Annotated in this window: 47 protein-coding genes and 3 pseudogenes (1 of these 50 running past the window's edge); 27 read left to right on the top strand and 23 right to left on the bottom strand. The window is 65.3% G+C overall.

From position 1 onward, the window contains the following. Positions 1 to 1,896 carry the 5' portion of an NAD-glutamate dehydrogenase domain-containing protein gene (locus LKE06_RS15000; RefSeq protein WP_372477385.1) on the bottom strand. 1,524 nt of this gene lie to the left of the window's left edge, so 1,896 of the gene's 3,420 nt are visible here — the first part of the coding sequence; its start codon is at positions 1,894 to 1,896; its stop codon lies beyond the left edge, outside the window. Positions 1,897 to 2,013: 117 nt separating this feature from the next. Here LKE06_RS15000 and hutU point away from each other — a divergent pair, with 117 nt between their 5' ends. Next, positions 2,014 to 3,693, top strand: coding sequence for a urocanate hydratase (gene hutU / locus LKE06_RS14995; RefSeq protein WP_227999507.1), 1,680 nt, complete (start codon positions 2,014 to 2,016; stop codon positions 3,691 to 3,693). Between the two features lie 26 nt (positions 3,694 to 3,719). Here hutU and LKE06_RS14990 read toward each other — a convergent pair whose 3' ends face one another. Beyond that, positions 3,720 to 4,172 carry a MerR family transcriptional regulator gene (locus tag LKE06_RS14990; protein ID WP_227999506.1) on the bottom strand — a complete coding sequence of 151 codons (453 nt, stop codon included), beginning with the start codon at positions 4,170 to 4,172 and terminating at the stop codon, positions 3,720 to 3,722. Positions 4,173 to 4,196: 24 nt separating this feature from the next. On the opposite strand from LKE06_RS14990, the gene LKE06_RS32560 reads away from it, so the two are divergent. Both LKE06_RS32560 and LKE06_RS32555 read left to right on the top strand, forming a co-directional pair. Then, positions 4,197 to 4,490, top strand: coding sequence for an SDR family NAD(P)-dependent oxidoreductase (locus LKE06_RS32560; RefSeq protein WP_255649203.1), 294 nt, complete (start codon positions 4,197 to 4,199; stop codon positions 4,488 to 4,490). Positions 4,491 to 4,501: 11 nt separating this feature from the next. Continuing rightward, complete coding sequence (locus LKE06_RS32555; protein WP_255649202.1) at positions 4,502 to 4,906, top strand: SDR family NAD(P)-dependent oxidoreductase; 405 nt, start codon at positions 4,502 to 4,504, stop codon at positions 4,904 to 4,906. Between the two features lie 210 nt (positions 4,907 to 5,116). On the opposite strand, the gene hutH is transcribed toward LKE06_RS32555, so the two are convergent. Next, on the bottom strand, positions 5,117 to 6,697 hold the full coding sequence (hutH, locus tag LKE06_RS14980) for a histidine ammonia-lyase (protein WP_372477384.1): 1,581 nt from the start codon (positions 6,695 to 6,697) through the stop codon (positions 5,117 to 5,119). A 47-nt stretch (positions 6,698 to 6,744) separates the two neighbouring features. After that, positions 6,745 to 8,163, bottom strand: a complete 1,419-nt coding sequence (locus tag LKE06_RS14975) for an amino acid permease (protein WP_227999502.1) — start codon at positions 8,161 to 8,163, stop codon at positions 6,745 to 6,747. Positions 8,164 to 8,440: 277 nt separating this feature from the next. Between LKE06_RS14975 and LKE06_RS14970 the strand changes: the two genes are divergently transcribed. The 3 genes from LKE06_RS14970 to hutG are packed head-to-tail and all read left to right on the top strand — an operon-like array spanning position 8,441 to position 12,029. Beyond that, a complete protein-coding gene (locus LKE06_RS14970; RefSeq protein WP_227999500.1) occupies positions 8,441 to 9,877 on the top strand; it encodes a purine-cytosine permease family protein in 1,437 nt (478 codons plus the stop codon). Between the two features lie 12 nt (positions 9,878 to 9,889). After that, positions 9,890 to 11,065, top strand: a complete 1,176-nt coding sequence (gene hutI, locus LKE06_RS14965; protein ID WP_227999498.1) for an imidazolonepropionase — start codon at positions 9,890 to 9,892, stop codon at positions 11,063 to 11,065. 10 nt (positions 11,066 to 11,075) lie between these two features. Then, positions 11,076 to 12,029, top strand: coding sequence for a formimidoylglutamase (hutG, locus tag LKE06_RS14960; protein WP_228000626.1), 954 nt, complete (start codon positions 11,076 to 11,078; stop codon positions 12,027 to 12,029). 169 nt (positions 12,030 to 12,198) lie between these two features. On the opposite strand, the gene LKE06_RS14955 is transcribed toward hutG, so the two are convergent. Next, positions 12,199 to 12,894, bottom strand: coding sequence for a MerR family transcriptional regulator (locus LKE06_RS14955; protein ID WP_228000625.1), 696 nt, complete (start codon positions 12,892 to 12,894; stop codon positions 12,199 to 12,201). A gap of 113 nt (positions 12,895 to 13,007) precedes the next feature. Here LKE06_RS14955 and LKE06_RS14950 point away from each other — a divergent pair, with 113 nt between their 5' ends. Next, positions 13,008 to 14,216 (top strand): erythromycin esterase family protein, encoded by a 1,209-nt coding sequence (locus LKE06_RS14950; protein ID WP_227999496.1) that lies wholly within the window; start codon positions 13,008 to 13,010, stop codon positions 14,214 to 14,216. A 130-nt stretch (positions 14,217 to 14,346) separates the two neighbouring features. Here LKE06_RS14950 and LKE06_RS33180 read toward each other — a convergent pair whose 3' ends face one another. The 4 genes and pseudogenes from LKE06_RS33180 to LKE06_RS14930 form a co-directional block, all read right to left on the bottom strand. Next, positions 14,347 to 14,670, bottom strand: a complete 324-nt coding sequence (locus tag LKE06_RS33180; RefSeq protein WP_228000624.1) for a GNAT family N-acetyltransferase — start codon at positions 14,668 to 14,670, stop codon at positions 14,347 to 14,349. A 64-nt stretch (positions 14,671 to 14,734) separates the two neighbouring features. Continuing rightward, a pseudogene (locus LKE06_RS33175) lies at positions 14,735 to 15,169 on the bottom strand (IS110 family transposase); the annotation flags it as partial. 550 nt (positions 15,170 to 15,719) lie between these two features. Further along, positions 15,720 to 16,817, bottom strand: a complete 1,098-nt coding sequence (locus LKE06_RS14935) for a sensor histidine kinase (protein WP_308188389.1) — start codon at positions 16,815 to 16,817, stop codon at positions 15,720 to 15,722. Between the two features lie 20 nt (positions 16,818 to 16,837). Continuing rightward, the gene (locus LKE06_RS14930) at positions 16,838 to 17,503 is read right to left on the bottom strand and encodes a response regulator transcription factor (protein WP_227999493.1); all 666 of its coding nucleotides are present in this window, start codon (positions 17,501 to 17,503) and stop codon (positions 16,838 to 16,840) included. A gap of 451 nt (positions 17,504 to 17,954) precedes the next feature. Here LKE06_RS14930 and vanH point away from each other — a divergent pair, with 451 nt between their 5' ends. The 7 genes from vanH to LKE06_RS14895 are packed head-to-tail and all read left to right on the top strand — an operon-like array spanning position 17,955 to position 24,062. Then, positions 17,955 to 18,920, top strand: a complete 966-nt coding sequence (vanH, locus tag LKE06_RS14925) for a D-lactate dehydrogenase VanH (RefSeq protein ID WP_228000623.1) — start codon at positions 17,955 to 17,957, stop codon at positions 18,918 to 18,920. Further along, positions 18,917 to 19,957 carry a D-alanine--(R)-lactate ligase gene (gene vanA, locus LKE06_RS14920; RefSeq protein WP_227999491.1) on the top strand — a complete coding sequence of 347 codons (1,041 nt, stop codon included), beginning with the start codon at positions 18,917 to 18,919 and terminating at the stop codon, positions 19,955 to 19,957. The genes vanH and vanA overlap by 4 nt, the downstream gene beginning before the upstream one ends. Then, positions 19,954 to 20,562 carry a D-Ala-D-Ala dipeptidase VanX gene (gene vanX, locus LKE06_RS14915; protein WP_227999489.1) on the top strand — a complete coding sequence of 203 codons (609 nt, stop codon included), beginning with the start codon at positions 19,954 to 19,956 and terminating at the stop codon, positions 20,560 to 20,562. The genes vanA and vanX overlap by 4 nt, the downstream gene beginning before the upstream one ends. 34 nt (positions 20,563 to 20,596) lie before the next feature. Beyond that, a complete protein-coding gene (locus LKE06_RS14910) occupies positions 20,597 to 21,205 on the top strand; it encodes a hypothetical protein (protein WP_227999488.1) in 609 nt (202 codons plus the stop codon). Then, positions 21,205 to 22,335, top strand: coding sequence for a UDP-N-acetylglucosamine--N-acetylmuramyl-(pentapeptide) pyrophosphoryl-undecaprenol N-acetylglucosamine transferase (locus LKE06_RS14905; protein ID WP_227999486.1), 1,131 nt, complete (start codon positions 21,205 to 21,207; stop codon positions 22,333 to 22,335). The genes LKE06_RS14910 and LKE06_RS14905 overlap by 1 nt, the downstream gene beginning before the upstream one ends. Before the next feature lie 3 nt (positions 22,336 to 22,338). Beyond that, positions 22,339 to 22,701 carry a D-alanyl-D-alanine carboxypeptidase family protein gene (locus LKE06_RS14900; protein WP_227999484.1) on the top strand — a complete coding sequence of 121 codons (363 nt, stop codon included), beginning with the start codon at positions 22,339 to 22,341 and terminating at the stop codon, positions 22,699 to 22,701. After that, positions 22,698 to 24,062, top strand: coding sequence for a DoxX family protein (locus LKE06_RS14895; protein ID WP_227999482.1), 1,365 nt, complete (start codon positions 22,698 to 22,700; stop codon positions 24,060 to 24,062). Before LKE06_RS14900 ends, LKE06_RS14895 begins: the two co-directional genes overlap by 4 nt. Before the next feature lie 380 nt (positions 24,063 to 24,442). On the opposite strand, the gene LKE06_RS14890 is transcribed toward LKE06_RS14895, so the two are convergent. Both LKE06_RS14890 and LKE06_RS14885 read right to left on the bottom strand, forming a co-directional pair. Then, positions 24,443 to 24,583, bottom strand: a complete 141-nt coding sequence (locus tag LKE06_RS14890; protein WP_227999480.1) for a hypothetical protein — start codon at positions 24,581 to 24,583, stop codon at positions 24,443 to 24,445. Between the two features lie 233 nt (positions 24,584 to 24,816). Next, the gene (locus tag LKE06_RS14885) at positions 24,817 to 25,227 is read right to left on the bottom strand and encodes a hypothetical protein (protein ID WP_227999478.1); all 411 of its coding nucleotides are present in this window, start codon (positions 25,225 to 25,227) and stop codon (positions 24,817 to 24,819) included. Between the two features lie 191 nt (positions 25,228 to 25,418). Here LKE06_RS14885 and LKE06_RS14880 point away from each other — a divergent pair, with 191 nt between their 5' ends. Continuing rightward, entirely contained in the window at positions 25,419 to 25,739 is a 321-nt protein-coding gene (locus LKE06_RS14880) for a hypothetical protein (protein ID WP_227999476.1), read from the top strand. A 142-nt stretch (positions 25,740 to 25,881) separates the two neighbouring features. Here the strand turns inward: LKE06_RS14880 and LKE06_RS14875 are convergent, their stop codons facing one another. The 3 genes from LKE06_RS14875 to LKE06_RS14865 all read right to left on the bottom strand — a co-directional run bounded on the left by LKE06_RS14875 (position 25,882) and on the right by LKE06_RS14865 (position 38,653). After that, a complete protein-coding gene (locus tag LKE06_RS14875) occupies positions 25,882 to 36,672 on the bottom strand; it encodes a non-ribosomal peptide synthetase (protein WP_227999475.1) in 10,791 nt (3,596 codons plus the stop codon). Between the two features lie 745 nt (positions 36,673 to 37,417). After that, on the bottom strand, positions 37,418 to 37,933 hold the full coding sequence (gene msrA / locus LKE06_RS14870; protein WP_227999474.1) for a peptide-methionine (S)-S-oxide reductase MsrA: 516 nt from the start codon (positions 37,931 to 37,933) through the stop codon (positions 37,418 to 37,420). Between the two features lie 315 nt (positions 37,934 to 38,248). Then, positions 38,249 to 38,653 carry a GbsR/MarR family transcriptional regulator gene (locus LKE06_RS14865; protein ID WP_255649306.1) on the bottom strand — a complete coding sequence of 135 codons (405 nt, stop codon included), beginning with the start codon at positions 38,651 to 38,653 and terminating at the stop codon, positions 38,249 to 38,251. Between the two features lie 142 nt (positions 38,654 to 38,795). Here LKE06_RS14865 and LKE06_RS14860 point away from each other — a divergent pair, with 142 nt between their 5' ends. Both LKE06_RS14860 and LKE06_RS14855 read left to right on the top strand, forming a co-directional pair. Then, positions 38,796 to 39,695, top strand: coding sequence for an ABC transporter ATP-binding protein (locus LKE06_RS14860; protein WP_227999472.1), 900 nt, complete (start codon positions 38,796 to 38,798; stop codon positions 39,693 to 39,695). Continuing rightward, positions 39,685 to 40,476 carry a DUF2705 family protein gene (locus LKE06_RS14855; RefSeq protein WP_227999471.1) on the top strand — a complete coding sequence of 264 codons (792 nt, stop codon included), beginning with the start codon at positions 39,685 to 39,687 and terminating at the stop codon, positions 40,474 to 40,476. The genes LKE06_RS14860 and LKE06_RS14855 overlap by 11 nt, the downstream gene beginning before the upstream one ends. Positions 40,477 to 40,610: 134 nt before the next feature. On the opposite strand, the gene LKE06_RS14850 is transcribed toward LKE06_RS14855, so the two are convergent. After that, positions 40,611 to 41,210, bottom strand: coding sequence for a TetR/AcrR family transcriptional regulator (locus tag LKE06_RS14850; RefSeq protein WP_227999470.1), 600 nt, complete (start codon positions 41,208 to 41,210; stop codon positions 40,611 to 40,613). A gap of 114 nt (positions 41,211 to 41,324) precedes the next feature. On the opposite strand from LKE06_RS14850, the gene LKE06_RS14845 reads away from it, so the two are divergent. Together LKE06_RS14845 and LKE06_RS14840 are read left to right on the top strand one after the other, a co-directional pair. Continuing rightward, a complete protein-coding gene (locus LKE06_RS14845) occupies positions 41,325 to 42,146 on the top strand; it encodes an SDR family NAD(P)-dependent oxidoreductase (RefSeq protein ID WP_227999469.1) in 822 nt (273 codons plus the stop codon). Continuing rightward, positions 42,113 to 42,352 (top strand): annotated as a pseudogene (locus LKE06_RS14840) (aminotransferase class V-fold PLP-dependent enzyme); the annotation flags it as partial. The gene LKE06_RS14845 and the pseudogene LKE06_RS14840, both read left to right, overlap by 34 nt. Positions 42,353 to 42,440: 88 nt before the next feature. On the opposite strand, the gene LKE06_RS14835 reads toward LKE06_RS14840, so the two are convergent. Beyond that, positions 42,441 to 43,085, bottom strand: a complete 645-nt coding sequence (locus LKE06_RS14835) for a dihydrofolate reductase family protein (protein ID WP_227999468.1) — start codon at positions 43,083 to 43,085, stop codon at positions 42,441 to 42,443. Between the two features lie 231 nt (positions 43,086 to 43,316). Between LKE06_RS14835 and LKE06_RS14830 the strand changes: the two genes are divergently transcribed. Further along, entirely contained in the window at positions 43,317 to 43,574 is a 258-nt protein-coding gene (locus LKE06_RS14830; protein WP_227999467.1) for a DUF1345 domain-containing protein, read from the top strand. Between the two features lie 272 nt (positions 43,575 to 43,846). Then, positions 43,847 to 45,274, top strand: a complete 1,428-nt coding sequence (rox, locus tag LKE06_RS14825; RefSeq protein ID WP_227999466.1) for a rifampin monooxygenase — start codon at positions 43,847 to 43,849, stop codon at positions 45,272 to 45,274. Positions 45,275 to 45,368: 94 nt separating this feature from the next. Here the strand turns inward: rox and LKE06_RS14820 are convergent. Next, a pseudogene (locus tag LKE06_RS14820) lies at positions 45,369 to 46,072 on the bottom strand (FAD-dependent monooxygenase); the annotation flags it as partial. Between the two features lie 139 nt (positions 46,073 to 46,211). On the opposite strand from LKE06_RS14820, the gene LKE06_RS14815 reads away from it, so the two are divergent. After that, complete coding sequence (locus tag LKE06_RS14815; RefSeq protein WP_227999465.1) at positions 46,212 to 46,868, top strand: maleylpyruvate isomerase N-terminal domain-containing protein; 657 nt, start codon at positions 46,212 to 46,214, stop codon at positions 46,866 to 46,868. Between the two features lie 146 nt (positions 46,869 to 47,014). Here the strand turns inward: LKE06_RS14815 and LKE06_RS14810 are convergent, their stop codons facing one another. Then, positions 47,015 to 47,260, bottom strand: a complete 246-nt coding sequence (locus LKE06_RS14810) for a hypothetical protein (protein ID WP_227999464.1) — start codon at positions 47,258 to 47,260, stop codon at positions 47,015 to 47,017. 491 nt (positions 47,261 to 47,751) lie between these two features. Between LKE06_RS14810 and LKE06_RS14805 the strand changes: the two genes are divergently transcribed. After that, positions 47,752 to 48,231 carry a thioesterase family protein gene (locus tag LKE06_RS14805; RefSeq protein ID WP_227999463.1) on the top strand — a complete coding sequence of 160 codons (480 nt, stop codon included), beginning with the start codon at positions 47,752 to 47,754 and terminating at the stop codon, positions 48,229 to 48,231. Between the two features lie 55 nt (positions 48,232 to 48,286). Here LKE06_RS14805 and LKE06_RS14800 read toward each other — a convergent pair whose 3' ends face one another. Together LKE06_RS14800 and LKE06_RS14795 are read right to left on the bottom strand one after the other, a co-directional pair. Further along, positions 48,287 to 49,183 (bottom strand): serine hydrolase, encoded by an 897-nt coding sequence (locus tag LKE06_RS14800; protein WP_227999462.1) that lies wholly within the window; start codon positions 49,181 to 49,183, stop codon positions 48,287 to 48,289. Beyond that, the gene (locus LKE06_RS14795) at positions 49,180 to 50,055 is read right to left on the bottom strand and encodes a LysR family transcriptional regulator (protein WP_227999461.1); all 876 of its coding nucleotides are present in this window, start codon (positions 50,053 to 50,055) and stop codon (positions 49,180 to 49,182) included. The genes LKE06_RS14800 and LKE06_RS14795 overlap by 4 nt, the downstream gene beginning before the upstream one ends. A 297-nt stretch (positions 50,056 to 50,352) precedes the next feature. On the opposite strand from LKE06_RS14795, the gene bla reads away from it, so the two are divergent. Then, positions 50,353 to 51,264, top strand: coding sequence for a class A beta-lactamase (bla, locus tag LKE06_RS14790; RefSeq protein WP_227999460.1), 912 nt, complete (start codon positions 50,353 to 50,355; stop codon positions 51,262 to 51,264). 19 nt (positions 51,265 to 51,283) lie between these two features. On the opposite strand, the gene LKE06_RS14785 is transcribed toward bla, so the two are convergent. Beyond that, the gene (locus LKE06_RS14785; RefSeq protein ID WP_227999459.1) at positions 51,284 to 51,607 is read right to left on the bottom strand and encodes a hypothetical protein; all 324 of its coding nucleotides are present in this window, start codon (positions 51,605 to 51,607) and stop codon (positions 51,284 to 51,286) included. A gap of 436 nt (positions 51,608 to 52,043) precedes the next feature. Between LKE06_RS14785 and abc-f the strand changes: the two genes are divergently transcribed. Further along, positions 52,044 to 53,678: a ribosomal protection-like ABC-F family protein gene (gene abc-f, locus LKE06_RS14780; protein WP_227999458.1), complete on the top strand. Its 1,635-nt coding sequence runs from the start codon at positions 52,044 to 52,046 to the stop codon at positions 53,676 to 53,678. 36 nt (positions 53,679 to 53,714) lie between these two features. Further along, on the top strand, positions 53,715 to 55,334 hold the full coding sequence (locus LKE06_RS14775) for an ABC-F family ATP-binding cassette domain-containing protein (RefSeq protein ID WP_227999457.1): 1,620 nt from the start codon (positions 53,715 to 53,717) through the stop codon (positions 55,332 to 55,334). A gap of 91 nt (positions 55,335 to 55,425) precedes the next feature. Here the strand turns inward: LKE06_RS14775 and LKE06_RS14770 are convergent, their stop codons facing one another. Beyond that, complete coding sequence (locus LKE06_RS14770; RefSeq protein WP_227999456.1) at positions 55,426 to 55,845, bottom strand: pyridoxamine 5'-phosphate oxidase family protein; 420 nt, start codon at positions 55,843 to 55,845, stop codon at positions 55,426 to 55,428. 98 nt (positions 55,846 to 55,943) lie between these two features. On the opposite strand from LKE06_RS14770, the gene LKE06_RS14765 reads away from it, so the two are divergent. Then, complete coding sequence (locus tag LKE06_RS14765; RefSeq protein ID WP_227999455.1) at positions 55,944 to 56,090, top strand: DUF1059 domain-containing protein; 147 nt, start codon at positions 55,944 to 55,946, stop codon at positions 56,088 to 56,090. 48 nt (positions 56,091 to 56,138) lie between these two features. Here the strand turns inward: LKE06_RS14765 and LKE06_RS14760 are convergent, their stop codons facing one another. After that, positions 56,139 to 57,437 (bottom strand): glycosyltransferase 87 family protein, encoded by a 1,299-nt coding sequence (locus LKE06_RS14760; RefSeq protein WP_227999454.1) that lies wholly within the window; start codon positions 57,435 to 57,437, stop codon positions 56,139 to 56,141. Between the last annotated feature and the right edge of the window lie 234 nt (positions 57,438 to 57,671).

Raw genomic sequence — 57,671 nt, 5'->3', positions numbered from 1 at the left:
GATACCGCCGTTCCACAGCAGGTCGACCGGCGAACGCAGGATGGCGCGCACCAGTTCGGGCGGGGTCAGCCGGGTGACATCGGCGGGTAGCCCGAGCGCTGCCCGCACCTCGGCGCCGATCGGCACCGCCTTGCTGGTGCGCTCCCAGACGCCGCCGCCGACGCTGATCAACTCCGGCGCGTAATCCGCCCATGAGGAGCGCGGTATCCCGAACAGCCGGGCGCGCTCGGCGAAGGACACCTCGGCATCGGGGTTCGGGTCAAGGAAGATATGCCGGTGGTCGAACGCCGCGACGAGCCGGATGTGCCGACTCGCGAGCATCCCGTTGCCGAACACGTCACCACTCATGTCGCCGATGCCGATTGCGGTGAAGTCCTCGGACTGGGTGTCGATACCCAGTTCCTGGAAGTGCCGCTTCACGCTCTCCCACGCACCCTTGGCGGTGATGCCGAGCGCCTTGTGGTCGTAGCCGACCGAGCCGCCGGAGGCGAAGGCGTCGCCGAGCCAGAAACCGTAGTGCGCGGCAACGTCATTGGCGATGTCGGAGAAGCTCGCCGTGCCCTTGTCCGCCGCGACCACCAGATAGGTGTCGTCTCCGTCGCGTCGCCGCACCCGCGGCGGCGGGATCACCGCACCTGTCGCCAGGTCTACATTGTCGGTGAGGTCGAGCAGACCGCCGATGAAGGTGCGGTAGCAGCGGACGCCCTCGGCTCGTAACGCTTCGCGGTCGGCGGCCTCGTCGCCGGTGGACGCGGGCGGGCGCTTGACGACGAACCCGCCCTTGGCGCCGGCCGGGACTATGACGGCGTTCTTCACCGCTTGCGCCTTGACCAGGCCGAGCACCTCGGCGCGGTAGTCCTCCCGGCGATCCGACCAGCGCAGCCCGCCGCGCGCGACCTTACCGAACCGCATGTGCACACCTTCGACCTGGGGCGAATGGACGTAGATCTCGAATTGCGGTCGCGGCACCGGCATTTCGGGGATCCGACGCGGGGCGAACTTGAAGGACAGGCACGCCCGTTCGCCGGTTTCGTCGCGCACGAAGAAGTTGGTGCGCAACGTCGCCATGATCACGGTGAGGTATGCGCGCAGGATCCGGTCGGCGTCGAGGCCGGGTACCGTGGCGATTCCCGCTTCCAGCGCGGCGAGCATCGGATCAACCGCCGCAGTGGTGGCGGGATCGAATTGGGCATCGAACAGGCCGATCAGGTCGCGGGTCAGGTCGCGGTGTTCGCCGAGCACCGTGGCGATATGGGTCCTGCTGTACGGAAAACCGCCTTGGCGCAGGTAGTTCGCATAGGCGCGCAGCACACCGACCTGGTTCGGGTCCAGGCCCGCCCTCGGCACCAGTTCGTTGAATCGGTCGGCCTCGCCGTACCCGTGCCAGATCGCGGCGCAGGTGTCGGTGAAGCGCCTGGCGAAGTCCTCGTCCACCACGTCGTCCGGCAGCGTCCGCTCCGGGTAGCGGAGGGTGAATTCGTATATCCGGCAGTCGATTCCGCCGCTATTGGTGATCGCGTAGGGGCGCTCGTCGAGCACCTCGACGCCGAGGCTCTGTAGGATCGGCAGCACCTCGCTCAGCGATGCGGTTCGCCCGCCCACATACAACGTCAGTAGCCACTGCGCGGACGACGGAGCCGACCGTTCGAGGCGCAGATCCACCGAATCCCGGTCGAGTCGCTCCAGTCGGGCGATGTCCTCAATCGCACGGCCGGGTCCGAAATCCCGCTGATAGTTCTCCGGGATCGCGGCCGCGTAATGAAGCGCTATCATCCGGTCGAGAGGGGCGGCGAGGGCATGGTCGCACCAGGTGGACTCGGTCCGGCCGGCCCGTTGCCGGGTCGGCGGATCCGCTGTCGAATCCGTTGAAGTTGCCTTCATGTCACTACCTTCCAGCGGAAGCTGCCCACTTCCACCCGGTACGCTTGACAGTTAGTTGTATATACAGGACTATACACCTAACCGCTGATTTTAGTGACCCGGCGCACATATCATCATTCGAGGAGAGAACTCATGACCGACGCTTTCACTCCGTCCGGATCCGGCCCTCGCCCCGTATCCGCCGACCACGGCAGCGAACTGAGCACGCTGGGCTGGCAGCAAGAGGGCGCGCTGCGGATGCTGATGAACAACCTCGACCCCGAGGTCGCCGAACGCCCCGACGACCTCGTCGTCTACGGCGGAACCGGCCGCGCGGTGCGCAGCTGGGAAGCATTCGACGCGATCGTGCGCACGCTGAAGACGCTGAAGTCCGATGAGACCCTGCTCGTCCAGTCAGGTAAGCCGGTCGGCGTCCTGCGCACCAATGAGTGGGCGCCTCGAGTCCTGCTCGCGAACTCCAACCTGGTCGGCGATTGGGCCAATTGGGAGGAATTCCGCAAGCTGGAACAGCTCGGCCTGATCATGTACGGCCAGATGACCGCCGGATCTTGGATCTACATCGGCAGCCAAGGGATCCTGCAGGGCACCTACGAAACCTTCGGCGCCGTGGCACGCAAGCGCTTCGAGGGCACCCTCGCAGGCACCATCACCCTCACCGCCGGCCTCGGCGGAATGGGCGGCGCCCAGCCGCTGGCGGTGACGATGAACGAGGGCGTGGCGATTTGCGTGGAATGCGACCCGGCGCGCATCGACCGCCGCATCGCCCACGGCTACCTAGATACCAAGGCCGACTCCGTGGCGCAGGCGCTGGAGCTGGCGATCCGGGCTCGTGACGAACGCAAGCCGCTGTCGGTCGGCCTGGTCGGCAATGCCGCCGAGATCTTCCCGCAACTGCTAGCGATGGACGCACCGATCGACATCGTCACCGACCAGACCTCGGCCCACGACCCGCTGTCCTACCTGCCGATCGGCGTTGCGCTCGAGGACTGGCACACCCTCGCCGGCAAAGACCCGGGCTGGTTCACTACCGAGGCACAGTCGTCGATGGCCAAGCACGTCGAGGCTATGGTCGGCTTCCTGGACAAGGGCGCGGAGGTATTCGACTACGGCAACTCCATCCGCGACGAGGCCCGAAAGGGCGGCTACGACCGGGCTTTCGCCTTCCCCGGCTTCGTCCCGGCCTACATCCGCCCGCTGTTCGAAGAGGGACTCGGCCCGTTCCGCTGGGCCGCGCTGTCGGGCGATCCGAAGGACATCGCTGCCACCGACCGCGCGATCCTCGAACTGTTCCCCGACAACGAGCACCTGAGGCGGTGGATCACCCTGGCGGGCGAGAAGGTGAAGTTCGAGGGCCTGCCCGCGCGCATCTGCTGGCTCGGCTACGGCGAACGGCACCGCGCCGGAATGAAATTCAACGAAATGGTCGCTTCCGGTGAGCTGTCCGCACCGCTGGCCATCGGCCGCGACCACCTCGACTCCGGCTCGGTGGCCTCGCCCTACCGCGAAACCGAGTCGATGGCCGACGGTTCCGACGCGATCGCCGACTGGCCGCTGCTCAACGCCCTCGTCAACACCGCTTCCGGCGCATCCTGGGTCTCCATCCACCACGGCGGCGGCGTCGGCATGGGCCGTTCGATCCACGCCGGTCAGGTGTGCATCGCCGACGGAACCGAGCTCGCCGCACGGAAGCTGGAGCGGGTGCTCACCAACGATCCGGGCATGGGCGTCATCCGCCACGCCGACGCCGGCTACGAACACGCCCTCGAGGTCGCCCGCGAGCGCGGCGTTCGAATTCCGATGCAGGAGAGCTGATTTCGGCGCTGCCTACTCGGCGCAGTTCAGTGGTTGGGCGCCCAGAGTTGGTCGGCTTCGCCTGGGGCGAGCCGACCGCGGTATACGTCGATCTTGTGGTCGATGAGTTCGAGGTTGTTCTGCAGTTCAGCGATCTTGGCGCGCACGCTGGCGCGGTGCGCCTCGAATAGGTCGAGTCGTTGCTGCTCGTTACCGCGCCCGGCGGATACGAGTTGGGCATAATGCCGGATTTTCCTGATGGGCATACCGGTGGCCCGCAACTTGGTACAGACGGCAATCCAGTCGAGGTCGAGTTGCCGGTAGCGCCGCCGTCCGCTGTGAGTGCGATCGACGGGTCTGACGACGAGGCCCGCACGTTCGTAGTACCGCAGGGTATGCGCGCTGACCCCGGTCCGGCGCGCGGCCTCGGCGATGCTCATTTCGTCCAAAGGTTCCGAGTGGGCAGGTCCGGACAGCGGCTGGAGCTTGACTTCGAGCACGCTCTAAATTCTAGCGTTGGTGGTATGGCAGCAATTCTGGTTACTGGAGCAAACAAAGGTCTCGGGTTCGAGACAGCCCGCCGGCTCGTCATCGCGGGCCACATCGTCTATATCGGAAGCCGGGACATCGAACGGGGCCGCCGGGCCTCCGATCAGCTCGGCGCGCGCGTCGTCCAGCTCGACGTCACCGACGACGCGTCCGTGCGGGCCGCGGTCGATACCGTCGAAGCCGACGGCGGGCTGGACGTCCTGATCAACAATGCCGGGGTGGCGGCGGAGTGGGGGGCACGAATGCCGCGATCGGCGCCGCTGAGGTGACGGCCGACTTGATGCGGCGCACATTTGAGACGAACGTCTTCGGCATGGTGCGCGTCACCCATGCTTTTCTTCCACTGTTGCAGGGTTCCGCCGCCCCGGTCGTGGTCAATGTCAGTAGCGGCCTGTCCTCGCTGACTCGGGTCGCCACTCCCGGCACCTCGGCTTACGCCTATCCAGGTGTCGCCTACCCGGCGTCGAAAATTGCCGTCAACATGATCACTGTGCAGTACGCGACGGCGTTCCCGAACATGCGAATCAACGCGGTGGAGCCTGGTTTCACCAAGACCGATCTGAATGGCAACACCGGCATCCAAACTGTCGAGCAGGGCGCCGAGATCATTGTGCGCATGGCCCAGGTGGACCCTGATGGACCCACCGGAGGCTTATTCGACGCCGAAGGCACCATTCCCTGGTAGGCCGGAGCAAAGCCCTCGCGCCCGCTCCGAGAATTTTCACTTCTGAGCCCCGTGCGCACGGACGGACAGGCCACACGCGGCGATCCACGCCCCTCCATGGATCTGTCACCGAACTATTCGGCCGAAACCATCTGCGCACGAGGCGATCCCGGGCCGTGCACGACTGTGCCTCCGGCCGATCCGACCGAGGGTGCGGTCATGGCTGCCGTGTCAGCCCAGCCGACCGGCCACCGACTCTGCGCCGTCGAGCAGCGCACCGGACGCCGCCAACTCGACGACCTTGTCGATCTCGGGGGCGAGATGACGGTCGGGTCCGGGTCCTTCGACGTGTTCCCGGAGGACGTCGCGGACGGCTGCCGTCGCGGGTGCGGGGGTGAGCGGGGCGCGCAGGTCCAGGGCCCGTGCCGCGGTGAGTGCTTCGATTGCGAGTACCCGGGTCAGGCCGTCGATGGATCGGCGGAGCTTGCGGGCCGCCGACCAGCCCATCGACACATGGTCTTCCTGCATCGCGGAGGACGGAATCGAGTCGACACTGGCGGGCGCGGCCAGGCGCTTGAGCTCGGAGACGATGGCGGCCTGGGTGTACTGGGCGATCATGTGGCCGCTGTCGACGCCGGGATCGTCGGCCAGGAAGGGCGGGAGGCCATGGTTGCGGGCCTTGTCCAGGAAGCGGTCGGTGCGGCGCTCGCTGATGCTGGCGACGTCGGCGACGACGATGGCCAGGAAGTCCAGCACGTAGGCGACCGGCGCACCGTGGAAGTTTCCATTGGATTCCACGCGACCGTCCAGGGTGACCACCGGATTATCGACCGCGCTCGCCAGCTCGAAACCCGCGACACGCTCGGCGTGCGCCAGGGTATCCCTCGCACCGCCCGCGACCTGCGGTGCGCACCGCAACGAGTACGCGTCCTGCACGACGGTGCAGTCGGGTGTCGCGTGGCTGGCCACGATGGCCGAACCGGCCAGCAGCCTGGTCATGTTGGCTGCGGCGATCGCCTGGCCCGGCTGCGGACGCAGCGCCTGGAGATCAGCAGCGAACACCTTGTCGGTGCCGAGCAGACCCTCCACGCTCATCGCGGCCGTCACATCCGCCAGTTTGAGCAACTTGCGCAGATCATGGCAGGCGAGCACCAGCATGCCCAACATGCCGTCGGTGCCGTTGATCAGCGCGAGGCCTTCCTTCTCCTCGAGCTCGACCGGCTCGATTCCGGCCGCGGCCAACGCCTGCGCGGCGGGCATGAGCTCGCCATCGGCGTCGCGCACCATGCCCTCTCCGATCACGGCGAGCGCCACATGCGCCAGCGGAGCCAGGTCGCCGGAGCAGCCGAGACTGCCGTATTCGTGCACCACCGGCGTGATCCCGGCGGACAGCAACGCGGCATACGCCTGCGCCACCACCGGTCGGACGCCGGTGCGGCCGGTGGCCAGCGTCGAGAGCCGCAGCAGCATCAGCGCGCGCACCACCTCACGCTCCACCTCCTGACCCGAACCGGCGGCATGTGACCGAATCAGGCTGCGCTGCAACTGTTTACGCAACTCCAACGGTATGTGGCGGACGGCGAGCGCGCCGAAGCCGGTCGAAACGCCGTAGACGGGCTTCGGGTCCGCTGCCAACTCCTCGATCCGCTCACGGCTCTCCCCGATCGCGGTGAGCGCCTCCTCGGACAGACGCACCGGAGCCCCGTCCCTGGCAACCCCCACCACGTCATCGGGCGTCACCGGACCGGTTCCGACGACGACGGCTTCGGCGGTGGCCGAGACGTGTCCCGCCCCATTCCGCACGGCGTCGATATTCACAGCTTCTTCTCCATTCCGAATAATGTGCAGGACAACGAATTTCAAGCGATATCGGCGACCGGTTCATCGACCGGTCGATCGACCGCCATTGCATCGGGCGCCGTCCGTTCGGGGCGAACCCACCGGCGATACGCGAGGAACAGCAGCGCCAGCCACCCTGCGCCGACGATCAGCGCCACCCTGCTGTCGGCGTCGAAGGCGATCACACCGATCACGAACACCAGGAACCCGATCGTGATCAGCTGGCCGTAGGGCCAGAACGGCACCGGGAACTTCAGCGCGGCTACTTCGGCGACGTTCATCCGCTTGCGTGAACGGTACTGCGACAGCAGGATCATCAGCCAGACGAAGATGGTCGCGAAGGTGGCGATCGATGCGATGACCAGGAACACCTTGTCCGGGATCAGATAGTTGAGTAGCACCCCGACCAGCAGTGCGACCGTCATGATGACCACCGTCATCCAGGGCACGCCGTTGCGGGAGACCTGCCGCATCGCCTCGGGCGCCTGGCCACGCTGCGCCATGCCGTACATCATCCGGCCCGCGCCGAAGATGTCGCTGTTGATGGCCGACAGTGCCGCGGTGATCACCACGACATTGAGCACAGTGGCCGCGGGACCGATACCGAGGCCCTGGAAGATCTGCACAAAGGGACTCCCTTCGGAACCGATGCCCTGCCACGGATTGATCGCCATGATCACGGCGAGCGTGAGTACGTAGAACAGGATGATCCGGACCGGGACGGTGTTGATCGCGCGCGGGATGGCGCGTTCGGGCTGCTCGGCCTCCCCCGCCGTGATCCCGATGATCTCGGTCCCGCCGAAGGCGAACATCACAATCGCGAAGCAGGCGACGAATCCGCCGAACCCGGCGGGAAAGAACCCGCCGTCGGACCACAGGTTGGCCACACCGGTCGCGGTGTCGTGGACGCCGAAACCGAATATCAGGATGGCGATGCCACCGATGATCATCGCCACGATCGCGGCAACCTTGACCAGGCTGAACCAGAACTCGACCTCACCGAACACCTTGACGTGCAGGAGGTTGATCGCGCCGATGAAGAAGATGATCGCCAGCACCCAGATCCACCTGGGCACGTCGGGATACCAGAACCCCATATACACGCCGAACGCGGTGACATCGGCGAGACAGACGATCACCATCTCGAAGGTGTAGGTCCACCCGGTCACGAACCCGGCCAGCGGGCCGAGGTGCTTGCTGGCGTATTCGCCGAACGAACCGGAGACCGGGTCGCTCACCGCCATCTCCCCCAGCGCGCGCAGCACGATGTAGATGGCGGCGCCGCCGATCAGGTAGGCCAGCAGCACCGACGGCCCCGCACGATGGATCGCCTCTGCCGAGCCGTAGAACAGCCCGGTCCCGATGGCCGATCCCAGTGCGATGAATCGGATGTGGCGGGCGGTGAGACCTCTTGTCAGCACGGCGGCAGTCTTGTTCAAACCATTCTCCCGGGATCAAAAATGGGGGCGAGGATGCGGGCGGTGCACGAAGGCTCGGCCTGTGGGGCCTGTCACATCGGGTGTTACATGTATAAACCTGTATATACAGCGCTGTCAACGCTCGACTATCGGCCAAGAACTCTAGCTTGACAGCTTGTATATACAGGTTTATACATATGCCTGGACGTGACACAGCGCACAGCATCGCCTGCCCACAGGCCATCGGCGAGTGCAGGAAACGCGCCCGCCGGTGTCACCGCAGAAAGACAGGCCAACAATGACCAGCAACGGCAAACCCGAGGACCTCCTCACCCCCGAACGCCGGACCATCGATGTCGTTCCCGATAACGAGCGACACGGCACACCCCGCAGCCAGTTCACGCTGTGGTTCGGGGCGAACATGCAGATCACCGCCATCGTCGACGGCGCACTCGCGGTCGTCTTCGGCGCCGACGCGGTATGGGCGATCCTCGGTCTACTGATCGGCAATGTCTTCGGCGGAGCGGTGATGGCCCTGCACTCCGCGCAGGGGCCGCGCATGGGTCTGCCGCAGATGATCTCCAGCCGCGCCCAGTTCGGCGTCAAGGGCGCGGTGGTCCCGCTGTTGCTGGTGATCCTGATGTATCTCGGCTTCGCGGCGACCGGAACGGTGCTTGCCGGTCAGGCGGTGAACAACATCCTCCACATCGACAACCCGAGCGTCGGCATCCTCGTCTTCGGCGGTCTCACGGCTTTTGTCGCAGTCACCGGCTACCGATTGATCCACGTCGTCGGCCGGATCGCGACGGTCATCGGCATCGTGGGTTTCACCTATCTGGCGATCCGGCTGTTCAGCGAGTACCCGGTCGCCGACTTCGTCGGCGTCACCGGTTTCGATCTGGTGACCTTCCTGCTCGCGATCTCCTTCGGCGCGGGCTGGCAGCTGACCTTCGGCCCCTACGTCGCCGACTACTCCCGCTACCTCCCGCGCACCACCAGCGAGCGCACCACCTTCTGGTCGACATTCCTAGGCAGCGTCATCGGCTCGCAGTGGTCAATGACCTTCGGCGCGCTGGTCGCCGCGGTCGCGGGCGACGCCTTCCTCAGTGATCAGGTCGGTTTCCTCGGCAAGCTCGCGGGCCCTGCCATCGTCGCGTTCCTGATCTACCTGGTGATCGTCGTCGGCAAATTGACTGTCAACGTGCTCAACGCCTACGGCGGATTCATGTCGATCCTCACTACCGTCACCGCCTTCAACGGCCGCTCCCGGATCTCCACGACCGCCCGGACCCTGTACATCCTCGCTTTCGTGGGTGTCTCGATGCTGATCGCGATCGCCGCCAGCGCGGACTTCCTGAACAACTTCAAGAACTTCGTGCTGATGTTGCTGATGGTGTTCACGCCGTGGAGTGCCATCAATCTGATCGACTACTACTTGATCTCCAAAGAGCGCGTCGACCTGCCCGCGCTCTACGACCCGAACGGCCGCTACGGAGCGTGGAATGTGCCTGCATTGGCTTGCTACGGAGTCGGGGTACTCGCCCAGATCCCGTTCCTGGCGCAGAAGCTCTACACCGGCCCGATCACCGACCTGCTCGGCGGCGCGGACATCTCGTGGATCGTCGGCATCGTGCTCACCGGTGCGATCTACTACCCGATCGCCAGGCGAACCAACAACGCGCCCACACAGATGATCTACCCCACCCACACCGACATGGTCGACGCCAGGAGCTAGGAGAAGTCCCCCGTGCCCACCACCGCACTGACCGACATCGGCACCCTCGTCACCAACGACCCCACCCTGGGCGAGGGCCCGCTCGGAATCCGCCGCGATGCCGCGATCGTCTTCGACGACGGTGTCGTAGCGTGGGTCGGCGACACCGCTGACGCGCCCGCCGCGGATCTCGCCCACGACCTCGCGGGCCGGGCAGTGCTGCCCGGCTTCGTCGAGACGCACTCGCACCTGGTGTTCGCCGGCGATCGAGCCGAAGAGTTCGCGGCCCGCATGTCCGGGCAGCCGTACGGCGCGGGCGGCATCAGGACCACCATCGACGCGACCCGGGCCGCGACCGACGAGCAGCTGGCCGCGAATGTCCGGCGACTGCTCGACGAGTCGTTGCGGGCGGGTAGTACCACCGTCGAATGCAAAAGCGGCTACGGCCAATCCGTCGAGCACGAACTACGCAGCGTCCAGATCGCGGGCCGGTTCACCGACGAGGTGACGCTGCTGGCCGCGCACGTCCCGCCGCCGGAATACGCGGGCCGCGCCGACGACTACGTGGCGATGGTCTGCGCCGAGATGATCCCGAAATGCGCTCCGCACGCGACCTGGATCGATGTGTTCTGCGAGCAGGGTGCCTTCGATCGCGACCAGGCTCATGCCGTACTCACCACAGGCATCGCCCACGGGCTTGTCCCCCGCGTACACGGCAACCAGCTGCGACAGGGGCCCGGCGTGCAGTTGGCCGTGGAACTCGGCGCGGCCTCGGTTGATCACGTCTCGCACGTGAACGAGGCCGATATCGACGCACTGGCGCAGAGCGACACTGTGGCCACCCTGCTCCCGGGAGCCGACTTCTGCACCCGCAACAGCTATCCGGACGCGCGCGCACTGCTCGACGCGGGCGTGACGATCGCACTCGGTGCGGACTGCAACCCCGGCACCAGTTACACCACCAGCCTGCCGTTCTGCATCGCCCTCGCGGTCCGCGATCTGCACATGACCCCCGACGAAGCGGTGTGGGCCGCGACCGCAGGCGGCGCCCGAGCCCTGCGCCGCACCGACGTGGGCACTCTGCGCCCCGGTTCCCGAGCCGACGCGCTGGCACTCGACGCGCCCTCGCATCTGCATCTGGCCTACCGTCCGGGCGTTCCGCTGATCAGCCGGGTGTGGCGCAATGGCGCACTCGCCCACTCGAACTGAGGCCGACACGATGTACTCGCTGCCCAGCTGGACCGGCCGCACCGACGGCGCCGCCCCCGAGCATCTGCGCTGGCATCAGGTCGTCGAGCAGTACGAACCGGGCGGTGCGCCGGCCTCGTGCGTGTTCGTCGGTTTCGCCAGCGACGAAGGAGTCCGCCGCAACAGCGGCAGGCCGGGCGCTGCGGCGGGGCCCGACGCGCTGCGGCGCGCGCTGTCGCCGATGGCGCTGGCCACGCCGATTCGCGCGTTCGACGCCGGGACCGTCGCAGTGACCGACGAACGGCTGGAGGACGGCCAGCGGCGACTCGGCATCACGGTTACCGCAGTGCTGGACGCAGGCGGTTTTCCTGTCGTGCTCGGCGGTGGGCACGAAGTCGCGTACGGCACCTACCTAGGACTCGCCGAATCAGCCTGGCGCACACCGGGAACCACGATCGGCATCCTCAACCTCGACGCGCACTTCGACCTGCGCCTGGACCCCGTTCCCAGCTCGGGCACCCCGTTCCGCCAGATCCTCGAGGCCGACGGCGACGTGCGGTACGCGGTTCTCGGCATCAGCCAGCCGAGCAACACCGCGCTGCTCTTCGACACCGCCGCGCGGTTCGGCGGGCGCTATCTCCTCGACGACGACTGCGATCCGACGAGCGCACACCGATTCGTCGACGACTTTCTCGCCGACGTGGACCGGGTGTACCTCACCATCGATCTCGATGTCCTGCCCGCCGCCGTTGCCCCCGGCGTCAGCGCGCCCGCCGCGTACGGAGTGCCGCTCGCGACGATCCAATCCGTCTGCGACCGCGTGACCGCGAGCGGCAAGCTGGCGGTCGTCGACGTCGCGGAACTCAACCCCGGCCTCGACATCGACAATCGCACCGCGCGAACGGCCGCGCGACTGATCCACCGCATCGTCACCGGCCACGTCCCGCCCGCGCCGCGCACGCCCGCGATCGACAGCCCAATGTAGTCGACGAGATGTGCTCATGCGTCGCGTGCGGCTTCGGAATTCCAGCTACTGGACTGGCGACACCACCACGTCCACGGAGCCGCCGCAAGTGACGGCGTGGCCGCAAATGCACTGCGCGGGTGGTCCCAGGTTTCGGACCCTGTCCGTACTACCTCCTCGGCCACCCCTGCTATGTCTGATCGAGCATGGCGAAGTAGGTATCGAGCTGGGCCGAGCCGGCGAGAAGGTTGCGGCTGCGCGTGGTCAGCCGGTCCTGCCAGGATTCGAGGAGGGCGGTCAACGCGTCCGTCCCGCCCGTCTTGCGCAGCGAATCGATGAACTGGGCCACCTGGGACAGCGGGTAGCCGCCCTGGCGCAGTTGCCGTGCGATCTCGGCGTCGCGCACGCAGTCCGGTCCATATTCGCGATAGCCCGTTGCCCGGTCGCGTTCGGGGTGCAGGATGCCCTGGGCCTCCCAGGCGCGCAGCGTGGCCGGGTGCACGCCGAGTCGGCGCGCGAGTTCGCCCACGGTCAGCGGTCGACCATGGACAGCGGTCGGTGTCGTGGTGGACAGGGCGCCCAGGGCCGTTGCGACCTCGGTGCGGTTGTCGCGTTCGGCCAGCAGCGCGACGTGCGCGGCGTCGATGAGCCGGTAGGCGGACTCGGTGTCGCCACAGTTGGTCGCGCGCATGATTCCCATTGCCTGTTGGTGCCCGTGGCCACCGCGCAACGCGAGAAAGGCGCGTAGAGCCTGCGCGTGCAGGGGCGTGTAGCGCCGGTAGCCAGTCTGGCTGCGCTCGGTCGGCGGGAGGATGCCCGCGTCGTCGTAATTGCGGATCGCCTGTGCGGACAACCCGTGTTCCCGGGCGAGGTCGATGGGCCGCAACATACACCTCCGATTGAGACTTAAATCTATCAAGCCCAGGTAGACATCGTGAAAGTCTCACCCGAACCTTCAACGATACTGTCGAGAGCAGTGCAACTCCGGAAGGGGTGTTTATGTCTACCGACGCATCACTGCGTGAGATCGGCCGCCAACTCGACGACCCGGCAAGCCTGGGCCGCGCTATCGACGAACTGCTCGCCGCGCGGACCGAGCCGCCGACCCTGCTCGCCCTCGGCGAGCCGACCCACGGGATCGCGGCGTTCCCGCTGCTACGCAACGAACTCCTCAGTCACCTTGTCGAACGGGGGTACCGGTCGATCGTGCTGGAGACCGATTTCTTTGCCGCGTCCGTTGTCGACAACTACGTGAGCGGGGATACGGCGGATGTCGACAAGGTGCTCGCGACCGGGTTCAGCCACGGGTTCGGCGCCGTGCCGGGCAACCGCGAACTCGTCGAATGGCTCCGCTCGCACAACGCCGGCCGCGCGCCACAGGACCGAGTTCGCTTCCACGGCTTCGACGCACCGGTGGAGTACTCCGGTGCGTCGAGCCCGCGACGCGCACTGTTCTCAGCCAACGACTACCTACCCGTCGCGCTGCGGCCCGAATCAGTCCGCGACCTCAACGCGCTGCTCGGCGAGGACGCTGACTGGACGAACCAGGCGGCCATGTTCGACCCGGCAGCGTCCGTCGGCGACTCCGACCGCGCTCGTGCCCTGCGCATTGTCGCGGACGACCTCGCGAGCGCGCTGCGCCGCGCGGCACCTGGCCTGCGCCCCGCAGACCCGACCGGCTACGCCCACGCGGTCACGTACGCGCGCACAGCCCAGAGCCTGCTGCGCTATCACGCGGCCATGGCCGGCCCCGCGCCCGATCGCATCGCGGCCATGGCCAGCCTGCGCGCCGAGATGATGGCCGAGAACCTGCTTGCGATCGTTGCCCAGGAGCAGCGACGCGGGCCGATCCTGGTGTTCGCCCACAACGCCCACTTGCAGTCCCACATGCCGGTCGTCGAGGACGAGGTGAGCTGGGGGAACGCTGGCGCGCTCGTCGGGCTCACCCTCGGCGAGCGCTATCTGTTCCTGGCAACCGACGCCAACCCTGACAGCGATCCGGGCACCCTCCAAGGCATGTTGGCCGAGGCGACCATCCGCCGCGCCCTGTTCCCGACACCGGCCCTGCGTGCCGCGCTTCCCCCGTCGCTCGGCACAGGCGAACCGATCGTGCCCGGCCACCTCCCGCTGAACCCGGCAGAGTTGAACGGCGCCGACGCGGTCGTCTTCATCGCCGACACCGACGGAAAACGGCACCAGTACTGGTAGCCGCACCTCGATCTGGCGCGCCTACGAGGTGGCTGTATTTCCAGGGCGGCGGGGCGAGGTTCGGATCAGTGGGTCCCTTACTCGTATCACGTGGCTGCGTGTCGGCTGCGAATCCCCGCGCAGCCCGGTTTCATTGGCTCGAGAGCAATTCGTAGACGGCCCGGCTGCGTCCGGGTCCTTTGTAATCGGTAATCATTGAGACACCGTCGATCTGGTGGTCGCCGGGTACGTTGACGAATCCGAGGGTGGTCCACGTGGCGTGTGCTGCGTGGTTTTCCGGCTCGGAGGTCAGGTATATCTGCTTGCAGTCCCACTTTTCGGCTTGGGTGCGGATGCTGTTCAGGAGCGCTCGGGCGATGCCGCGCCGCTCGGCGGAGCGCGGTGGCGATGCGGGCCGTGCTGATCGCCGCGGCCTTGGCAGGTGTGGGCGCGATCGCCAGCACCGCGCGGGCATCCGCGCTGGCCAGGTTGGTGGCGGTGCCACCAGCGAACGCGGCGAGAAATACCGGATAGTACTCGCGCAGCAGAGACCGCAGCTCGTTGGATGCCTTGGTGCGCCGCCAGGTGGCGTCCTGGTGCGCACGAGCCAACACCGCGATCGCGCGGGCCAGCTCGCTGTCGGCTGGCAGTGCCCGGTGCATATGGGCGTCCGTGCGCAGGATGTTGGCCAGGGTCATCGCGTCGACATGGTCGCTCTTCTTCCGCGCTACCGAATGCCGCTCCCGGTATCGGGCCACGGCCATTGGGTTGATCGAGTAGACCCGGCGGCCGGTGGAGCGCAGGGCCGAGACCAGCAGCCCGCGCGGGCTCTCGATCGCCACCGGGATCGGGTCGTCGACGGTGTCGCCTGCCTCCGCCAACAGCATGACCAACTCCCCGAACCCTTCCGCACTGTCCGCGATGCGCCGCTTGGCGATCAGCGTCCCATCGGCGTCGACCACCGCGACGTCATGGTGCTTCTCGGCTCAATCGATTCCGCAATACACCTTCAAAGTCGTTGTCCTCCAGATGATTCTGTGTCAGCGATGGCCCTGAGGCCCTTGCGGGAACGCGCGGCGCCCTAATAGCGAGGCTCGATGGCCTTCCCTCCGATTGAGCCGTTCACGATCCCAGCGACCCGCACGGACTCCGGTCTCACATCAGAGCTCGAGGGCTCCAGGTCATCGAGAAGTCAGCCGCGCGGGCGGGCTCGAACCACGATTCGGAACTGTGCCACAACCGTCTCCAGCGTTCCGGGCCAAGCGCACGATGTGCAGTGTGGCAGCACCACCGGGGCGAACGGCCCGAGCTGACGAACTCCGCCCATCTACAATTGAGGCGTCGAAATTGTCCGGTGGACAGCGCCACGGGTCTCATAGGCATCAGCACGCCAGGCTCGGGCCGTTCGACAGCTATTAGGTTCTCACGGAGCGCTTCGTAATCTCACGACCGATTTCGTGTCGGCTTCGTTTATGAAGCCTTGGTGAGACTGTCTCGCTGAAGCCGACACTCAGTCCGTGACCGTCAGCCGCCGGTGTGTGGTGGTGCGGCGGGTAGTTGCACGGTGCTCCGGAGCCCGCCGGAGGGGCGGGGAGTGAGGGTGAGGGTTCCGTTGTGGGCTCGGGTGATGCTGTGGACGATTGCCAGGCCCAGCCCGGCACCTGCGTGGTCGGTGTGCAGGCGTTCGGTTCCGCGGCGAAACGGTTCGACCAGGGTGGACACCACCTGTGGCGGGAGCATCTCGCCGGTGTTCTCGACAGTGAGCACGACCGTGCCGGGGTGCGCGCTGGTCGTGACCCATACGGCGCCATGATCGGGCAGGTTGTGCACGATCGCGTTGTGCACGAGGTTCGTGGTCAACTGCAGCAGGAGTGCAGGTGAGCCGATGGCCGGGGTTATGTCGCCGGAGGTTTCGATGGCGATACCGCGTTTTTCCGCGAGGGGGAGAAGTGTTTCAGCGGCTTCTTCCGCCATGAGGGACAGGTCGACGTGTGCTCGGGTGAAGGATCGCTGGTCGGCGCGGCTGAGTAGGAGTAATGCCTCGGTGAGGTCGATCGCTCGGGTGTTGACGGTGCGAAGTCGTTCGACGAGTTCACCGGTGCGGCTGTCCGGATCGTTGCGGGCCACGTCGAGAAGTGCCTGCGTGATCGCCAGCGGGGTGCGCAGTTCGTGGGAGGCGTTGGCTGCGAATCTGTTCTGTTCGGCTACATGTGCTTCCAGCTGGGCGAGCATAGTGTCGAAGCTGTCGGCGAGTTCGCGGAACTCGTCGCTGCGGCCCGGCAGCCGGATCCGCTGGGAAAGCGATCCGCTCGCGGCCGTCCGGGTGGCCTCGGTGATTCGAGTCAGTGGGGCGAGCACGCGGCCGGCGAGAATCCATCCGCCTCCGAGGCCGAACACCAGCAGGAACCCCAGCACGAGGATTGCTGCCGGGACGAAGACGGCGGGGCCGAAGCTGTGTGGGTCGAAGGCGCGTCGGAAGTCGGACAGGTCGGGAACGAATAGGGCGTTCGACCTTCCTCGCAGGAGGAACACCCACACGGCGGCCAGCAGCAGGGCGCCCGCGAGCATGAGAAACCCGACGTAGCTGAGGGTCAGTTTGAGGCGAACGCTCAAACCCGACACCCTGTCCACGGTCGATTCCCTCACGTTCCGGCGTCAATGCGGTAGCCGACGCCGGGCACGGTGGCGATGAGCCATGGTTGGCCGAGCCGTTTGCGCAGGGCTGAGACGGTGATGCGCACGGCGTTGGTGAAGGGGTCGGCATTGTTGTCCCACGCCCGTTCCAGTAGCTCTTCGGCGCTGATGACGCCACCTTCGGCAGCGACGAGAACTTCGAGCACGGCGAACTGCTTGCGGGTGAGCGCCACATAGCGACCGTCGCGGTAGACCTCGCGGCGAAACGGATCCACCCGCAGGCCCACGACCTCCCGCACCGGTGGCCGGTTGTAGACGCGCCTGCGGTCGAGCGCCCGGAGCCTGAGCGCGAGTTCACGGAGTGCGAACGGCTTGGTGAGATAGTCGTCGGCGCCGAGCTCGAAGCCGGAGGCCTTGTCATCGAGCCGGTCGGCAGCGGTAAGCATCAGGATCGGCATGCCGGTACCGGACGCGACGATGCTCTCGGCGATCTCGTCGCCCGAGGGCCCGGGGATGTCGCGGTCGAGGACCGCAATGTCGTATGTGTTGATGCTCAGCAATTCCATGGCCGTGTCGCCGTCACCGGCAATATCGGCCGCGATCGCTTCCAGTCGCAGCCCATCGCGAATGGCCTCTGCCAGGTAGGGCTCGTCCTCTACGACCAGAACACGCATGCTCTGGATACTACGAGGCGGCACATATCGCCGGCATATCCAAAAAACGCATACGGGCGGTCTATCGCCACAGTCGTCGACGGCATAGTCGAGGGTGACCGCGCGGCAACAGTGACCGCTCCCGCCGTGGTCGACGGCCGAAAGACAGGGCCGGGTGGACTCTCTGTCGCCTTCGCCGGTGAGCATGTCGACGGCCATGGCTATGCAGGCCAGGGCGGGTGACAGGTCCCCGGTGAGGCGTTCTGTGTACGGCACCACCGCTGACAACCTGCTACTGGTTGTCGCGCACAGGCCGGGCTCCGAACGCCACCGTTCGGGTGGCATATCGTCCGCATATCGAAAATCACATACGTCATGGCAACATCGCGATGTCTTGACTCGAGGCATGGTTTACAGCGAAGCCATCGGGGACGGCCGCGCCGGACTGCTGGCCGATTCGTCCCCCTCGGCCATCCAAACGACGGGGATCACGGTCTTCGGGTGCAGCCAAGACGAAGCCACTGTGTTCCGCGAGCTGGGAACCCGCCTCGGAGCATCGCCAACCACTACCGAGGCGGCTGTCTGCGAAAGCAATGTCGAATTGGCGCGTGGCAACCGATGCATCAGCGTGAGCCATAAGACTCGGATCACCAACTCCACGATTCTGGCACTCAGCAGAGCCGGTGTGGAGTACATCTCCACCAGAAGCATCGGGTACAACCACATCGACCTGGAATACGCGGAACGCGTCGGCATTTCGGTTGGTAACGTCGCCTATTCACCAGACAGCGTGGCCGACTACGCACTGATGTTGATGCTGATGGTCGTGCGCCACGCGAAATCCACCATCCGCCGTACCGACTCGCATGATTACCGACTGAGTGAGACCCGTGGCAAAGAACTGCGGGACTTGACCGTAGGCGTGGTCGGAACGGGGCGCATCGGAACAGCAGTCATCGACCGGTTGCGTGGCTTTGGCTGCCGCGTGCTGGCCCACGACAGGCGGCCTGGACCCTGCGCCGACTACGTCCCTCTCGACGAACTGATAGAGCAGAGCGACATCGTCACGCTCCACACCCCGCTCACTGCGGACACACACCATCTCCTCGATCGCCAACGCATCGAGCGGATGAAGCCCGGTGCGTACATCGTCAATACGGGCCGCGGACCACTGCTCGATACCGAGGCCCTCCTCTCCGCACTGGAAAGCGGCAGGTTGGGTGGCGCGGCGCTGGATGTCCTCGAAGGAGAGGACGGAATCTTCTACGCCGACTGCAGAAACAAGCTCATCGAGAACAAAGCCTTGGTGCGGCTACAGCGCCTGTCGAATGTGCTGATCAGTCCACACTGCGCCTATTACACAGACCACGCCCTGAACGACACCGTCGAAAACAACCTCATCAACTGCCTGAACTTCGAAAGCGGAAAAACAGCATGAGCAGATTGAAAGTCGGAGTCATCTTCGGAGGTGCTTCCGAAGAACATGCCGTCTCCATCAAGTCGGCGCAAGAGGTGGCAAAGAACCTCGACACCGACAAGTACGAACCGTTCTGGCTCGGGATTACGACCGGCGGCGACTGGAGGCTCTGCGACGAACCTGACGCGGGTTGGGAGAATCGCAGCGCCCGTCCAGCTGTGCTGTCGCCTGACAGAAGCCTGCACGGCCTGCTGGTCAGGGAGCAGGAGGGCTACGAAACTGTGCGTCTCGACGTGGTCTTGCCCATACTTCACGGCAAGCTCGGCGAAGACGGCGCGATCCAAGGCCTGCTGGAGCTCTCCGGCATCCCCTACATCGGCTGCGACATCCAGGGCTCGGCTGTGTGCATGGACAAGTCCCTGGCCTACACGGTCGCCAAGGGTGGGGGAATCTCCACGCCGAACTTCTGGGTTGTCGCGGAGGACGAAAAGGTCGATCCCGACCATCTTCCTTATCCCGTCTTCGTGAAGCCCGCCCGTTCGGGTTCATCTTTCGGCGTCAGCAAAGTCACCCGAGCAGACGAGTTGGCCGGCGCGCTGAGCGAGGCGCGGCAGTACGACTCGAAGGTCCTGATCGAGGAGGCCGTGGCCGGCCGCGAGATCGGTTGCGCGGTCCTCGGGGAGCTGTTCGGCCTGATCACGGGCGAGGTGGACCGGGTCGACCTCTCGCACGGATTCTTCAGAATCCACCAGGAGGACTCCCCCGAGACCGGATCGGAGAACTCGACCTTCATCGTTCCCGCCGACATCTCCGACGAATCGCGCCAGCTCGTCCGAGAGACCGCCGAGACCATCTACCGGACCCTGGGCTGCAAGGGACTTGCCCGCGTCGACATGTTCCTCACCGATGACGGACAAGTGGTGCTCAACGAGGTCAACACCATGCCCGGCATGACCTCCTACAGCCGCTACCCGCGGATGATGGCCGCCGCAGGACTGCCGCTCTCCGACGTGATCGACCGGCTCATCTCGATGACACTGCACGGAAAGAAGCGATGAACGACGACTTCATCTACGTCGACGACCGGGTGCCCGGCATCCGCTGGGACGCCAAGTACGCCACCGGGGACAACTTCACCGGCAAACCCGTTGACGGCTACCTCGCGAATCGCATCGTCGGCACCCGGTCCCTGTGCGCAGCCCTGGAGCAAGCGTGCGAGAAAGCAGCCTCCCTCGGCTTCGGGCTGCTTCTCTGGGACGGGTATCGCCCCCAACGCGCCGTGGACTGCTTCCTACGCTGGTCCGAACAGCCAGAAGATGGCCGGACCAAACCGCGGCACTACCCGAACATCGACCGACACCAGATGCTCCAGAGCGGATATGTGGCCGCCAAGTCCGGCCACAGCAGGGGCAGCGCCGTCGACCTGACCCTCTATCAGCTTGCCACCGGTGAGCTTGCTCCCATGGGTGGCGGCCACGACCTCATGGACCCGATCTCACATCATCGAGCCCGAGGAATCACACCAGTCGAGACTCGGAACCGCCAGCATCTCCGTTCCATCATGGAGGACTGCGGATTCGATCGATACGACTGCGAATGGTGGCATTACACACTGAGAAACGAGCCCCACCCCGATGTCTACTTCGACTTTCCCATCACATGATCGGAGTCTCCATTGCATCTCGCAGTGGGGACATGTGGAACGCAACGACGAGGTCGTCATGCGGCGCACCGGCCTATCCGGGCTGGAGGTCTTCTTGCCGCGTACCGATCCATCGCGACTGCACGACTGGGCCTCCGACGGATACCGCACACACGAGGAGTACCTGTTCTGGTCCCGCAAGGTCTGCGGTTTGGCATGTCTACAGTCGCTGCTCCAGGGCTGGACCGACGTCCGGCTGCCGATGGGCGAACTCCTCGCGCAAGCCCTCGACCAGGGCTGCTACGTGGTGCAGCCCTCCGGCAAGGTCCAAGGACTCATCTACAGACCATTCATGGCCTGGGTGAGCGCACAGTTCGGATTCCATTGCCGACTGATCGAACACACGCCAATTCACGTATCCCACCGAGAGGTGCGACCCGGGCAGGTCATGATCGCCTCGGTATCTCCCGAGATTCGCGACCCCGACACCCACGCGCCGCAACGAGGAGGCCACCTCGTGCTGGTCTATGCGGTCGAGGACGGGGTAGTGCGGTTCCACAACCCGTCGGGCTACTCCCACAACTCGGACTCCGCATCGCTACCCGTGCACGTATTCGAGCGGTTTCATGCACACCGAGGAATCTTGATCAGAAGGACGTCGTGATGCCAGGCGGACCAGCACCCCGCATCGTCGTCGCAGGTGGCCACTCGGCAGGTCACATCGAGCCCGCGATGAACTTCGCCGACGCACTACGCAGATTGGAGCCCACGGCCGAAATCACCGCCCTCGGCACGGTCCGCGGACTGGACACCACGCTCATCCCCGCTCGCGGCTACCCGCTCGAACTCATCCCCCCGGTGCCACTGCCGCGCAAACTGAGCAGCGACCTATTACAGACGCCGGCCAGGCTCCACAACTCGGTCCGGGTAGCCGGTGCAGTACTCGACCGGGTGCGGGCCGAGGTCGTGATGGGCTTCGGCGGCTACGTAGCAGTGCCCGCGTACCTCGCCGCCCGACGACGTGGCCTGCCGATCGTTGTCCACGAGGCGAACGCCCGGCCCGGAGTGGCCAACCGACTCGCGGCCCGGATGACGACCCACGTGTTCACCGCCGCACCGAGTGTCCGGCTGGCGCACGCCACCGCGATCGGTATCCCGCTGCGCCCGACGATCACCGGGCTCGACCGCCCGGCATTGCACGACACAGCCCGGCAGCGGTTCGGGCTACGCCGCGATGGGCCGGTAGTGCTGGTCACCGGCGGTTCGCAGGGTGCAGGGGCGATCAACGCTGCGGTGTCCGGCGCCGCCGCGGCGTTACGGACCGCCGACGTGCAGGTCCTCCATATCACCGGGCCGCGGCACACGGTCGACATGCCGTCCAGCACCCCCGGCGACCCGCCCTACGTCGTCGTCCCCTACGTCCACGAAATGCAGTACGCCTACGCCGCGGCGGACTTCGTGATCTGCCGCTCCGGGGCAATGACGTGCGCCGAGCTGGCCGCCGTCGGACTGCCTGCCGCATATGTCCCGCTGCCGTTGCGCGGTGCCGAGCAGCGGTTGAACGCCGAGCTGGTCGTCGCTGCCGGTGGGGCACTGCTTGTCGACAACGCTGACCTTGATCCGACTTGGATCGAAACCACCCTCATCCCGGTGCTCACCGATCCCGAGCGGATCGCGAAGATGTCGGCCCACGCGTCGGCGGCCGACGCACCGGACGCGGACGTCGTCCTGGCCCGGCACGTGCTCACCACGGTCGCGGAGCAACGAAGTATCGACTCACGAGACTTGGAGTGAACCATGCGGATACCATCAGCGCGCCGCGCTGACGCCGAAGATGGCATCGAGTTCCACGTCAACAGTGGCTGGCGTTCCCGGGAGTACCAGAACCGACTATTTCGCGTGGCGGTCGCGAAGTACGGCTCGACGGAGGGAGCCGCCCGGTGGGTTGCCACCACGGATACTTCTGCGCACGTGTCCGGCAACGCGGTCGACCTCGGTTCCGATGCTGCGGCGTGGCTGTCCGCATACGGCGCCGCATACGGACTGTGCCAGATCTATCGCAACGAGCCCTGGCACTACGAACTGCGCCTCGAGGCGATCGAGCACGGTTGCCCTGCCATCTATCCCGACCCCGCACACGATCCGAGGACGCGGCAGTGACGACGGCCGGAACCATCGCCCCCGAAGGACCGGAGTCGGCTCGACGAGCGCGCTGGAATCCACTCACCCGTATCGCGTTCCGGTTCTGTTTCCTGTACTTCGGCTTGTTCTGTGTACTGACTCCGCCGATCGTGTTCGAGCTGACCGGCCTGCTCGGCCGCCAGCTGGGCTACGACGCACAGTTCTGGCACATCCGGAAACTGCAGCCCGTCCTGAACTGGGTGAGCCGGGAGCTGTTCGGTACCGCGGTACAGCTGTATCCGACCGGAGTCGGGGACCAGACGATCTTCTGGGTGCTGTTGTTCTGCATCCTGGTCGTGGCGGTGGTTGGAGCAGCGGTGTGGTCGGTACTGGACCGGCACCGTAGGCAATATCGCACACTCGCAGGCTGGTATTTCCTCGTCATCCGGATACTGCTGGCCGGTCAGATGTTGAGTTTCGGCTTCGCCAAGGCGATTCCGACGCAGATGCCCGAGCCGTCGCTGGCCACGCTACTGACCGAGTACGGTGACCTCACGCCGATGGCCGTGCTGTGGTCGCAGATAGGTGTGTCGACACCGTACGAAATGCTGCTCGGTGCGGCAGAAATCACCGCAGCGATCCTGCTGCTCGTGCCACGGACCGCGCTGCTCGGCGCGTTGCTGGCGCTGATCGACACCCTGCAGATCGTCGTACTGAACATGACCTTCGATGTGCCGGAGAAGATCTCGTCCACGCATCTTCTGCTCATGTCGTTGATACTGCTGGCGCCCGAGGCGCGGCGGCTGACGCGAGTGCTGTTGCTCAACCGCACCACCGGCCCGTCCGCCGTACCGTATCCGTTCCACACCAGGAGATCTCGCCGTATCGCGGCGCTGATGCAGGTCGCGCTCGGCCTCTGGATTGCGGTGGCGCTCGTGTACAGCGGCTGGCACGCCTGGCGCTCCGGCGGGCCCGACCGCCCCAAGCCTCCGCTGTACGGCATCTGGTCGGTGTCGCAATACACCCGCGACGGACGGCCGGTGCCACCGCTGACCACCGACGCAACTCGTTGGAAGACAGTGGTGTTCGACTATCCGGATACCATCACCTTTCAGCGGATGGACGACACCCTGGTGACCGTTCCCGTCGACGTGGACGCCGCGTCCCATCGGATCCGGCTGATCGAGGGGACACCGCAATCCAGACAGATGGCGACATCCGAGCACACTCAGAATCCCTTGGGCACGCTCAACTTCCAGCAAACCGCCCCGGACACAGCCGTGCTGACCGGCGAACTGGGCGGCCACCAGGTCACCCTCATGCTCGACCGGATCGACCCGGACAGCTTCCCGCAGCGAAGCACACCGTTCCGATGGGTGCAGAACCGCCCGAATTTCTGACTGGACACGGGGGCTCGTCGCGTCCAGTTGTGTTCCAGATAGCAGGCGAGCCGCGCTCCCGAGCACAGGTGGGTACCGTCGCACCGGCACCACTCCGACGTTCGCTGCCCGCTGCCCGCGGTCAAGGGATGTGTTCCGGGCCGGGTATCGTCGCCGGGTCGGCGGCCCAGCATCGGTGACGTTCCAATGCCGCCATGCCTGCCCGACCCGGCTACCCAAAGGTTGACGAACACGTAATCACAGTCCAGATCCCCGCCGCTTCGGCAAACGGACCCAGGCTGTAGCCAACGTCGTCGGCGATATCAACACCCTCGCCAGCCGCGAGTCTGCGGCTGCTGCGCCCGACCCGCAAGGCACCGATCGTCCCGGAGCGGCACTGTTCAAGCCGCTACGTCAGTGGGCGTGGCTGCCGGGTCGGCGGCGGCTACACCAGCCCCAGCGGCGGTCGCGGCGTCGACAGCGGCACACGGCAGCGCGGAGGCGAAGCGTCGGCGGGTGCGGACGGGCCGGGGGATGCTCATCTGCCGCCTACCGGGCTGACTGGACCGGCAACGACCCGCAGCAGGTGCCCCGGATCGATCCCGCGCCGAGCATGATCTGCCGCGCGAGACATGCTGCGCCACAAGCTATCTTGCGCACAGCGCAATATCGCAGGTTCGAATATTGCGCAGCCGACACCAACCTCGTGCCCACGGATCGAGCGGCGCACCACCGACCAGTAATCCGTGGCTCGATGGTGCGCCGGTCGCAGGCACTACCCCAGCGAGACCACCTTGGCCTGGCCCGCGACAACAGTGTCGTCGCGATCGACCAGCGCGACCCGCACCTGTACCGTCTGCCCCGCCGAGAGCGGCGCATCCTCGCCCGCGGCGCCGACCAGGATGACCACGGCGGTATGTTGGGCGCCGTCGCATGTGACGGCATTCTGCGTGCCGGTAGCCGACGGACTATCCGCGTTGGGGTCGCCCACCATCGCCTTGATGGCGGCGACCCCTGCCGGTGCGTCGCAACTGTAGTCGACCCCGACGTTGACCGGCCCGACTCCACTGACGTCGATGGTGTTGGCGGCGAGAGCGGGAGCAGCGGCCAACACACCGGCCAGCGTCATTGCGCCGAAAATGGTCCCGATGAGGGTAGGTCGTCGGTAGTTCCGATTAGTAACCATGAATCTCGTCCTCCTGCGTAGCGGAAGTAGATCGCGGAACACAATCAGAAGACATCACGGCGTGCACCCCACCGCACGTCCATGCTCCCCCACCGCAGCCCGCACGGCAATGGTCGTCTCGAATGACGCGGTTTGTTTGGGCGGCAGGCGCGCCGGGCAAAACAATGGGTAGCAGATATCCGGGAGGGGAGATGGGACGGACAATCCGGCGAAAGCGGCCGCAGCCCAAGAGTATTCCCGTGGCGATCGGGCTGGCGATCGCTCACGTACTGCTTGTATGCCTGTATTACCTGGTCTGCCCTGGCCTGCTCGTAGGTGGTGGGATCCTCATTTTTGTCGGCTGGACCGAACTTTGGAGCGCGGGAAGCGTGGCCAAGATAGTCGGCGGGCTCGCGATGATCTTCGCCGGAATCTACGCCTTCATCACCATGCCGGACCGGATCGAACGGTTTACCGGTAGGGACGTCGGCGGTGACCCCAATGCGCCCGGTGGGTTCTACGGTGGCGGATGAAATGCAGGTTCCAGCCATCGGTGTAGCGCACAGCCGGACCGTCCTCGCAGTGCGGGCGGACCTCGCCGAGTTCGCCTGCGGGCCCGGTGTGGACGACCTATCGTGACAGTTCGTCCGCGCACCGGCAGCGCTGATATCGGGACTAGCATTCCGCGAAGGCGATATTGGCGAAGAGTATTTCCTCGAATCTGATCTTCATCTTCTCCGCCGTCACCGCGTCGATGACGTCCGTGCCATATTCGAGCAGACCGAACCAGGACTGTGGTCGTCCGCTGCCGTTCGTTACTTCTGACAGGATCAGCGATACGTCGAAATCCACGGGAGTCGTGGTGACAACCGGCTCCCACTCTGCTTGCAGTCCGACACCTTTCGGGTCGGGCGCCGGAATGTTCTGGAATGCGAGACGCACTCTCAGCCGGTCCCGAATTCCGAGATGTTCGGTAACGAATTCGAAGGGGATGTCCTGGTTGTCCAGGGCCGCCAGCGTGGTTCGCCGAACCTGGGCCAATAGCGCCGGAAAGGTGGGCTCGCCGGTGAGATCGCTACGTAGGACGAGGAAGTTCGTGAATCGCCCGATGGCCGCTTCCATCCCAGGCTCGGTTCGGCCCGCTGTGGGTGCGCACACGGCGAGGTCGTACCCCAGACCGAATTCGCCGAGCATGAGCGCGAATGCGGTGTGCACGACCATGTAGACACTGACGTGGTGCGCGACGGCGAATGCTTCGAGTCGACGACAGTTGTCCTCATCGAAGCCGATATATACCTGGCCCGCGTACGGCTGCGGAGCATCGGCGGGCCGGCGCAGGGGCGGCGGCACCTCTGGCAGACCGGCGAGAGTTGTCGTCCAGTAAGCGAGTTGCCGGTCGATCGGTGCGGTAGTGCCGAGATCCTCGACCAACCGGCGTTGCCAGATCGCGTGGGCGGCGTACTGGATGGGCAGTGGTTGCCAATCCGGTCGTGCGCCTATGCTTCGGGCTCGCAGCGCCGAGGCGAAATCATGGATCAGCGGCGCGGCCGACCAGCCGTCCGCAGCGATGTGGTGCAGCATGATCAGCAGGAGGTCGGTTTTGTCGTCGACCTGGTAGAGGCGCACCCGCAGTGGGACTTCGGTGCGTACGTCGAACGGTCTGGCGGTGCAGGCCAACAGTTCTGCCGCGCCGTCCGCGGTCGCGGCCGTGGCGAAATCGATGGTGCCGCACGGGAGTACCCGCTGGTGGCCGGGAAATACAGTACGCAGAATCTCGTGGCGGTCAACCAGATCGGTGACAGCGTCAGCCATTGCCGTCGAGTTGGTCGCTCCGGGCAGCCGCAACGCGAAGATGTACGCACGACCGGGGCCTAGCGCTGCGCGCTCGTGTTCGTTGAGCTCGAGCAGACGCCGTTGCGGAAACGATAGCGGCACGACATCGGGACGGCGAATGCCGACCCGACTCCGCAGACCGTCACGACGTGCCGGAATATCGGCGATAGCGGCCACGGTTCGCGCCTCGAAAACCTCCTGCACCGAGACGTCTTCGCCAAGTACCTCTCGGATCCGAGCACGCAGCCGGACCGCGCCGAGCGAATCACCACCCATGGTGAAAAAGTCGTCGTCGGCACCGATTTCGGACAGACCGAGGACCTCGCCGAATACTCCCGCGATCGCCTGCTCGCGCTCGGTACGCGGCGCCCGACCAGTAGAGCGGGCAGCGTAATCGGGCTCGGGCAGGGCGTCCACGTCGAGTTTGCCGTTGGGAGTCAGCGGCCAAACATCGATCGTGGTGATCGCCGCAGGCACCATATGTTCCGGCAGTTCGAGGGCAACCCGCCGAGACAATTCCGCGACAGTAGCCGCGCCGCTATGCCGGACATAGGCGAGCAGTCGGCCATCACGAACGATCACCTTCGCCTCCCCAACGCCATCCGCACGGGAAACAACCGCTTCGACCTCGCCCAGCTCGATCCGGAATCCGCGCAATTGCACCTGCTCATCCGCGCGCCCCAGATATTCGAGCCGGTCGCCGCGCCACCGACCGACATCACCGGATCGGTACATGCGTTCGCCCGGCGGGCCGAATGGACTGGCTACGAACCGGGTCGCGGTCAGGCCCGGCCTATCTCGATAGCCGCGCGCGACTTGCGGTCCAGCCACGTAGATCTCGCCGCGAGCACCGATCGGCGCAGATCGTAACCGGCTGTCGAGTAGGTGGATCCCCACCCCGGGTAGTCCGTGCCCAATGGCGCCGGTCACCGACCCTTGTGTGTCGAACTCTCGAATCGTCACGTGCACAGTCGTTTCGGTGATCCCATACATGTTGACCAGCCGTGGCCACTGCGACGAATATCGTGCGTACCAGTTGAGCAGTTTGTGCGGGTCCAGCGCCTCCCCACCGAGGACTACGTATCGCAGACAGACGTCCTGCTCCGGTACGGCCGCATGGTCCGCCTCGATCAGTTGATAGAACGCCGACGGTGTCTGACTCAGTACCGTAACCCGTTCGCGGGCAAGCAATTCCAGAAATCGGTCGGGTGAACGCGAGGTCATTTGATCGACGATCACCGCCGTGCCTCCCGACGACAGCGCACCCCATAGCTCCCAGACCGCGAAATCGAAGGCGTAGGAATGGAATACGGTCCACACGTCGGCCGGGCCGACGTCGAACGCCGGGAGTGCGTTCGTTAGCAATCGCACGACATTTCGGTGCGTCACCGCGACCCCCTTCGGGGTGCCGGTGGAGCCGGAGGTGTAGATGACGTAGGCGAGGTCATCGGGGTGCGGCGACGATGTCGGCGGATGCGCGGGGAATCTGTCGGTGCTGTCGCCGAATTCGACCAGTACAACCGGGATATCGCCCAGGGGTAGTTCAGGTCGGAGTTGGGCCGTGGTCAGCACACAGCCTGGCCTGGCGTCGGCTAGTACGAACTCGAGGCGAGCCGCCGGGTAGGCCGGATCAATGGGCAGGTACGCGGCGCCCGCGCGCAGCACCGCAAGGAGGGCAACCGGCATGTCCGCGGTGCGTTCGACGGCGACGCCAACCACCGATCCTGGGCCGATGCCGTGGCGGATCAAGCGCAGGGCCGTGCGATCGGCACGGTCGGAGAGTTGCGCGTAGGTCACGGTGGCAGCTGCGTCACGTACCGCGATCGCGTCCGGGTGCGCGCGACATTGTGCGTCGATGAGATCGACAAGGGAGGTAACCGGCGGCTCGACACCAGGACGGTGCGACTGACGAAGTATTCTCTCGTGTTCTCCGTCGAGGAATGCATCGACATTGCCGACGGTGGCGGTCGGGGCGTCGACGATGCTCGTCAGCACGCCGAGCAGTCTGTCCGCGATCAAGCGCACGGTCTCATCATCGAAACAGTCACGTGCATAGGAGATTTCACCCTGCATCGCACCGGCGCCGACGTCGGTGATCGTGACGGTGACGTCGAACTTCTCGGTGTGATTCGGCAGCGCGAGCGTGACCGCTTGCAGCCCGGGTAGCTCGAAGGTCGCGTCGAGCAGATTCTGGAAGGCGAGCGCGACCTGGAACAGCGGGGACCGAGATGAGAGCCGTTGCGGCGCGAGAGCATCCACGACCTGTTCGAACGGCACGTCCGAGTTCGCGAAGGCCGCCAGGTCCGTGTCACGTTGCCGGGCCAGTAGCACAGTGAACGATTCGACCGGATCGATGCGCGTCCGCAATACCACCGTATTGACGAACATGCCTATCAGGTCGTCTATTTCGGCTTCGCCTCGCCCGGCGACGGGTGCGCCGATGGCGACATCGTCCGCTCCGGACAGTCGTGCCAGTGCTATCGCCAGCGCGGTATGGACAACCATGAAGACCGATGCGTCGTGTGCGCGGGCGAGGGCGCCCAACCTGTTCGCGAGCTCCGCGTTGATGGTGAAGTGCACGGAGGCGCCCGCATAGGACGGGACGCGCGGACGGACTCGATCACCGGGGAAGGCGGATTCCTCCGGCAGCCCGGCCAGCGCGCCGCGCCAGTAATCGAGCTGAGCGGCGGCGAGGGAATCGGTATCTTCCCCACTGCCGAGCGATTCCCGGTGCCACAGGGAGTAATCGGCGTACTGCACTGGGAGCGGGGCCCAGCCCGGCTCCGCGCCGACGGTTCGAGCAGCGTAGGCCAGCATCACGTCCCGGGTGAGTGGTCGCATGGACCAGCCATCGGCACTGATGTGATGTGCCACGAAGATCAGCACGTACTCACGGTTGCCATCGGACGCGTGGACTTCCAACAGGGCCACACGCCATGGCGTCTCGGCGGTCACATCGAATCCGGTCGCAGCGATCTCCGCGATTCGCGCGGGCATCGCGTCCGTCGGGACAGATTCCGGCACGAGATCCACGGCGACCGTATCGACCGGTAGGACCACCTGCATCCCGACGCCGGCACCGTCCGCCGGATATATGGTGCGCAGCACCTCGTGCCGCACCGCCACATCGGCCACCGCCGCCCGCAGTGCGGCCACGTCCAGTTCCCCGGTGAGCCGCACCGCGACGGGAATGTGGTACGCCGCCGAGGTGGTGTCGAGATGGTTGAGCAACCACATCCGCTGCTGCGCGGGCGATAACGGGATCTCCGACGGTCGCGGACCGGCCACCAACCTCCTGTGGTTTCCCGCGTCGATTTGGCGTGCCATCAGTACTGCGAGCGCCGCCACCGTCGACGCGTCGAAGATCAGGCGGACCGGCAACCGGGTACCGCACGCGGCGCCGATGCGCGCCATCACGCGGGTGGCTACCAGCGAGTTGCCGCCGAGCGCGAAGAAGTCGTCATCGGCGCCGACTCGCTCGACATCGAGTACGTCGGCGAACACATCGGCGATGAGCCGCTCGACCGGAGTCGACGGCGCTCGGAATATTGATGGCTGGAATTCCGGTTCCGGCAGTGCCGTGCGGTCCAGTTTGCCGACGGGCGTCAGCGGAATCTCGTCGAGCAGCATGACCGCCGCAGGGACCATATGCGACGGCAGCGAGCGTGCCGCGTAGGCGATCAGTGCTGCGGGTGTCGGTGAGCGGTCCGGGACGGCAAGCACATACGACACCAGGACCGTTGTCTGCGTGGTTGTTTCATGGCTCAGTGTGATTGCGAACCCGACATCCTCGTGCCCGCTGAGTACGGCGTCGATCTCGCCGAGTTCGATACGGAAGCCCCGGATCTTCACTTGAAAGTCCACGCGGCCGACAAACTCGAGTTCCTGATTCGCCGCCGGCTCGTCATCGCCGTTCCGTTCGTCCCGGACCGCGCGCCACCGGACCAGGTCACCGGTCCGATACATGCGCGAGCCGGGCGCACCCCAAGGGTTGGCGACGAAGCAGTTCGCGGTCACACCGGCGCGATTGTGGTAGCCGCGCGCCAGGGCCGCACCTGCCAGATACAGCTCACCCGTCACACCGGGCGGAACCGGACACAGCCGCGAGTCGAGCACGTACGACGACACCCCCAGCACCGGCGTGCCAATTGTAATTCGTTGTCCAGCAACTAATTCCGAGTACGATGAGATAATCGTCGTTTCGGTGGGGCCATAGCCATTGACGTAGCGGCGACCCGGCTGCCAGTTCCCCAGCAGTTCAGGTGTGGTGACATCGCCACCCACCGAGAGCACTTTCAGCTCTGGCAGCCCGGTTGGATCAACCGTGGCGAGTACTGCCGGGGTAATGATCGCGTGGGTTACCGATTCGACACCCATCAGCTCACCCAATTCATGGCCGCCGACAACGTCGGGCGGCACGATCACCAGGGTCGCGCCGACCGCGAACGTGCACAGCCACTCCAGTACGGATGGATCGAAGCTCGGCGAGCAGATATGCAGAAACCGATGGTCCGCCGTCAGGGAATACAGCTCCACCGCATGATCGACCAACCCGCCGAGTCCAGCGTGGGTGACGGTGACACCTTTCGGCAGACCGGTCGAACCCGATGTGTAGATCACGTACGCCGGATGCGAATCGCGCAGCGGCATAACGCGATCGACATCGGTGACGGGGGCGGCGGACTGCCGCGCGAGCAACGTCTTGGTCGAAGGATCGTCGAGCGTCAGCCAGTCCAGCGTGCCGGGCAGCGAATCCACCCACTCCCCTGCCGTAATTCCCGCGACCGCACCGGAATCGGTGACCATGTGACGCACCCGATCCGCCGGATATGACGGATCGATCGGTACGTGCGCGCCACCCGCTTTCGCCACTGCCATAACGGCCGCGACCATTTCATAGGAGCGTGGGAGGGCAACGGCGACCAGCTTTTCCGGACCGACACCGCAATCGACCAGCACCCGCGCCAGGCGTGCGGAATACTCGTCGAGCTCGCCATAGGTCACCGAGCGATCGTCGTATCGCACTGCGACCCGGTGCCTGCCGAGGCCGACCCCGCGTGTCAGCAGCTCCGGCAGCAGAGCGGCGGCAGTCTCGGCGCCGTCGGTTCGAGTGAGCCGTTCGTACTCCGCCTCCGACAGCAGCATCGCATCGCCTACCGGCCGATCGGGTGCGCCGGACACGTCCCGCAGCAGCCGCGCGAACCGCTGCGCGAATTCCGCGACGGTACTCTCGTCGAACAGGTCACCCGCGAACACGAAGGCCGCGTCCAGTCCGATGGGGTCTCCGTTCTCGGTGACCTGTTCCCGAACGCTCAGCGACAGATCGAATTTCGCGGGTTCGGTGGCCGGGTCGATGACCGTGAGCGTCACCTCTGGCAGTTCGGGGACCGGTTCGCTGAAATTCTCCAGCGTCAACATGACCTGGAACAGCGGGTGCCTGCCGGGCGAGCGCGGCGGATCGAGCGCCTCGACCAGCCATTCGAACGGCGTGTCGGCGTGCGCGAATGCCGCCAGATCGGTTTCCCGTGCCGCACAGAGCAATTGCGCGAAATCCGCATCCGGGCGCACCTGTGTCCGTAGCACGAGCGTGTTGACGAACATTCCGACGAGGTCGTCGAGTTCGGCTGCGCCGCGGCCCGCGACCGGCGTCCCGATCGCGATGTCCCGCGTGCCCGATATTCGGGCCAGGAAGACCGCGAACGCCGTGTGCAGCACCATGAACAGGGTGGCGCCATGTTCTCGTGCGAGCCGCAGCGACGCCGCGTGCACCGTCGCGGGAATCACGAATTCCACCCGACCGCCGTCGAAGGACGCCGCAACGGGCCGTGGTCGGTCGGCGGGCAGGTCGATTTGATCCGGCAGCCCGGCCAGCGTTCGCAACCAATACGAACACTGCTGTCCGACAAGCGATTGCGGGTCTTCACGGGCCCCGAGCGCCTTGTGCTGCCATACCGCGAAATCGGCGTACTGCACGGCGAGCGGCATCCACTGTGGTGCCTCGCCGTGGGTGTGTGCGGTGTATGCGAGCATCAGGTCACGAGTGAGCGGCCCGAGCGACCAGCCGTCCATGCCGATGTGGTGCGCAACGAACACCAGCACGTACTCGGCATCTGTGGGCTGGAACAGGCGGATGCGGAAGGACACCTCCGTAGTCACATCGAAACCACCGGTTACGATTCGCCGCACTTCATCGTTCACCCGATCGGCTTCGATCCGGATCGGCGAGAGTTCGATGGGCACGTCGTGCGCTGCCAGGACCCGCTGCACCGCTCCTTGCGTGTGCGAATCTCCTTCGAGCAGTGGATAGACGGTACGCAGGATGTCGTGGCGGACGACGACATCGGCGACGGCCCGGCGCAACGCGACAATGTCGAGCTTGCCCGACATCCGCAGCGCGATCGGGATGTTGTAGGCCGCCGACGACGGATCGAACTGGTTCAGCAACCACATCCGCTGCTGTGCGAACGACAGTGGAATGCGATCCGGGAGCGGGCCGCCGATCAGTGGCAACCGCTCTCGTGGTTGCGCCGTCCGCTCGATCGCCACCGAAAGTTCGGCCACCGTCGGCGCGTCGAACATCATGCGAACCGGCACGTGCCTGTCGACCGCGTCTGAAAGGCGGGCCGCCACCTGCATCGCGACCAGCGAGTTGCCGCCAAGCATGAAGAAGTCATCGTCGACGCCGACCCGCTCGATTCCGATCACCTCGACGATGATCTCGACGATCGTCTCTTCCAGCGGAGTCGTCGGTGCGCGGAACGCGGTGGGCGCGATTGACGGTTGCGGCAATGCTTTTCGGTCCAACTTGCCATTCATATTGAGTGGCATGGCGTCCAACGTCATGTAGGTATCCGGCACCATATACAACGGCAGCACTGCCGACAGGGCAGAGCGCACCTGTGATGTGTCGATTGTGATCGTCCGGTCGTCGGAAACGAGGTATGCGACGAGTCGGTCGCCCACACGCGCGCTCGATATGGCGACAACCACTGCCTGACCGATCTGCGGCAGTGCCAGCAGCGCCGACTCGATCTCGGCGGGTTCGACCCGCTGACCGCGCAGCTTCATCTGGAAATCGGTGCGTCCCAGGTAGTCGAGCACGCCCGTCCCGTCGAGCTCGCGCCAAACCACCAGATCCCCGGTGCGGTACAGGCGTTCGCCGGCATTGTAGGGGTCAGCAACGAACCGGCCCGAGGTCACGGCGAGGCTGTCCACATAGCCGCGCGCCAGCTGGCGCCCCGCCAGATACAACTCGCCCGCGACGCCGACCGGTACCGGCCGCAGTCGTGAATCCAGTACGTAGACACCGGTATTCCACGCGGGCCGACCGATCGGCACACCAACCGCATCCGACGAACTGGTCTGCCAATGTGTCGCGCTTACAGTCGCTTCGGTGGGCCCATAGAGGTTGTGCAGATTCGCCGCGCTTATCGCCTGAAAGGCCGCCACAGTACCCGGGGACAACACTTCCCCGGCGACGAAAACATGCCGCAGGGTTCGGCATTGCTCGGCCGTCGCGATGGTTCGGAATACATCGAGCACCGACGGGACGAAGTCGGTGACGGTGATCCGATGCCGAGAAATCAAGAACGCCAAACGGAATGGGTCTCGATGGTCCGCGCCGGACGCCAGAACCAGCCGGGCGCCGACGAGTAACGGGAGAAAGGATCCCCACAGCGATACATCGAAGGCGTACGGCGTTTTGTGCAGCACGACATCGTTGGCGTCGAGACCGAACGTGTCGAGCATCCACAGCATTTGATTGGTGAGCGCATCGTGAGTGACCGCGACACCCTTGGGTTTTCCGGTGGAACCGGAGGTATAGATCACGTAGGCGAGATTGGTGCCGCGCAGCGGCATTCGCCGATCTCGATCGGTGATCGCGGTGCCGGGTTGACGGGACAGGTCGAGGGTGTCGATGTCAATGCGGCGAACGTGATCGGGTAGGTCCACGCGATCCGCCGAACAGGTGAGGACGCGAACCGGATTTGCGCTGCGCAGAATCTGCCCGCTGCGTTCGACGGGTTGGTCGGGGTCGACCGGAAGCCACGCGCCGCCCGCTTGCCATACCGCGTGCATAGCGATCACCGAGTGCAGGCTCCGCCGCAGACACAGTCCCACAAGCGATTCCGGCCCGATACCGTCGGCGATGAGGTGACGCGCCAATCTATTCGATTGTTCGGCGAGCTCGGCGTAGCTCAATACCTCGCCGTCGAATTCCACCGCGACCGCATGCGGGGTGCGTGCGGCTTGGGCACTCAACAGTGCTGGAAGGACGGTGTCGGGGATGTCATAACCCGTTGCGTTCCAGTCGATCAGCACCTGCGCACGTTTCCTGGGGTCGAGCAGCGGAAGCGCCCACACCGGCTCGTCGCCGGACGCGGCGAGAAATCGCGGGAGGAACTCGACGAAACGGCTGTGCTGTTCGCGTGCCGCAGTGTCGGTGTACACGTTCGGGTTGGTCTCGAAGTCGATCCGATACCGCTGCTCGGCGACCGATCGATAGATATTGACAGCGAGGTCGTCGACAGCGCCCGTGGCCAGGACATGAACCCCTCCGACGGCGCGGTCGATCGTGACTCCGGCATCCAACGGCAGGATATTGATCCGCGGGCCGAAGCCCCTGATCTCATGTCCGCGCGCCGCGCTATCGCGGCGAATGTCCTCGCCACGGTAGCGCTGATGGCGCAGTGCCCCGGTTACCGCCAACGGCACCGCCCGCAGCAGCTCGGACACTGTCGAGTCGTAGCCGATCGGCAGGCGCAGCGGAACAATATTGGACACTGTGCCCGCGCAGCGACGCATCCGCGCCGTCGTGCGCGCGGCGACCGGAAGACTCAATGTCACCTCGCTCGTGCCGGTAACCTGTGCCAGGTAGGCCGCGAAGGCCGCGATCAATAGGGTGGAATCCGTTGCCCCCCAATGCTCTACCGCGACGTCGAGTCCCGAGTCGCGAGCCGACAATTCGGATCCGACAATGCTTGTGGCCGTCGGCAGCGCGGTCCGCCCCGCTGGACCAGCGTTCTGCTCGTAGCCGGCGAGTCTATCGATCCAATACGATCGGTCGGCGTCGAAACGTGTACTGCGGCGATAGGTCAGCTCGGACTCGACCAACTCGCGCAGGTCACCGACGGCGGTCGGCGCGGGCGGCCGCCCTGCGGTAATCGCGGTGTATCGAGCTGCCGCACGCGTGATCAGATTCATCGCGGCAAAGCCATCCATCACAATGTGATGCGACCGCATGTACCAGAACCACCGCGTTTCGCTCAGCCGCAGGATCGCCATGCGGACCAATCGGTCGGTGAGAATGTCCAGGCACCTCGCGGCCTCGGCTCGCATCCAATCATGTGCGGCAGTCTCCGGATTCGACGCCGCACGCAAGTCGATATGCTCCAGCGAGTCCTCTAGCGACGGGTCCAATACTTGCCAGATCCGGCCGTCGTATTCGTCGAATCGTACGAACCCCGAACCCAACTCGAGTCCCGCATCGATACTGGCCCGTCGCAATATCGGCACGTCCAGATCGGCGACGACATCGACATAAGACGCAATGTTCATGGGCATCGCAGGATTGAGTTGGCAGGCACGCCAAATATCGATCTGCGCCGCCGACAGTGGAACCCTTTCCCACATTGCCGCGACTACGCCTTCCTACTCAGCGGCGCAAAGGACTCCCAATCGGAGTACCTTACGACCTTGACGAAGATCGACCGCACACCGAGAAGGCGGAACGTCGCCGAAAAACGTTCCGCAGCAACAGATCTGAATCGCGCCCGCAACACCGCCACCGATCACGCGTGCTGTCGGACCGCCCTCCCGATTCAGGGTCCGCACGTTAATCCTGGTGCCGATCGCTTGATCGAAGACTACCGATTCGGCCCACCCCGGTCTTGCCCCATAATCTGGTGCCGCAGACGCTGCGGGCAGCGGCCGAACCCGAAGCGGCCTCATTTACAGAAGGGCGACGACAGCGGTTTGTCCGCGCTGCTCGGCATTGTCGAGGGCGGTCCGGCCGGAACTGTCGCGCATCTGCGAGTCCGCGCCCGCCTCGATGAGTACTCGGGCGGCGGCGACGGCTCGGGTTCTTCGTTGCCGCGATAACCGCGGTTCGGTCGTGATCGCAACGGGTTTCGAGTCGGCCGCCGCAGGCCGGCAACTCGCGCACGAGTGCGGCGTCGATACCGGCGGCGAGTGCGGTGATGACTCATTGCCGACCGCTGGATCCGATCGGACGCGACCGGATCCAGCATCGGGCGACGACGGCACCCTCGGATTAGTCAATCGGCGACGGAAGTTGCTGCGTTCGCGTTTGCGGCGCCTTCGACGCGCGGTCCGGGGCAGACGATGTACTCACGCTGGTTGATTGGGCAATTCGGGCCTACCGCACGGTGTGCTGCCGCTTCGGCAGCTTCCAGCCCGGCCGCGGAAAGTGGCAGGTGTAGCCGTCGGGATAACGCTCGAGGTAGTCCTGATGCTCGGGTTCGGCCTCCCAGAACTCGCTCGCCGGAGCCACCTCGGTGACCACCTTCCCCGGCCATAGGCCCGAGTCCTCGACATCGACGATCGTATCCAGCGCGACACGCTTCTGGTCGTCGTCGAGATAGAAGATCGCCGATCGGTAGCTGGTGCCGATGTCGTTGCCCTGGCGGTCCTTCGTCGTCGGATCGTGGATCTGGAAGAAGAACTCGAGCAGGGCCCGGTAGTCCGTCTGCGCCGGGTCGTAGATGATCTCCACGGCTTCCGCATGGCCAGGGTGATTACGGTAGGTAGGGCGCTCGTTGCTACCACCGGTGTAGCCGACTCGGGTCGACAGCACCCCCGGCTGCTTACGAATCAAATCGTCCATGCCCCAGAAGCAGCCGCCGGCCAGAATCGCCTTCCGCGTGTCGCTCACACATCCTCCTACGTGAAGAGTCCATAACCAGTACGGCGATTACAACCAACCGAGGACCGCCGATACTCCCGTAACCTCTTTTCCGTCGACTACGAGGCCCGGCAGCGACCGTCCGATCTATGAAGTCGCCTGCGGCACTTGGATATCAGTCGCGATGGCCGAGGAGTACCTGCGCGGGGTCCAGCACGCCACCGAACGTGCTGCGGCGAACCCGCGGGTCGGGCGGCATCAGATGCACTGAGCCAGCACCATGTTGGGGGCCGCAGCTGAGGCTGGGACGTACCCAGGTGCTGGCGTGAGAGTGTCCCTGGCCGGTCAGGGGTGTTCGGCAGCGTACTGTTCCCGCCATCGCTCGATCAGAGGGACCAGTTCGTCGAGCATGAAGCTGTAGAAATCCTGCATCTCGTGCAGGCGCCGGGCGGTGACCGTATCGGCGCTGGTGGCGTCGAGGCCTTCCTGCGCGGCGTTGTGCATGGTGGCCAGCAAGGTGTTCTGTTGCGACATCAACGCCGCCCACGCACCGGCTCGGAACCGGTAGTGGTCGCGGCGGCTGCCCGGAGCCGGGACGCGTTCGATCAGCCCCACCGGCATGAGGTGTTTGATCGCGGTCGATACGGCACCTGAACTGATGGACAGCTCCGCGCCAAGATCGGCGGCTGTCATGGTGTCCTGCTCGGTGTAGACCAGCGCTGTCATCACCCTGGCGGTCGAGCGCTGCATCCCCCCGCCCGCCGACAAGGTCAGGGCCAGCTTCTCCGCGGCTTCTCGCAATCGCTCGTTGGTTCCCACACCTCGAAGGGTATCATACCTATGAATATTCAGAATATTTACAAATCTCTGAAACTTCGATACGTTCTGGTGCATGGCAAAAGCAATTGAGCTGAACGGGCTCACGAAGACCTACGGCGCGTCCCGCGGTCTGATCGAGTTGTCCCTATCGGTAGAGCGAGGGGAGGTGTTCGGGTATCTGGGACCCAACGGCGCCGGGAAATCCACCACCATCCGGCTCCTGCTGGACCTGATCCGCCCCACCAGTGGCACGGCCAGAGTCCTCGGCATGGACCCCCGGGGTGATGCCGTAGCCCTGCACGAGAAGATCGGGTATCTGGCTGGTGATTTCGTCGCCCCCGGTCGGCAGCGGGTCGGCGCGGTGTTGCGGTTCCTCGCCACGCTGCGGGGTGGTGCGGGCGCAGATCGCATCGATGCGCTGTGCGGTCGGCTCGAGTTGGACCAGAGCAAACAGATATCGGCCCTGTCGAAGGGCAACCGGCAGAAGGTCGGTCTGGTGCAGGCGTTCATGCACGAACCCGAGCTGCTGATTCTGGACGAGCCGACGTCCGGTTTGGATCCGCTGGCCCAGCAGATCTTCCTCGACATGGTCTCCGAAGCGGCGGCAGGCGGGCAGACGGTGTTCATGTCCAGCCACATCATGAGCGAGGTCGAAGCGGTCGCCGATCAGGTCGGCATCATCCGCGAAGGCCGTCTGGTCGCGCTCGACACCGTCGCGGGCCTACGCGCCGACGCGGTGCGTGACGTGGAGGTCACCTTCGCTCGGCCCGTCGACCGGGCTGAATTCGCCGCGCTGACGGGCGTAGTCGATGTCCGCGTCGAGGGCGCCGCCCTGCGCTGCCAGGTGACGGGCAGCCCGGACGCCCTGCTGCGCGCCCTGGCCGGACACCACGTTGCCAGTCTGCTGGTCACCGAACCCGCACTCGAAGACCTGTTCCACAGCTACTACACCGGAGAAGCCGATGCTGCCTGATATCTACACCCAGACCCTGGTCGACAACCGCCGCGCCCTGCTCGCCTGGTCGATCGGCACCGCGGCGGTCGGGCTGATGTACGCCGCGTTCTACCCCCAGGTGGGCAGCGGTGGCATAGCCGAAACGGTGCAGAATTATCCCGAGGCGATGCGCGAGGCGATGCGCCTCAACGATATGGGTTCCGCTGCCGGGTACCTCGGCTCGACGGTGTTCGGTCTGCTGCTGCCGCTGCTGATGATGGGCTTCGGGGTCACCTTCGGCGCCCGCGCCGTCGCCGGCGACGAGGAATCCGGCTACCTGGACCTGCTGCTGGCCCACCCCGTCAGCCGCACCCGCTTGGCGCTGCAACGTTTCGCCGGCCTGGTCACCGGCGCGGTCGCCATCGCCGCGTTGGTGTTCCTCGGCATGTTGGCTATTCGATCCAGTGCCGATCTCGACACGATCGGTATCGGCGAATTCGCCGCACAATGCGTCAACCTCGCGCTGCTCGGCGTCGCTTTCGGTGCCTTGGCCATCGGTCTGGGTGCCGCGATCGGCAAACGCGGCCAAGTGCTGGGTGCGGCGGTCGGTGTCGGGGTGCTCACCTACGTGGCAGGCAACCTCGCCGGCGTGATCGGCGCCGACTGGCTGAAGTACTTCTCGCCCTTCCACTACTACATCGGTGGCGAGCCACTGCGCCACGGCATGCAGTGGGCCGACGCCGGTGCGCTCCTCTCGATCACCGCGGTCATGGTCGTTGTCGGCTTCTTCCGCTTCAACCGCCGCGACCTGCGCTCGTGAATTGATCGATGTAGCGGTGCTCATAGCCGAAACCGGTTGGGGGCCAGTCGCTATCTGCCGTCTGCGCGATTCGCTCCGGTGAGCTCGGCGAAGCATTCGACTTCTTCGATACGCCGGATGCTGCCGGGAAGTCGTCAGGGGCGGAAGGCCCTCAGCGTGACGTCGACGAGGGAATCGGCATATTCGGCGGTGAGCGGCCCTGAACGGTGTAGCCACCGTTGGAAGAGGGGGGCATAGAGCACTTCGAGGACCAGGTCGAGGTCGGCATCAGTGGCGAGTTGGCCCGCCTGCTGCGCGCTGCGTAGGCGGGCCTTCTTGGCCTCGTCCACCGGGCGGGCCAGCTTCTCATGAAACTGGGTGGCCAGATCGGGATCGTTGATGATCTCGGTGTTGAGCGCGCGAATCGGCCGCTCGAAGTCGGGGTCGGCGAACTCCGCGACCGTCGCACGCATCACGAGCTTCAGGTCGGCCTCGATGTCGCCGGTGTCCGGCAGCGCCATCTCCTGACTGTCAGCATCCACACTGAGCGCCAGGAACGAATCGAAGATCACCGCACCCTTCGATGGCCACCACCGGTAGATCGTTTGCTTACCGACCCCAGCCCGCGCCGCGATGGCCTCGATGGACACCTTCCCGTACCCGATCTCGGAGGTCAGCGCGCGGGTAGCCGCGAGGATAGCCTGCCGCGAGCGTTCACTGCGCCGAGAGCGCGCCGGGTTCTGGGCGTTGGACATACGAGTAGGCTACCACCCTGTCGAGACGAGACGGTTCGTTTGACAACAAAACCAAGAGGGCCCACACTCTAGTCAATCGAGACGATTCGTATCGTATCGTTAAGGAGGAACCTCATGACAACTGCCAAAGCGTGGTTCATCACCGGCGCTTCACGGGGTCTGGGCAGAGCATTCACCGAGGCGGCTCTGGCCGCAGGCGATCGCGTGGTGGCCGTCGCCCGGAACATCGATCCCCTCGAGGATCTAGCAGCCGCGTATCCCGAAGCCCTGGTGCGGTTTCCGCTGGATGTCGCCGACCGCCGAGCGGTATTCGAAGGGGTGCAGCAGGCGTTTGCCGCCTTCGGCAGGCTCGACATCGTGGTCAACAACGCCGGCGGGCTGCTGTACGGGATGGTGGAGGAAGCCACCGAGGAGCAGATTCGGGCCCACCTCGACGTGAACTTCTTCGGCGCCGTCTGGGTGTCCCAAGCCGCGGTTCCTCACCTGCGCGCGCAAGGGGCCGGCCGCATCCTGCAGGTCACCTCGATGGGCAGCGCCGGGGGCATGGCCACGGTCGGCTTCTACGGGGCAGGCAAGGTGGCGCTGGACTCGCTGAGCGAGGCACTGGCGATGGAGGTGGAGCGGTTCGGAATCAAGGTCACCATCGTGGAGATGGGCGGCTACGCAACCGGTCTCTTCACCGCCGGCACCACCGCGACCGAACCCCTTCCGCAGTACGACGCCCTGCGAACCGAACTGGAAGAGATGTGGGGCGACGAATCCGGCCCGGACCCGAGCACAGCCGCCCCGGTGATCATGGAACTGGCCACACTGCCGGACCCACCCAGGCGCCTCATCATCGGCAGCCGTTCTTACGACCAAGTCCGAGAAATCGACCAGACCCGGATCGGGCAATACCAGGCATGGGAACATCTCAGCCGTATGGCCCCAGGCTGACCGGACCGTCAGGAAAGCGACGGCACCATCACGCCGGTGCGGGAAATCGTCGCGCAGGCGCACTGAGCGGGGCTATCGCACTCATCGATGGCGCACAATCGGTGCCGCACACCAAGATTGATGTCAGGTCGATCGATGCGGACCTGTTCGTGTTCTCCGGCCACAAGCTGTTCGGACCCACCGGAATCGGTGCGGTCTTCGGCAACTCCGAGGTGCTGCGGGATATGCCGCCAAGGCAGAGCGGCGGAAACATGAACACCGACAACACCAGCGCTCGCGCGGGAGGTCGGCGGGTCACCGTCGCCAGAAGAAGTGATGCACTACCCCGCTCGGGCTCGGGATCCGCTCCAGATGAAAACGGTCGACAAGTTCGTCGGGGCTGTCCCACAACCTTTCGCCATGACCGAGTTCGGCTGGTGCGACGGCGATATGCATCGTGTCGATGAGGTCGGCGTCGAGGAACTCCCGGACCGTGGCAACACCGCCGCCGATTCGCACGTCCTTGCCGTCGGCGGCTTCGAACGCCTGCGCGAGCGCGTCCTTCGCAGACGCGTCGAGGAAGTGGAACGTGGTGTCCCCCAGGGTGATCGAGGGTCGCACATGATGAGTGAGGACGAACACCGGCGTGCGGAACGGGGGCTCGTCACCCCACCACCCCTGCCAGTCGTAGTTCTCCCACGGTCCCCGCTGTGGACCGAATTTGTTGCGCCCCATGATCTCGGCGCCGATGTTGTTGGTGAAATCACGCGTGCAGTAGTCATCGAGGCCATAGGTCCCTCCGGGATCGGTCCGGCCGGGCCAGTGGGCGGTGGCGCCCGCCCAGGAGACGAGCGCGCTCGGATCGGCGTCGCCGAACGGGCGATCGAGGCTTTGCCCCATTCCGGAGCCGTATCCATCGCTGGATACGCAGAAGTTCTGCACGCGGACCAACTGTGTCATCGCCACCCTTTCCGATTGCGATTTGCAATCGGCCAATAACTTACCCAAACCGATCCCATTGTGCAACCAGTTGTCGGGCACCGAGCTGCTCGCCGAGCAAACCGACACCATCAGCTGGCCCGAGGCATTGGAGCTGCCGGTGCGCCTGCCGCACAAGGGAACTCACCGCCGTCGCCGCCGCCGCATTGAGTGGATCAGTCGGGACCGTGGTGATTCTCGGCGACTTCTTCTATGTCAGCGACGACTTCGGCGGTCTCCGACACCGACGTCTCCAGCGCCACGATCCGCGCGATCATTCTCCGGCACACGCTGCTGTCGTATGGCGTTCAGAACGGTCATCCCGGCGACAACGATCAACCTGGTCGCCGGAATCGCCACCGGCTGAAGGAAATCCGCACCTCACGGCTGCACCGCACTCCCCCGGTGGCCGCAATGTCCAGCGCCGCCTCGCTCGCGCCGTCCGATGAGCCGGTCGATCGCCGGTGTTGAAGTGGCTGAACCGGTGCCGCGCGCCTGCGGACCTCGCCACTATCAACATATAGCGGACCAGGGGCCTTGCGGCAAGACCCGGGTCGTGCTGCAGAATCTCCATCCGAAGCCAGAACCCGCGGAAATCAGGGATTCGCGAAGTACGGGTGCTCGGGCGATGTATGGGTCTTGCGGGACGTCGAACCGCCGGTGGGACCCGTGGTGCGGGTGCGACGCCGCTGCATTGTGCGTAGCGGGCGGCCGAAATGTGACCTAGTCGAATGGGAGCTTTCATGATTGATGTGATCGTCGCGGGCGGCGGACCGACCGGCTTGATGCTGGCAGGCGAATTGCGGCTACATGGGGTGCACGCGCTCGTGCTGGAGAAGGAGACGGAGCCGACCGCGTATGTCCGCGCGCTCGGCCTGCACGTGCGCAGCATCGAGGTGCTGGACCAGCGCGGTCTGCTGGACCGGTTCCTCGCACACGGCAAGCAGTACCCGGTCGGTGGTTTCTTCGCCGGCATCGAAAAGCCCTCACCCGAGCGGCTGGACACTTCGCATCCCTACGTCCTCGGCATCCCGCAGACCACCACCGATCGCCTGCTGGCCGAGTACGCCGCCGAACTCGGCGCCGAGATCCGGCGCGGCTGCGAACTGGTCGGGCTGAGCCAGGACGACCACGGGGTGACCGTTGAGTTGGCCGACGGCACGCAGCTGCGCTCGCGTTACCTCGTCGGCTGTGACGGCGGCCGCAGCACGGTGCGCAAGCTGCTCGGCGTCGGCTTCCCGGGTGAGCCCACCAGCGTCGAGACGCTGCTGGGCGAGATGGAGGTGGCCGTGCCACCGGAGACGGTGGCCGCCGTGGTGACCGAAGTCCGCAAGACCGAGAAGCGGTTCGGCGTCGGCCCCCTCGGAGACGGGGTATACCGCGTCGTCGTCCCCGCGGCGGGGTTGACCGACGACCGCACGGTTCCGCCTGCCCTCGCGGAGTTCACGCAGCAATTGCGGGCGACTGCGGGCACCGACTTCGGCGTGCACTCACCGCGTTGGCTGTCCCGCTTCGGTGATGCCACCCGGCTGGCCGAGCGCTACCGTATCGGCCGAGTGCTGCTGGCCGGCGACGCGGCGCACATCCACCCGCCGATGGGCGGGCAAGGTCTCAACCTCGGGATCCAAGACGCGTTCAACCTCGGCTGGAAACTGGCCGCCGAGGTCAACGGCTGGGCGCCGGAGGGGCTGCTGGGCAGCTACCACATCGAACGGCACCCGGTAGCCGCCGACGTGCTGGACAACACCCGCGCGCAGATGGAACTGCTGTCCACTGAGCCGGGTCCGCAGTCAGTGCGCCGACTGCTTACGGAACTGATGGACTTCGAGGACGTGCACCGGCACCTGATCGAGAAGATCATCGCGATCGGGGTCCGCTATGACTTCGGCGACGGGCATGCGTTGCTCGGCCGGCGGCTGCGGGACTTGCGACTGAAACAGGGACGTCTCTACGAACTGATGCACGGCGGCCGTGGACTGCTGCTCGACCAGACCGGCCTGCTTTCGGTGGCGGGCTGGGCCGATCGGGTTGATCATGTCGTCGACGTCAGCGAGGAACTGGAGGTGCCCGCGGTGCTGCTGCGGCCGGACGGCCATGTGGCGTGGGTCGGTGACGATCAACAGGATCTGCTCAGCCGTCTGCCGAAGTGGTTCGGTGCTGCCGTCGGCTGAGCGCGTAGTTGTGGCCCGGTGGTGGTCGATGAGTGCGAGATGCGCCGCCCGCCAACCGATGTCGTGAACAGCAGGCCAGGTGGCCCGACCAGGTTCAGCCGAAGGTTGACCCGAGGTATTTCGTCAGGTCTTCCACCGTGGGGGTGTGCCGAACGTAGCCGAGGTACCCGTCCGGCCGGATGACATACGCGGATCCTCCGATGGCGTTGTACATGCGGGCGAAGTCCCCATCGTGGTCGCGGATCACCGGCAGGACCGTCCCATCGACCCTGCCCCCAGGCGCCGCAACGAGGTATACCTCCATCTGCCCGTGCGCTGCGCGTCGTGCCGCGTCGGCGAGGCGCTCCGGCACCGCTATCGCATCAGACCGGCCGCGTCGGGTGCGCGACTACCTGCCCGCGGTCCTGGCGAGGCGTCGATCGAGCTAGTGACGATGGGACTGTCGCGGTAGTCGATCAGCAGTTGAGCCTGGCGCCGGATGATGACGTCCGGGTCGTTCTCCCCTGCCCCGATGCCCTCTCGGGCACTGCGCACGGTCCGTTCGACAACCTCCTCGCCGACCGGCCGACGTTCGGCGTCGTAGCTGTCCGGTAAGCCCTCGGTGGCCGTACCGACGACCGCCAGCGCGAGTTTCCACGCGAGGTTGCCGGCGTCCTGGATGCCGGTGTTCATCCCCTGCGCCCCGGTGGGCGGACGAACATGCGCCGCGTCCCCGGCCACGAAAACCCGGCCACGGCAATAGGAATCAACGATCCGATGACTGATCTTGAACACCGGTGACCACCGTAGGTTCGATGCAACAGGAATCGCTGATCCGGCAGTCGCGAAACGAGTAGAACATGGTCGTCGCGAGCAGATTACCCACGGACGAACCCTGTAGAGCGAAGGCGCCGTAGAGGATTGGCCGCAGTGGGCGGGGCGCTGCTAGCTTTCGGCCGTGGATCTCTTCTCACGCTCATGGACAGCGTTGCGCGCGGCGGTCGCCGAACTCTCCGACGAAGACTTCGCGCAGCCATCGGGCTGTAGCGGTTGGCTGGTGCGAGACCTGGTGTGCCACTTGATAATCGACGCCCAGGACGTCCTGATCACCCTCGCGACACCCGCCGAAACCGAACCTACCCGCAATGCGGTGACCCACTGGGACGTTACCGAAACGCCGCCGACCGGTGACGACCCGCTCGACGCGCTGATCGTCCGGCTCGCCGCCGCCTACGAACAGCCGCGATTGCTCGAGCTGCACTTCGACGACGTAAGCTCCGCCGCGGGCCGCGCCGCCGTACTCTGCGACCCGAGCCTGCGGGTCAGCACCCGCGATCAGGTCCTCACCGCGGGCGACTACCTCTGCGCGTACGTCCTGGAGTGGACGCTGCACCACCTCGACCTGATCGCATACCTCCCGGACGCGGCGGCACCGCCTGCGGAGGGGCTCGCTCGGTCACGCGAGATGTTGGAGCAGATCTCCGGTGCCGCGTTCCCCGCGTCGTTCTCCGACAAGGATTCGCTGCTGATCGGCACCGGACGGCGGGCGCCGACCGACGCCGAGAAAGCCGTCCTGGGCGAGCTGGCCGAGGAACTCCCCCTAATCCTCGGCTGATCGACTTCGAAACATCGGTACAGCCAACATGATTCGTGCGTCGCCACACTTCGGACCCGCGAACCGACCACGGCGGGTACTCCGGTGTGCGATCATCGGCCGGTATGAGTGCCTGGTATTGCACGCGGTGGGGAATTCTGGCGGTACTACTCCTGGTATCGACGGGATGTGGCACGCAGGGCAATCCACCGCCGAAGTCCGTAACCGCGGAGCTCGGCGCCGAATTCACGCTCAGCGCCGGTAGCGCCGCGCATCTCGACGACGACCGCCTCGTGGTGTTGCTCCACGAAGTATCGGAAGACAGTCGGTGCCCCGCTGACGTCGAGTGCTACTGGGAAGGTGACGCGACCGTCGTAGCCACAGTGACGGCTGCGAATGTGGAGTCCCACCACGAATTGCATTCCAATCGCCGCTTCACCACCGCTGTAACCGTTGACGGCTACCTAATCGAACTGAAAGCCGTACATCCTTCAGCGTCGACCCGAGACATCCCAGCAGACGCCTACCGTGTGGATCTAGTCGCAACCCGAACATGACCTCGACGCAGAGTCCGACGTTGCGCAGCCGACGGTTTCAACAGCATCGAACGCGGCCAATCCGCTCATGCGAGCTTCCGGATTGATGTTGCCATATTGTCGCCGCTTCTTCGGACATTACGTCACGCAATTAACAACCACAACGGCTCGATCTGCGCCTGTAATCCACAGTCACCGAAGATTATCCAGGGCCGGTGTGGCGTGGCTTGGCCACAATGCACAGATGCCCCAAAGAGGTTCCGCGAGAATACAGTTCGGACATGGTAGACATGGCAGCAGTTGCCCCAAGCAAACGCTTGGTTGTACCCTGGGCGAGTAACTGCTGACAGCGCGGGGAAGGTGGCGGTTTGCGAACCCTCGAATGTGACGTCGATGCGACGTGGATCGATATCAACGACCATATGAACGCCCAGTACTACGGGATCGTGGTCTACCGCGCACATGCCGCGTTCACCGACGCCCTCGGCCTCGGCGACGAGTACGTCCGGAAAACAGGGTTCGGGAAGGTCGTCGTGCAGACCGCCATGACTTACGAACGAGAGGTACTGCACGGGTCACGGCTGGCCGTCGATTCCTGGTTGCTGGGTGTGGATGCCAAGCGGCTGCACTTCTTCCACGAAGTACGCAATCTCGGCGACCGGACACGGGTGGCCGTATCCGAACAGTTGGACCTGCACGTCGACCTCGGGACGAGAAGAACCGCTCCGATGCCCGCCGACGTCCTAACTCGGCTCACGCATTTCGCTGCCGAGCAGCGGGAGGCGGGCCATCCCGACGGTGTGGGGCGCACGATCAGGTTCCCGCGGAGCTTACGATCACTACATTAGATCCCGCCACGATGCGCGCCGCGAGCCGATCGCACACAGCGGTGGCGGTGCTTTGTTACGGCAGCGGTCTGCGCAGTTCGGTGACCGCGATCCGGGCGGCTTCGGCGATGGCGGCGTCGACGACGGGCAGCATCGGGTCCGCGCGTGCCGCGCGGGTGAAGACCGCCACCGCGACGGGGTGTTCCTGCGGGAATTCCACTACCGCTACCTCGTTGCGAATCACGCCGATGGTGCCGGTTTTGCTCGCTATCGATACGCCGCGATGGGGGAACGCGGACACGATGCGGTGCGACCAGATCTGTTTGCGCATGACGGTGCGGACGAAATCGGTTTGCTGCGCGGACAATACGGCCCCCGCCCAGAGGGCACGCAGGAAGCGGGTCATCTCCTCCGGAGTGGTCGCGCTGGTGTAGGAGGGGTCGTATGCCGATACCGACCAGGCGTCGTCATTGTCGGCGAGTGCGGCGAATGCCTGGGCAGTGGTGTGGGTGTCGGTATCGCGGACGAGGCTGCGATGGACGTCGGCGGTGCCGCCGATGATGATGGTCTGTCGTAATCCCATGCTGTTGAGCAGGTTCGTCACGGCACCGATGCCCACCTCGCCGAGCAGTACATCCGCTGCGGCGTTGTCGGACACCGTCATCATCGATATCGCGAGATCGCGCCTGCTCATCGTTACCGGATCCATCAACGCGGCGATTCCGGATGGGCCGGGTGTGCAGTCGGCCGGTCTCACGGTTATCGGTGCCATCGGATCAATCAGTCCGTCGTCGACACTACGACAGAACGCGACAAACAACGGCAGTTTGTACACCGATGCGGTGACGACGCGTTCGTGAGCGCCGATCGAGATTTCCTCGATGGAGTCGTCGCAACGACGGGCATGTATCCAGCCGGTGCAGCCCGCGTCGGCGAAGACATCGCGAATCTTGTTCTCCGCGACTGTCGTCATCGCAGTCGCTCCCGGTACAGGACGCGATCCACCGCGTCCGCGTGAGCGTCCACGCCGGGACGGTGGACGATTCGAACGCGCAGAGCGACAGCGTCAGGAGCCATCCGCAGCCAGGTCACCCCGGGTGCGTCTGATGGTGGTGCCGTGGTGAGGCCGAAACTCGAACCCGCGGCGACGGCGGCCAAGAGCGTGCGGTCATCGCGCGCGGCGATGGTCGACGAGTCGAGTCCTCGCTCGCGCAGCAGATCCCGGACAGCGTCGAAGGCGGGCGGATTGGTGGCGCGTGCCGGAGCGGCGAACGCCAGTCCGGCGAGCATCGGGAAGGTGGGGCGCTCGGACTCGGCGATTCGATGATCAGACGGAACGACGACCCACCGCGGCAATTTGACGACAGGTCCCGCCACCACGCCGTCCACCAGGGCCGGATGCTCGACCACCGCAACCTCGCAGATGCCGGATCGAACATCCGCTACGAGGTCGACGGTGGCACGCACCGTGGTGGACACCGTGCCGCCCGCACCGACCACACCGCGCAATGCCGTCACGCACGCGGTCACTACCCGATCCGGGACCGCCGCGGCCGCCCCCCAGTTCACGGTGCCGCGTGTCCGCGCGATCCGATGTGATTCGGCGACAAGGCGATCGGCGTCATCGACGAGCAGGCGGGCGCGGGAGAGCAGTTGCACACCGGCCGGGGTGAGCACCGCACCCTGCTGCGTGCGGTGGAGCAGTTCGACACCGAGATGTCGTTCGAGTCGCCGAAGACCTCGAGACAGGGGCGGTTGCGTCATATCCAATGCGGCCGCCGCCTTGCCGAAATGCCTTTCGTCCGCGACCGCGACGAAGAAGCGGAGGTGGCGGATCAAATCCATGCCCGTTATTGAACCAGCGGGATCGGCGACGTCCCTGCTGTCGATGACTCGCCGCTATCTTCGCGGCGAACCGCAGCATGATGACCTGTGGCGATAGCGCCGACGACTCGATCGCGCCCGGGTCGGGTATTGGCGCACCATCCCGGGCGCGGGCAATCTGCTGCTGCGACGACTCGGCGGCCCCTCGGCCGTGACGGCGTTCGCCCGGCGATTACGCGGCACCGTCGGCCGCGATCGTGGCATCCGTGACCAGTTGAGCGCACGCGCGCTCCGACCGACCGACGGGACTTATCACCCATGACATCGAAGCAACCGACCATCACTCGTCGCGCTCTGTTCGGGGCGGCTGCACTTTTGCCGCTTGCCGGATGCGCGAAGACCCACAACCCCTCCGTCTCCCCCGCTCCCTCGCCCGCGCCGATTGATCATCACGAGCGTCTGGTCGAGTTGGAACGAAAGTTCAACGCTCGCCTCGGCGTATATGCCCTCGCCACCGGTACCGGCACCATGATCGCCCACCGAGCGGATGAACGATTCGCGTTCTGTTCGGCATTCAAGGGGCTCGCAGCGGCTGCGATGCTACAGCGAAATCCACTGTCGCACTTGGATTCCCTAGTCACCTACACCCAAGCTGATCTCATGAAGAATGCCGCGATTACCGCGCGGCACGTGGCCACCGGGATGACAATCCGTGAGTTGTGTGACGCCGCGATCCGCTACAGCGACGGCACCGCGGGCAACCTGCTGCTCCGCGATATCGGCGGCCCGGCCGAGCTGACGGCCTTCGCACGCAGTCTCGGCGACACGATCACCCGAATGGATCGCGTCGAGCCGCTGATCACCGAAGCCACCCCCGGCGACCCCCGCGACACCAGTTCACCGCGAGCATTCGGCACCAGCTACCAAAGAATCGTGCTCGGCGATGCCCTGCCACCCGACAAGCGCGACTTTCTGCGCGACTTGATGCAACGCAACGCCACTGCCGCAGGCGCCCAGCGCATCCGAGCCCGTTTACCACAGGACTGGACCGTGGCCGACAAGACTGGCACCGGCGACTACGGCACGCTCAACGACATCGCCATCGCCTGGCCGCCGAACTCCACACCACTCGTCATCGCGATAATGTCCAGCAAGGCCACCAAGAACGCCGAGTACGATCAGACATTGCTCGCCGAAGCCGCCGCCTATGCGGTCGACACCCTCGCCTGATCGACCCAGGTAGCCGGGCTCAGGCGAGCTTGTTGTAGTCGAGGTGGAAGTCGAGTTCCCAAGTGGTGCCGTCGGCGGACTTCTCCCACGCGCCGGCGATGCGGGTGCCATCGTCGGAGACGGTGCCGGTGTAGCGCTGGGAGAAGCCGGGAGCCAGACGCCATACCCTCCATACGTCGTCGTCCAAGCTCATCTGATAGACGCGGTTGACCCCACGGGAGTCGTAGTAGTGCTGGACGAATCCGCTGTCGCCATCGGTGCCGATGACAGCGATGCCATCGGGCGCGGCTGGATGGTCATTGGTGAAACGCTCGATGAGGAAATGGCTGCCTTCCCCGATCATGCCGAGTTAGGTCAGGCGCGAAGTCCGGCGACGCCTACGAGCACATCGGCTATGAACTCGAAAATCGCTGCGAGCCAGGAGAATCCATTGACTTCGGCCGAGGGTGGCGGGTTGATGAAGCCGACACTGAACGGGCCATCACGGTGCTGGACACAACCATATCCCTGGTCAAGCGAGCACCCTGGCCCGCAATTCCACTGGTGCGCAGGGGTGATGTGCTGTCGGGTAGGTCGGCTGCTATTGTCGGCTCGGAATGATCGCAACGAGGGAGATCAGACATGGTTGGTGAACTCGACGTCTCCGGATAATACCCGGCATTGACGGCCACCAGTAGGCGCAGGACGCGCGCCGCTGTCGTGGCTATGTCGTCGTTCACCACATCGTCTCTTATGCGGAGCAGCTTTGATGCGCCCGCACGACACCCGAGGTCTCATTCATGTCCGATGCGTACATCGTTTGTTCGAACCTGTCCTTCTCCTGGCCGGACGACACCCCGGCCTTCGAGGAACTATCCTTCAGCGTGCCCGGCGGCCGGACCGGCCTGGTCGCCCCGAACGGTGCTGGAAAGAGCACCCTGCTCCGACTGATCGCTGGCGAGCTGCGTCCACGCGGCGGCAGTGTATCCATCGAGGGCACCTGCGGATATCTGCCGCAGAGCCTGCCGTTGACCGGGGACCTCACCGTCGCCGAGGTGCTTGGCATCGCGCCGGTGCTGGCCGCGATGGATGCGGTCGAGTCCGGTGATACCGACGAAGCGCACTTCACCACCATCGGCACCGACTGGGACATCGAGGAGCGCACCCGTGCGCAACTCGACCGGCTCGGCCTCGGCGAGGTCCCGATGACCCGTCGGCTACACACCCTCAGCGGTGGCCAGGTCGTCTCGCTCGGTCTCGCGGCGCAGCTGCTTCGGCAACCGGAGGTGTTGTTGCTCGATGAACCGACCAACAACCTCGACCTCGACGCGCGGCACAAGCTCTATGACGTGCTCGCGGACTGGAACGGCTGCCTGCTGCTGGTCAGCCACGACCGTGCCCTGCTCGACCGGATGGACCGCATCGCCGAACTCGACGGCGGCGAAATCCGTTTCTATGGAGGCAATTTCAGCGATTACGAAGAGTCCGTACGCGCCGCACGAGAGGTTGCCGAGAAGAACATTCGCAACGCCGAGCAGGAGGTGAAGCGGGAGAAGCGGGAGCTGCAGCAGGCGCGTGAACGTGCCGCACGCCGCGCCAGCAACGCGGCGCGCAACCTCGGCAATGCCGGGCTACCGAAGATCTTCGCGGGCACGATGAAGCGCAATGCACAGGAGTCGGCAGGCAAATCGAACGAGACACACACCGCCCGCGTCGACGCGGCGAAAAGCCGGCTCGATCAGGCCGGGCGCGCGCTGCGCGACGAGCAGAAGATCGCGCTGGAACTGCCCGATACCGACGTCCCCGCCGGGCGCACCGTTTTCCTCGGTGAGGGCATGCAATTCCATTTCGGCGACCGTGCGATTGTCGCCAGGGCCGATCTGGCGATCCGCGGACCGGAGCGAATCGCGGTAACCGGCCCCAACGGTGCGGGCAAATCGACGTTGCTGCGGATCATCAATGGCGAACTGCATCCGGATGGCGGCGAGATCAAACGAGCCGAAGGCCGCATAGCCTACCTGTCGCAGCGGCTCGACCTGCTCGATCTCGACCGCAGCGTCGTCGAGAACCTGACCACCTTCGCACCGGATATGCCCGCGCCGCAACGAATGAATCTATTGGCGCGCTTCCTGTTTCGCGGCTCACGGGTGCATCTGCCCGTGGGGGTGCTCTCCGGCGGTGAGCGATTGCGGGCGACCCTGGCGTGCGTCCTGTTCGCCGAACCGGCACCGCAACTGCTGTTGCTCGATGAGCCGACAAACAACCTCGACCTGGTCAGCGTCGGCCAGTTGGAGAGTGCGCTCAACGCCTATCGGGGCGCGTTGGTGGTGGTCAGCCATGACGAACGGTTCCTCGCCGAGGTGAAGGTCGAGCGGTGGTTGCGGCTGTCGCAGGGCCGCCTGCTCGAGGTCGCCGCACCCGACTCGATCGGCTGATCACACCCTTGTCATCTCGACCATTGGCGGTTTCGCATGCCTGAATCAGCTTTGCTCGCAAACGATTTGGTCCACACGCGCGGCTCGCGGCGGGTGCTCGACGGTGTTTGCCTTACCGCGGCGCCCGGGCACCGCATCGGTCTCATCGGCGAGAACGGTGTCGGGAAGTCGACCCTGTTACGGTTGCTCGCCGGAATCGACGAGCCCGATGCAGGCACCGTCGAGCGCCCATCCGACCTCGGTTTCCTGCACCAGGAAATGCCGTTCGAGGCCGAGGCGACGGTCGCCGATGTCCTCGACGCCGCAGTGGCGCAAACACGCGCCGACCTCGCCGAACTCGACCGGGCCGCGCGGCAACTAGAGCAGTTCCCCGACGACAACGATCTGCTCGATGTCTACGCCGAACGCCTCGACCGCGCACAACGACACGAGGCTTGGGATGCGGACCGGCGGGCGGAAATACTGCTCCTCGGGCTCGGTCTCGGTGCGATTGCCCACGAGCGGACCCTCGCGTCGCTTTCGGGTGGGCAGCGCGGTCGGCTGGAGCTGGCCGCGCTGCTGGTCCGGCGGCCCTCGGCGCTGTTACTCGACGAACCGACCAACCATCTCGACGACGAAGCCGCCACGTTCGTAGCCGAGCAGCTGCGCGGCGTATCCGGGATCGTCATCGTCGCCAGCCATGATCGCGCCTTCCTCGACGAGGTCTGCACGGACTTGATCGACCTCGATCCCACGATGGACGGGCCCACCCGCTACGGCGGCAACTACACCACCTATCTGACGCACAAGCGCACCGAATACGAACGCTGGCAACGGCGTTACCTCGAACAACTGGAGCAGCTGGAGGCGCTGCGTCACGCGGCCGGGGTGAGCGCGTACGAGGTCGCGCCGAATCGGCTGAAACGGGATAACGAGAAAATGGGCTACGGGCATGCCGGTGGCCGGGTACAGAACCAGATCGCGCGGCGGGTCCGCAACGCCGCCCGCAGAATCGAAGAGCTCGAGCGGGATCGGATTGCCGAACCGCCTCTGCCGCTGCGGTTTCGCCCCGGCGCACTCGCCGCACAGTCGCCCGGCAAGCTTCTCCTGTCGCTGCGCGACGTTCGTGTTCCTGGCCGCGCACTTATCGAACGCCTCGATATCACGACAACCGACCGGTTGCTGGTCACGGGAGCGAACGGAGCCGGGAAGTCCACCCTGCTGGCGGTGCTGGCAGGCACGCTCGAGTTCACCGGCAGTATGCGGCGGCGTCCGGGACTGACGACGCGTCTGCTGGCTCAGGACACCAGGTTCGAACGGTCCGACCGCACCGCACACGAAACCTATGCGTCGGCCCTCGGTGCCGATCTCGCCGAGACCGTTCCATTGAATTCCCTTGGCTTGCTATCACCTTGGGATCTGGACCGATCGATCGACGAACTGTCGCCAGGCCAGCGCAGGCGCTTGGCGCTGGCACTGCTGATCGCAAACCCGCCCGAACTGTTACTGCTCGACGAACCAACCAACCACCTCTCGCCGCGACTGTGCGACGAACTCGAAGAAGCCCTCGGACCCGGGCCCGGCGCCATTGTGATCGCCAGCCATGACCGGTGGTTGCGTTCCCGCTGGCGGGGCAGGGAAATGCGATTGCGGGGCGGCGAATCGGGCAACGGGTGACCGAGGCACTGCGGCATGACGCACACCGATACCGTCATCTGACGGTATCGAGTCGATGTCTGAGGTTCACCCCCCGCATTGTTGGGGGGCGCTACTGCTTCGAGTAATCCGTACTCAGCCAGCGCTCCGGACGCATGCGAATGATGATCGACCCCGAACTGAGGTTCTGGTCGGCGAACGCTGCGCCCTCCCGCTCGCCGAGGTAGCGAACGGCGATATGGCGCACAGTGTCAGCGGTGGCCGGTTCGATGCCGGTGACAGAGCCCTCCGCGGTGACGTAGCGGTAGGGCGGTTGCTCCACCTGAGCGGTAATGGAGAAGCGGCCCGCCACGCGGATCAGTTTTTCCTTCACCGAACCGGTGTCGGTCCAGATGACCACCTCGCCGCCCGGCTCGTAGGCGTACCAGATCGGCACCGACAGCGGTGCCCGGCCAGGTCGTTCGACGGCGATCACTCCTACGTGCAGTTCGGCCAGGAACGCCTCACGCTCTTCGCTGGTCATCTTCGGCATCGAAGTGTCCTTTCGGGGTCGGTGGAACCTACAGCGACAACCACATTGAATCTCGAAGTATTTCTGGAAGACTGTCGATCGACACGAAAGGATGGTTGATGAAGCGAAACCTGAACTGCCCATGCGGGGAAACCCTCGTCGGATCCGATGAGGACGATCTCGTGAAGATTACGCAGGCACACCTGGCCGAGAACCACCCGGGCCACGAGTACTCACGCGACGAGATCCTGTTCATCGCCTACTGATTCGTGAACCGGTGCGGATACTGAAGGCGAACGCGTCTCACCGGTTTATCAATGGACGGCCACGGACCGGCTGTTGTCGCGATCCGACCCCGCCCGCTCAGCGGAGCGCCGCATCTGCACGGCGGCGGCACCGAACAGCGCTAGCGTCAGCCAGATGTAGGCGTTGTGATAGAACACGCCGAGGTGGTTGTCCGAGGGGTAGTTGGTCAAACTGCCGAGTGCGGGGTCGTAGAGGGACAGCACACCACCCGACGCGACCACGAACGCCACCACCAGTCCCAGCGGTGCGATGATTCCGCCCCGCCGCAGCGCCAGGTCGGCCAGGTAGATCAGCAGCGGCGCGAGCCAGACCCAGTGATGCACCCAGCTGTAGGGCGACACGGCGGTGGTAGTCAGTCCGCACAGCACCACCGCGGGGAGTTCGTAACCGGTGAGCGACAGTCGACGCGCCAGGTAGAGGCAAACCGCGGTGACGACGACCGCGCTTGCCAGCCATAGCAATTGGTGACTGCCGTCGACGCCGATCGTCCTGGCGATCATGCCGCGCAGCGACTCGTTCTGCGGGTTCTCCGGAACGCCCACACGGGTGGGATCGGCGAACGCACCGCTCCAGAACATCAGCGAATCCTTCGGCATGACCACGAGACCGATGAGCACGGTCGCCGCGAACGCTCCGATTGCCGTCGCGGCGGCCCGGTACCGGCGAGTGACCAGTAGGTAGATCACGAACAACGCGGGTGTCAGCTTGATCCCAGCCGCGATCCCGGTAAGCACACCCTTCCAGCGCGACGAGTCCGGCAGTGCCATATCCGCAAGTACCAGCAGCAACAGAAAGATATTGATCTGGCCGAAGGCCATCGTCTCCCGCACCGGCTCACACCACATCAGCAGCCCGGCGATCGACAGACTCAACAGCACCAGCCGCCGATCCCGCCGATAGCCGAGCATCGACAACGCCGCCAAGGCGGACGCGGCGACCATCGCGAAGTTTCCGAACGCACCGACGTAGGTGTACAGGTCACCCCGCAATCCGACCAGCGGCACGAACAGTAGCGCGGCGAATGGCGTGTAGACGAATTCCCAGACACCTCGCGTATTGCCGAGCAGTGGGGTGTCGTACACCGAAACGCCGTCGGCGACGCGGTTACCGGCGATCTGATAAACGCTGAGGTCCTTGAGGTGCATCATCACCTGCGGCAGACCGAGAACCTGCTTGACGTACCACCCGCCCGCGACCACACCCACCGCGAAAATCAACCAGAACGCGCGAGCAGGAACACAACGGCGTACCGACGCATTCAATGCTGACGACGGCCCCACCGAGTTCTCGATCGTTGATAACGACACACACACTCCCAGCGATCGGCCTCCGGACTCGCCGACTCACGCTAGTGGCACCCGCGCGACAACGTCCAACCGGACAATGCGCCGCCCGGCCCGATATTTCGAGGGTGGGTCGATACCAGAGTCGCCGGATCCGCCCGGAAAGCGGATGAGCGCACAACTCCGGTATCACGCCGGATGATCAGCACACTTCGGACTTATTTGCGTTGTCACCCTGCCGCTTTGCATCGGCGGTAG

The organism is Nocardia australiensis, assembly GCF_020733705.1.
Taxonomy (GTDB): Bacteria; Actinomycetota; Actinomycetes; order Mycobacteriales; family Mycobacteriaceae; genus Nocardia; species Nocardia australiensis.
Note: the sequence above shows the minus strand (reverse complement) of the source record. Positions and strands in the feature narration are given on the sequence as shown.

What these genes read in the sequence shown, in the direction of transcription:
- LKE06_RS14860 (WP_227999472.1), top strand. Translation starts at nt 38,796, where the DNA reads ATGGCAAAAGCAATTGAGCTGAACGGGCTCACGAAGACCTACGGCGCG.
- LKE06_RS14900 (WP_227999484.1), top strand. Translation starts at nt 22,339, where the DNA reads ATGCGGATACCATCAGCGCGCCGCGCTGACGCCGAAGATGGCATCGAG.
- LKE06_RS32560 (WP_255649203.1), top strand. Translation starts at nt 4,197, where the DNA reads ATGGCAGCAATTCTGGTTACTGGAGCAAACAAAGGTCTCGGGTTCGAG.
- LKE06_RS14875 (WP_227999475.1), bottom strand. Translation starts at nt 36,672, where the DNA reads ATGTGGGAAAGGGTTCCACTGTCGGCGGCGCAGATCGATATTTGGCGT.
- LKE06_RS14890 (WP_227999480.1), bottom strand. Translation starts at nt 24,583, where the DNA reads ATGAGCATCCCCCGGCCCGTCCGCACCCGCCGACGCTTCGCCTCCGCG.
- LKE06_RS14850 (WP_227999470.1), bottom strand. Translation starts at nt 41,210, where the DNA reads ATGTCCAACGCCCAGAACCCGGCGCGCTCTCGGCGCAGTGAACGCTCG.
- LKE06_RS14885 (WP_227999478.1), bottom strand. Translation starts at nt 25,227, where the DNA reads ATGGTTACTAATCGGAACTACCGACGACCTACCCTCATCGGGACCATT.
- LKE06_RS14855 (WP_227999471.1), top strand. Translation starts at nt 39,685, where the DNA reads ATGCTGCCTGATATCTACACCCAGACCCTGGTCGACAACCGCCGCGCC.
- LKE06_RS14765 (WP_227999455.1), top strand. Translation starts at nt 55,944, where the DNA reads ATGAAGCGAAACCTGAACTGCCCATGCGGGGAAACCCTCGTCGGATCC.
- LKE06_RS14835 (WP_227999468.1), bottom strand. Translation starts at nt 43,085, where the DNA reads ATGACACAGTTGGTCCGCGTGCAGAACTTCTGCGTATCCAGCGATGGA.
- vanA (WP_227999491.1), top strand. Translation starts at nt 18,917, where the DNA reads ATGAGCAGATTGAAAGTCGGAGTCATCTTCGGAGGTGCTTCCGAAGAA.
- LKE06_RS14775 (WP_227999457.1), top strand. Translation starts at nt 53,715, where the DNA reads ATGCCTGAATCAGCTTTGCTCGCAAACGATTTGGTCCACACGCGCGGC.
- LKE06_RS32555 (WP_255649202.1), top strand. Translation starts at nt 4,502, where the DNA reads ATGCGGCGCACATTTGAGACGAACGTCTTCGGCATGGTGCGCGTCACC.
- LKE06_RS14830 (WP_227999467.1), top strand. Translation starts at nt 43,317, where the DNA reads ATGTCAGCGACGACTTCGGCGGTCTCCGACACCGACGTCTCCAGCGCC.
- bla (WP_227999460.1), top strand. Translation starts at nt 50,353, where the DNA reads ATGACATCGAAGCAACCGACCATCACTCGTCGCGCTCTGTTCGGGGCG.
- LKE06_RS14800 (WP_227999462.1), bottom strand. Translation starts at nt 49,183, where the DNA reads ATGACGACAGTCGCGGAGAACAAGATTCGCGATGTCTTCGCCGACGCG.
- rox (WP_227999466.1), top strand. Translation starts at nt 43,847, where the DNA reads ATGATTGATGTGATCGTCGCGGGCGGCGGACCGACCGGCTTGATGCTG.
- LKE06_RS14785 (WP_227999459.1), bottom strand. Translation starts at nt 51,607, where the DNA reads ATGATCGGGGAAGGCAGCCATTTCCTCATCGAGCGTTTCACCAATGAC.
- hutU (WP_227999507.1), top strand. Translation starts at nt 2,014, where the DNA reads ATGACCGACGCTTTCACTCCGTCCGGATCCGGCCCTCGCCCCGTATCC.
- LKE06_RS14795 (WP_227999461.1), bottom strand. Translation starts at nt 50,055, where the DNA reads ATGGATTTGATCCGCCACCTCCGCTTCTTCGTCGCGGTCGCGGACGAA.
- LKE06_RS14865 (WP_255649306.1), bottom strand. Translation starts at nt 38,653, where the DNA reads ATGCAGCGCTCGACCGCCAGGGTGATGACAGCGCTGGTCTACACCGAG.
- LKE06_RS14905 (WP_227999486.1), top strand. Translation starts at nt 21,205, where the DNA reads ATGCCAGGCGGACCAGCACCCCGCATCGTCGTCGCAGGTGGCCACTCG.
- abc-f (WP_227999458.1), top strand. Translation starts at nt 52,044, where the DNA reads ATGTCCGATGCGTACATCGTTTGTTCGAACCTGTCCTTCTCCTGGCCG.
- LKE06_RS14880 (WP_227999476.1), top strand. Translation starts at nt 25,419, where the DNA reads ATGGGACGGACAATCCGGCGAAAGCGGCCGCAGCCCAAGAGTATTCCC.
- LKE06_RS14845 (WP_227999469.1), top strand. Translation starts at nt 41,325, where the DNA reads ATGACAACTGCCAAAGCGTGGTTCATCACCGGCGCTTCACGGGGTCTG.
- LKE06_RS14950 (WP_227999496.1), top strand. Translation starts at nt 13,008, where the DNA reads ATGTCTACCGACGCATCACTGCGTGAGATCGGCCGCCAACTCGACGAC.
- vanX (WP_227999489.1), top strand. Translation starts at nt 19,954, where the DNA reads ATGAACGACGACTTCATCTACGTCGACGACCGGGTGCCCGGCATCCGC.
- LKE06_RS14970 (WP_227999500.1), top strand. Translation starts at nt 8,441, where the DNA reads ATGACCAGCAACGGCAAACCCGAGGACCTCCTCACCCCCGAACGCCGG.
- LKE06_RS33180 (WP_228000624.1), bottom strand. Translation starts at nt 14,670, where the DNA reads ATGCCCGCGCGGTGCTGGCGATCGCGCCCACACCTGCCAAGGCCGCGG.
- hutG (WP_228000626.1), top strand. Translation starts at nt 11,076, where the DNA reads ATGTACTCGCTGCCCAGCTGGACCGGCCGCACCGACGGCGCCGCCCCC.
- LKE06_RS14930 (WP_227999493.1), bottom strand. Translation starts at nt 17,503, where the DNA reads ATGCGTGTTCTGGTCGTAGAGGACGAGCCCTACCTGGCAGAGGCCATT.
- LKE06_RS14770 (WP_227999456.1), bottom strand. Translation starts at nt 55,845, where the DNA reads ATGCCGAAGATGACCAGCGAAGAGCGTGAGGCGTTCCTGGCCGAACTG.